The sequence below is a fragment of the Arthrobacter sp. P4_F10 genome (assembly GCF_056401435.1).
This window is the reverse complement of the sequence record NZ_JBFUJJ010000001.1, coordinates 227,230-283,596: the sequence shown is the minus strand read 5'-3', so window position 1 is coordinate 283,596 and position 56,367 is coordinate 227,230. Positions and strand designations below refer to the sequence as shown.

Sequence of the window (56,367 nt, the reverse complement as noted above, 5' to 3'; positions counted from 1 at the left end):
TGCCGGTCGCCGGCGGATTCTCCTTCCTGTCGTGGCCGGGGACCCGGGACCGTGCCGCCGGTGTGGACGCGAGCACCGTGGCCGCGGTTCTCGATGCCGCCCGCCGCGGCTGCGAGCTGGTCGTACTGGATATTGGCCGGGATCGGGAGGCACTCCGGGCCTTCGCCGGGGAATGCGACCGGATTATCGTTGTTGCGCCCGCCCGGCTGCGGGCCGCCGTCGCCACAGCCTGGCTGCTGCAGGAGCTGCCTCCCGTGGACACGGCGCTCGTGGTCCGGGCCAGTCCCGGCGCCGCCTTGGAAGCGCCGCTGCTAGCGGACTCCGTGGGGCTTGTCCTTCAGGGCATCATGCCGGACATCAGGGGTCTGGCCGGAGCAACTGAACTCGGCCGCCTTCTGGAAGCCGGCCGGCAGCGCGCCGTCCGCCGGTTCGCCGCCGGAGTCCTTGACCTGAACGGAGGAGATGACTCATGAGTGCCCATGCGGCCGCGGAACCCGCCGACACCGAACAGCCCACCCGGCGCGCACCGGGCCGCCGCCGTTCGCAGGGATTTCTCGACCAGACGCTGCTGGAGTCCGTGCGCGAGTCTGTCATGGCAGATGCCTCCCCGGTGACCCCGTCGCGGGTCGCTGCCGCGGTCCAGGCGAGCGGACGGCTGCTCGGCACGGCCGGCGCCCTGGCTGCGGTGGAAAGCATCAGCGCCGAACTGAACGGCCTGGGCCCCCTGCAGCCCCTCACCCGGGACCCCGCCGTGACGGACATCTTTGTCAACGCGCCGGACTCGGTGTGGCTGGACCGCGGCGGCGGTCTGGAAAAGGCGTCGGTCGTCTTTTCCGGGGAGCCGCAGATCCGGGCCCTCGCCGCGAGGCTGGTGGCAGCCGGCGGCCGCCGCCTGGATGACGGTTCGCCGTGCGTCGACGTCCGGCTCGACGGCGGCTACCGGGTGCATGCGGTGCTGCCGCCCATTTCCACGGCCGGAACGCTCCTGAGTGTGCGCATCCGCCGCGCCACGGTCTTCTCCCTGCCCGAGCTGAGACGCGACGGCATGTTCGGGACCGGGACTGTCGGGGGCCTGGTCCAATCCGTGCTCGAGCGCATGGTGGCGTCCAGGCTGAGCTTCCTCATCAGCGGGGCCACCGGCTCCGGGAAAACCACGTTGCTGGCGACGCTGCTCGGACTCTGCCACCCCGGGGAGCGGCTCGTCCTGATTGAGGACGCCGCGGAATTGAATCCGGTCCACCCGCACGTCGTCTCGCTGGAATCCCGGCACGGAAACCTGGAAGGCGGCGGTGCCGTGGACCTGGGCGAACTGGTCCGCCAGGCCTTGAGGATGCGGCCGGACCGGCTCGTGGTGGGCGAATGCCGCGGCGCTGAGGTCCGCGAGCTGCTCTCGGCCATGAACACCGGCCATACCGGAGGCGGCGGGACCATCCACGCGAATGAGGCCGCGGCTGTGCCTGCCCGGTTGGCTGCCCTTGGCGCGCTCGCCGGCATGGGCCAGGACGCGGTACGGCTGCAGGTCGCCAGTGCGATCGACGCCGTCGTGCATGTCGAGCGGACGGATACCGGGCGCCAGATCGCGAGCATTGGAATCATGGAGGCCGACGACTCGGGCCTGGCCGTCACCGCCGCACTGGAGATCCAACAGGGCCGCCTCCGCTTCGACCGGGCCTGGCCGCAGCTGGCGCACCGTCTCGGCCTGGATCCCGGGTTGGCCGGGGCCGGCCCCTCCGAGCTAGAGGAGGCGCGGCCGGCCGAGCGCCCGCCGGGTTCCGGACAGGAACCCCCGAGGTAATGGACGCTGCCATGACCGCCCTCCTGATCATCGCTTTGGCCCTGGCCGTGTGGCTGGCATTTCCCTCCCCGCGCGCGGCCGGTCAGCGTACCCGCAGGGCATTGCAAGGAACCGGCACGGGAAGTTCCGCCGCCGACGGGCAGCCGCGATCCCGCCGGCGAGGTGCCCGTGAAAGATTCGGCCGTGTGCGCGGTGGAAACGCAGGCGCCGGACCCGTCCCAATGACCGCCGTGGTCCAGCAGCTGGCCGCGCTGCTGAAGGGCGGACGCATCCCCGCCCGGCTGTGGGACGAACTGTGGGTCCTGTACGGCGGGGACGCTGCGCGGGGCTGGTCCGCGGGCCACATGGCGGGTCACGGGTCCGCCCGCGACCGGGCCCGCGCAGGCTCCGGAGCGGTCCTCGGCCAGGAGTCCCTCAGGATCCTGGCGGCCGCGCGCGCGGCCGCCCTGCGCGGGTCCTCCGTGGCCGCGGCCATCCGTCGCGAGGTCTCCGGCGGAACAGCGGGTGAGGGCACCGCCCTCGCAGGCATGGGGGCCGTGGGCGTGCGGGCCCGCCGCGAGGTTCGCGTCTGGGGCGAGCTCGCCGCATGTTTTGACACGGCCGAGGCCAGCGGTTGCCCGCTGGCCGATGTCCTGGCGCGCTTTGCCGCCCACCTTGAGACGGAGGACGACGCCGAGGCCGCCCGGCAGACCGCCTTGGCGGGGCCCCGCGCAACTGTCCGTCTGCTGACTTGGCTCCCGCTGTCGGGCCTGGCTCTGGGCCTGCTGCTCGGCGTGGATCCGGTGGCGACACTGCTGACAAACCCCTGGGGCCTCGCGGCGTTGGCCGCAGGTTTGGCACTGACCGCCGTCGGCCGGCTGTGGTCCTCAAGGCTCGTCCGGGCCGCGGCGGAATCCCCATCGTGACGCCGCGGCTGCCGTGAGGCCCGAACTGGCCGGATTCGTGGTGGCCGCGAGCCTCGCCGGTGCAGTCATCGTGGTCCTCGCCCGCCCGGACCGTGTCCGCCTGCGGCTCCGGCGCCATTTTCGGGCCGCGGCTGACCCGGCCGCCCGAAGCCCGGTGCCCCCCGACGCCGGCCGGCACGGACGTCACAGCTTCCCAGGTCTGCGGGATACCGCCATGATGCTGGAACTGATCGGCGCCATGCTGGATGCAGGTGCCGGGCTTGGCCGGTCCCTCGAACTCGTCGCCGCCCTGGTGCCACCGGAACTCGGGCGGCAACTTCGGCCGGTTGTGTCGGCACTCGCAATCGGCGCCGACTGGGACACCGCATGGCGCAGTTCCGGTGCCCGGGCGCACCAGCTCCTCGCCCTGCGTGACGCCCTTTGCTTCGCCGCTCTCACCGGCGCCCCCTCCTCGGCGCTCCTCTATGCCCAGGCGGCCCGGCTTCGCCGCGAACGCAACAGGGCTGCCGAGCAGCGTGCGGCGGCGCTCGGCGTGAAACTCGTGGTGCCGCTGGGCCTGTGCTCCCTGCCGGCGTTTGTGTGCCTCGGCGTGGTGCCCGTCCTCCTGGGGCTGCTCCCGGCCTGACGCCGCCGGCCCGGGGGAGCGCCGGGGCCCAAGGTTTATTCAAGTTGCTGGGGGATACCGTTGGGGCAGGCACCGTCGGAGTATGAGCGGTCTCGTGCGTCGGCTACTCACAGCGCTTCCATGGCGCCTCGAATCCCGGAGTTACTGGGGTCTCGTACCGTGTGGGAGCCATGCCAGGGGGGCAGATCAATGATTCGACTGCAAAAAACGGGCGTGATTGCAGCGCTCAACCTACTAGTGTTGGCCGGTTTGGTGGTCGGTGCCAGTCCGGCGTCCGCCGCCGTGCCGACCTGCCAGCCGGGAGCGCCGCAACCGACCAACCAATTCCCGGGCAGAACGGTGATTGCCACGAACTTCGAGTCGGGAAGCCTCACGACCGCAGGCTTCAGCGCGCCAGCCACGGCCGGGACCGGCACGGCCGATGTCTCCTCCGCTGAGCAACACTCGGGCCGCTGCTCGGCCCATGTTCACGTCACGACGGCGGCCGGTTCCCTGGCCAATTTCTCCGCGCCGCTTCCTGCCGGCAGCAACGACGTCTACGCCGACGGCTGGTTCAACGTCACCAAGCCAGGCGTCGCGGGCAACAACGTCCCCTACTTCCGCTTCTTCAACGGGAACACCCGGTTCGTGGATGTCTTCCGCGATAACGGCGCTGCCGGCGCCCTGTGGCTGCGCGTGGCGGCGCCTGACGGAACACTGAAATACACGCCGATGAAGGTGAACGTCCCGCTCGGCACGTGGCATCATCTGGTCATGCACGTCGTTCCCAACGGAGCCTCCTCCACGGTCGAGGTCTTGTTCGACGGAAAGACCGTCTATTCCAGCAAACAGGTCGCCACCCGCTTTAACGCCGTCACCAAGATGCAACTCGGCGCGGAGCACCGACGGCAGGCCGGCGACAGCTACATTGACGACGTCGTCATCAAGGCCGGCAAGGCCGGTGGCCAGCTTCCGGGAACGTTCAATCCCATCGCTCCCACCCGTGTCCTGGACACCCGGAACGGCTCTCCTGTCGCTAGGGATTCTGCCGTGTCGTTCCAGGTCGCGGGGGTCAACGGCATCCCTGCCCAAGTGTCCGCCGTCGTCTTCAACCTCACTGTGACGCAACCGCGCTCCGTCGGATTCATCACCGCCTACGCGTCCGGCACAGCGCGTCCCAACGCGTCCAACCTGAATTTCTCCGCCGGGCAGACTGTGCCCAACCTGGTCACGGTTCCCGTGGGCGCCAACGGAAAGGTCACGCTGTTCAACCGGTCCTCGGGATCGTCCCAGCTGATCGCCGACGTGACGGGCTATTACGTCACCGGAACACCCAGCACGGCGGGCTCGTTCAAGGGCGTTTCTCCCGCCCGGCTTCTGGACACCAGGAACTCATCGGCTGTCGGTGCGGATTCAGCGGTGTCCTTCCAGGTCGCGGGGGTCAACGGAATCCCGGCATCAGTATCTGCGGTGGTGTTCAACCTGACGGTGACCCAGGCACGTTCCCTGGGCTTCGTGACCGCCTACCCTTCCGGAACGGCGCGGCCCAACGCGTCCAACCTGAACTTCTCCGCAGGCCAGACGGTGCCTAACCTGGTCACGGTGCCCGTGGGTGCTAACGGAAAGGTCGCGCTGTTCAACAGGTCCTCCGGTACGACTCACCTGATCGCCGACGTGGCAGGGTACTACCTGCCGGGAACGCCCACTGCTACGGGTGCGTTCAAGGCGATGGGACCGCTCCGGATCCTGGATACCCGGAACACCTTCTCGGTCGCAGCGGATTCGCCGGTGTCCTTCCAGGTCGCAGGGGCCCGCGGCGTACCGGCAGGTGCGTTGGCTGCTGTCTTCAACCTGACGGTCACCTCGCCCAAGTCCTTCGGCTTCGCCACCGCCTACCCGGCCGGCTCAGCACGGCCCAATGCGTCCAACCTGAACTTCGCCACCGGACAGACCGTGCCGAACCTGGTCTCGGTCCCGCTCGGTCCTGACGGAAAGGTGGCGTTGTTCAACCGGTCCGGGGGATCCGCCCAGTTCATCGCCGACCTCGCGGGGTACTTCCTCCCCTAGCAAGGCCTACGTGAAGTTCTGAACACCCAACTGAACCCGAGAGACTGTCGTCGCAGTAAGGACCGCAGCCCCTCGGGTTCAGTGCTGTGGCGAGCCGGGCACGGCCTGGCCGGTGCCTTGCGGTCCGTTGGCCGCCCGGTGACCGCCGGCCAGTTCTCCTCCACAGCAGGCCACGCCGCCACCTTCGGGCATGTTTTCCACTTGGCGCAGACGCGGGCTTACGGCGCAACGCCCAAGCCGGGAGAGTCGAATCAGCCGGCGATCAGGCCGGTGTCCCGTGGAAGGAAAACAGATGTCAATCAATCAGGACACACCCGCTGCAAATCGCACCGCCGCAAATCGCATGGATTCGGGGGAGGGCGGCGGTGCCGAGGTGTATGAAATCTATCCAGGCGCCAGCTCGGTGGTTCCCGTTCAACCGCACGGACGCTCCGGGCCGGCGTCCGCGCAGGCGGGAATGGCCACCGCCGAATATGCCATCGCAACCCTCGCTGCCGTGGGGTTCGCCGGGGTCCTCGTCTTCATCATGCGCAGCGATGAGGTCCGCGGTTTCCTCCTGAACCTCATCCGGACAGCGCTCACGCTGCCATGAACGAAATCTGGCGCGCTGAAAGGAGTGCGCACAGGGGGGAGCCGCCGCCAACCACGGAGGGCCGCGGGGCCGTCACTGCCGAGTTCGCCGTGGCGTTGCCCTCGGTCGTCCTGCTGCTCGCCCTGCTGCTCGCGGGTTCGGCGGCCGGGGTGACGCAACTCCGCGTCGAGGAAGCGGCCCGCGGCGGTGCCCGTGCACTGGCGAGGGGAGCCGGGGCCGCCGAAGTCGGAGAGATTGTCCGACGGCTCGCCGGCGAAACTGCAGGATCCGAGGTGACGCTCGACGGCGAATGGCGCAGGGTCACCGTTACCGGCCGCGTCCCCGGGGCAGTCGGGTCCCTGATTCCGTGGCCACTCAGCGCCAGTGCGTGGGCGCGTTCGGAGGCCCCCGGCGCGGCACAACAGCCCCGGCTGGATGGTGCATCCCCTACCCCGTGGCAGGACACCTGATGCCGGCCGCACATGCCCGGGCCCACCGGCCGCGGCCCCGAAATCCGGCTCCCGTCCGTGCCCCGCACCGCTGCCTGCCATCAGAGCGGGGCTCGGGGACCGTCTTGGCCCTGGGACTCGGGCTGGTGGTCATCATGGCTGTGGTCTTGCTGCTGCTTCTTGCCCAATCGGCCGTCGCGGCGTCAAGGGCTGCCGCGGCTGCCGATCTCGCGGCGCTGGCCGCCGCGGACGCGGCACGGGGAATCACGTCCGGCGAGCCCTGCGCAGTGGCCAGGGAGGTCGCTCTGAAGAACAACGCCGCGATGATTGCCTGTTCTGAAGGCCCGGACACCACAGTCCAGGTCCGCACCGAGCTTAGCGCGGGACCGTTCCTCGGGGTGGCCACAGGGCTGGCCCGAGCGGGACCGCCCCCTGCGCCGGGGAGCGGGAGTGCACCGTGAGCAATGCCCCCTTCCCTGCCGGATGCCAGGAGCCGCGAATCTGCCCGCGGCTGGCCCCCGCCGGCGTGCCGCCGCCGTGCGCCGCCGAAGTGCGGCCGGGGCGAGGTTCAGGCCCGGAGCGGTTGGGCGGGCTTATCTCCCGGCGTCGCGGCCGCGGACGCCGTAGTGCCGGGGTTGCCGGCATGCATCAGTTCGCTGGCGTCTTTGAGCAGCACGTCGATCAGTGTCACGGCAGCGTCCTTGTCGAGCGGGTTGTTCTTGTTGCCGCACTTGGGTGACTGGACGCAGGAGGGGCAGCCGGACTCGCATTCGCAGGCCTTGATGGCGTCGCGGGTGGCGGTCAGCCACAACCTGGCCTTGTCGTAGCCGCGTTCGGCAAAGCCGGCCCCGCCGGGATGGCCGTCGTAGACAAAGATGGTGGGCACGCCGGTGTCGGCGTGAATGGCCGTGGACACTCCTCCGATGTCCCAGCGGTCGCTGGAAGCCACGAGCGGCAGGAGGCCGATGGCCGCGTGCTCGGCCGCGTGCAGGGCTCCGGGGAACTGTGCCTCGATCAGCCCCGCGCCGGTCAGCGAGCGGTTGTCCACGACAAACCAGACCGCCTTGGTAAACAGGTCCCTGGCGCCCAGTTCCAGGGGTTCTTCGCCGAGGATCTCGTTCGAAATCAATGCCTTGCGCTGGAAGGAAACCACCTGGGTTGTCACTTTCACGTCGCCGAAATGCACGGCCACATCGCCCCACTGGGTGGTGCGTTCCGTTTCGAGGACCTCGATCTGGGTCACGTCCCGTGCGGTGGTGTAGTAGTCGGGGTTCGCCCGGCGCACCATCACACAGTGGTCGTCCTCATTCAGGTCCTCCACCACGTAGCTGTCGCCCTGGTGGACGTAGATGGCGCCGGTGTGGGCCTGGTAATGGGTCTGGGGCGAATCCATGGTGCCGAGCAAGGAGCCCGTCTCGGCATCCACGATACTCACCGGCCCACCGCCGTCGGCCCGGAGGTTCACCATGGCGGCGGCACTCTGCGGATGGGTCCAAAACCATCCTGCCGGCCGTTTGCGCAGGTAGCCCTGCAGAACCAGCCGGTCCAGCAGCTTTTCCGACGTGGCCCCGAAGAGCTCCAACTCGGCGAATCCGAGGGGAAGTTCCGCAGCGGCGGCGCACAGGTGCGGGCCCAGGACATATGGATTGGAGGGATCGAAGACCGTGGCTTCCACCGAGACGTCGAAAATCGCCTCGGGGTGGTTCACCAGGTACGTGTCCAGCGGGTCGTCGCTGGCCACGAAGGCCGCGATCGCGTCCTGGCCGGCGCGGCCCGCCCGGCCGATCTGTTGGAACAACGACGCGCGGGTGCCCGGCCAGCCTGCGACCAGCACGGCGTCAAGTCCGGAAATGTCGATGCCCAGTTCCAGCGCCGACGTGCTCGAGACGCCCAGCAGTTCACCCGAGCGCAGAGCCTTTTCCAGCGCCCGTCGCTCCTCGGGCAGGTAGCCCGAGCGGTAGGCGGCCACTCGCTGCGGCAGGCTGGGGTCCACCTCGTCGAGGAGGCGCTTGGCGATGGCGGAGATTGTCTCTGCCCCGCGCCTGGACTTGATGAATGCGATAGTCCGGGTGCGGGAGGACACCAGGTTGGCCAGCAGGTCGGCGGTCTCGGCGACGGCGGTCCGGCGCTCCTTGGCACCGTTTTCGCCCCGGAGTTCTGTCAGGGCAGGTTCCCAAAACGCCACGGTGGTGGACCCGTGGGGGGAGCTGTCTTCGGAAACGGCACGAACTGGTGCGCCGATCAGCCTGCCGAAGGACTGCTCGGGGTCAGAGGCCGTGGCGGACGCCGCGATGAACACGGGTCCGGGATGCGAGCCGCCGGGGCTGTAGTAGGCACAGATTCGACGCAGCCGGCGCATGAGGTTTGCGACGTGGGAGCCGAAGACGCCGCGGTAGCTGTGGGCCTCATCCACGATCACATAGCGGAGGCGCCTGAAGAACCTGGCCCACCACGCATGGTTCGGGAGGATGCCGAAGTGCAGCATGTCAGGGTTGGCGAGGATGAAGTTCGCATGGTCCCGGATCCAGCGCCGGGAAGCGGGATCGGTGTCGCCGTCGTAGGTTTCGGCACGGACGGTGGGGAGCTTCAGCGCCCGGATCGCTGCTAGCTGGTCGGCGGCCAGCGCCTTGGTGGGGGACAGGTAGAGGGTCACGGCGCCGTCGTCGTGGATTTTCCCGGGATCGGACAGGACCCTGAGCTCGGAACGGTGGATCGCGTCCAGGGCAGGCAACTGATAGGCCAGTGACTTGCCGGACGCCGTGCCGGTGGCAATGACCACGTGCTCTCCGGCGTGGGCCAGCTCGGCGGCCTGGACCTGGTGAAGGTAGGGCTCGTGGATGCCCAGGGAACCGTACGCGTTCACGAGATCCGGGTGGGACCACTCCGGCCACGGCGCATTGACGGCCTCGCGGGCCGGGATCGTCCGCACATGACGCAGCTGTTCCGGGTCCGGGCCTCGGCCCAGCAACGGAATCAAGGACTCATGCGGGTTCACTCACATATTCTTTCATCCGGCCTCAAATCGCCCGCCCGGCAGCCACTGCGGCTTCGGTTCGGCGTCCGGCCACACGGAAAGCACGCAGGGGCGCCCAGCGGACGGCAGATTGCCCCGGGCGCCCGTTCCCGGGCGGCAAACGCGGGCAGCGCCTCAACCGACGGACAGGTCCGCCCCTTCGTCCGACGTCGACAACATCAGGACGTGGCACACCATGCGCCAGCCGAGGTGGGAATAGAGCTTTTGGCCGTCCAGCGAGGCGAGCAGCAGCCCGGAGTCGACGTCGTGTTCGAACGCCTGGGCCGCCAGAGCCTTCATGATGAAGCTGCCCAGCCCCCGCCGCTGGTACGCCGGTGAAGTCACGATGTTGTCGAAGATGGCGGTGTGTCCCACCACGAAAACGCGTCCGCTGGCTGCGACCTCCTCGCCTGCGCTGACCAYCGCGTGGTGGACTCCGTCCGTCCGGGACGTCGCAAGCTTGAGGTCATCGTCCGAAAGCCAGGGGTCTTCCGAATCCTGAGTCTCCATGTCCACGATCATCATGGTCTGGGAGGCCGAGGTGACGTGGATGCCGTGCCGCTGTCCCAGGAATGTGTACCGGGCCACATCGTTGGTGAGGATCGTGAGGACTCTGGCCGGAACTTCAGCTGCCTTCGCTGCTAGCGCCGCGAACTCCTCATCGGAGGGATCGTAGGCGAAGTATTCCCATTCGTGGGTGGTGTCCGCGCGAAAGGCCGCGGGGAACCGTCCCTCCCTGCGCGTCTCATATCCGCGGCAGCCGGCCCATCCGGCAACCCAGACTTCCAGCAGGTGGGTGGTGTCTTCAACCATGGCGTCAAGACTCATGTGATGAGCGTATTCCAGCCGTGCCGCAAGCAACAGTGGCCGGGTCGGGGGAAGGCCGCTTGCTTATCCAATTGTGACTGTCGCCCGGCCCCCCGTTCCAGCCAGTACCCTTAAAAGCGTGGCTTTGAACAGGATTGTGCTCTTTTACGGATTCACCCCCCTCGCTGACCCGGACGCCGTCCGGCTCTGGCAGCGGGCCCTGTGCGAAAAACTCGGGCTAACCGGCCGCATCATCCTTTCCAAGGACGGCATCAACGCTACGGTCGGCGGAGAACTGAATGCCGTGAAGCAGTATGTCAAGGCCACGCGGGAGTACAGGGGATTCCACGACATCGACGTGAAGTGGTCCGACGGCGGTGCGGCAGACTTCCCGCGGCTCAGCGTGAAGGTGCGGGACGAGATCGTATCCTTCGGCGCCCCGGGCGAGCTCACAGTCGACGCCGGCGGAGTGGTGGGCGGCGGAACGCACCTCAAGCCCGAGGAACTGCACGAACTCATTGAAGCCAAGAAGCAGCAGGGCGACGAGGTGGTGTTCTTCGACGGCCGCAACGGCTTCGAGGCCCAGATCGGCAAGTTCAAAGACGCGGTGGTCCCCGACGTCGCCACTACCCATGACTTCATCAAAGAACTCGACTCGGGCAAATACGACGCCCTCAAGGACAAGCCTGTTGTCACCTACTGCACCGGAGGCATCCGCTGCGAAGTGCTCTCGAGCCTCATGGTGAACCGCGGGTTCAAGGAGGTCTACCAGCTCGACGGCGGCATCGTCCGCTACGGCGAGGCCTTCAAGGACCAGGGCCTGTGGGAAGGCTCCCTGTACGTGTTCGACAAGCGCATGCACCTCGAGTTCAGCGGGGACGCCAAGACCATCGGCGAGTGCGTCCGCTGTTCGGCGCCCACGAGCAAATTCGAAAACTGCTCGAATCCGGAGTGCCGGACCTTGACGCTCTACTGCGTCGAGTGCGCCGCCAGCCCCGAAACCCTGCGATGCCCCGAAGGCTGCGCGGCCTAGGGCACGATCCGGGCTTTTGGCCGGCGGGGAACGCTCAGATGCGGCTCACCCGGTAGGCGAAGTTCGCCGGTCCGTTCGCATCGACTTTGATCGAGAGCGAGGCAGCTGCGGCCAGATGCACCACGTTTACCCTGGTCGTCCCGCACCGGAGACTCAGGTCCACGAGTTCGTCCTCACCGTTCTCGATGGAAAAGGACACCCGGCGGGTGCTCCGGCAAGCCAGGGTCAGGGCGTAGGTGCCCTGGGGCAGCAGGGTGGTGCTCTCTATCCGCTCCTCGTCGGCCTCCAGCGTCCCGAAACCGGTATGGAAGACCTGCCCCGCGGCGTCGGGCAGCACGTCATGGACCCAGGCGTCCAGCTCCGCGCCCGACACCGGCTCGTTGAGGTGGGGGTCCCGGGGCAGGGCGGCGTCAGTGCTCGGCGGCGCGGCAGCGGTGGGCGAATCATCGTCCCAGTGGTCGGCGCTGTATTCGTATTCGCAGCCGGACAGGACCGCCCCGAGAAACACCGCAACTGAGAGCACCACGGCGGCCGCCGGGGTGCGCCGTCGCGGCACCCTGCTGGCCGGCACAGTTGGCATACCCTGAGATTAGGGCTGCCTCGGATCAAACGCCAGAGGCCAAAGGACCGGGTCGGCCCGGCCCATCAGAGGGGCACTGGGCCGGACCCCGGGGCCCAGGCTGCGGGCCGTTCTTACTCGGATGCTGCCAGGTGGTAGGCGTAGATGAGCGGGGCATCCACACTGGACGTGCTGAGCGTGACCTCGCCCGTGGCCGGCACCTTGATGCGGGCGGTTTCGCGGCTGCCGTTACAGGCGGCTCCTGCTTCGGCCAGCTGGCTGCCGTCCAGGCTCACGGCGAAGAACGCCTTGCCGCCGCCGTCGCACGTCATGGTCAGGGTGTAGGTGCCGGCGGGCACGCCGGAAGCGGCCCGGACGATCGGATTCCGGTTCAGGATTTTGCCGGCATCCTCCAGCACCGTCCCGGGGACCGGGGGCAGGGCGGTGGCCTTCCACGCCGGGACGTCGGCGCTCTCAACCGAACCGGTCGGGGAACATGCCGTCGCGGCCAGTACGACGACGGCGGCAGCCGCACCTGTGAGCGTCCGCCGGAGCAGCCGGGAAGCCGGGGCGTGGGAGGAAGGGGAAACCATGCCTCAAACTTACCGTCCCGCAGGCTCCCGTCCGGCCGCACGAACCCTCCAGGCGCCTTCTCCCGCGGACCTTGACTTTGACGTTGCGTCAAAGTCTAGAGTCGGAGGACGGGCCGGCAGACGCCGGTCGGCACGGCACAGCACACCCGAAGTTAATGGGAACAGGCCCGAGCGAACAGGCCCGAGGGAACAGGGAGGTGGAGGCATGGACTGGTCCGTTCAGCAGATCGCGAAATTGGCCGGCACCACCGGCCGGACTTTGCGCCACTACGACGACATTGGCCTGCTCAGGCCCAGCCGTACCGGCAATAACGGCTACCGGTATTACGGCCAGGAGTCCCTGGTCCGTCTGCAGCGGATCCTGCTCCTGCGCGAGTTGGGGCTCGGGTTGCCGGCGATAGCAGAGGCGCTCGGCAACGAGTCGGACGCGGAGCATGCACTGCGCCGGCATCTGGCATGGCTGCAGCAGGAACAGGACAGGCTGGGGCGGCAGATTGCTTCGGTCCGTCACACCATTGAGGCATTGCAAACGGGAGGAAAGATCATGGCGGAGGAAATGTTCGACGGTTTCGACCACACCAAGTACCAGGAGGAAGTCCAGCAGCGGTGGGGCAAGGATGCCTATGCGACGTCGGACACCTGGTGGCGCGGCATGGGGGCCGAGGAGAAGGCTGCCTGGACGGAGCAGTCCCGGAAGCTCAGCGCCGACTGGACGGCCGCTGCGCAGTCGGGGGTCCTGGCTGACAGCGCGCAGGCGCAGGACCTGGCCCGGCGCCACGTCGAATGGCTCCGGGGTATCCCCGGCACCCCGGCGGCGTCACGTGCCGCAGGCGGCCCCGCGGGTGGCAACAACGGGGCAGGTCCGGAAATTAGGGGGTACGTGACGGGACTCGGCGAGATGTATGTGGCCGACCCCCGGTTCGCCGCGAACTACGGCGGTGCCGACGGAGCGGCCATCGTCCGGGACGCCCTGAAAATCTATGCGGAGACCGAGCTCTAGCCGGACCCGCACTGTCCGGAACCAATCCCGGAACCAATCCCGGAACCAACGCCGGGACTAAACTTGTCCGGTGACTTCCTCAGCGCAAGGCCCCGCCGCACCGGCTCCCTCAACGCCGGCTCCCTCAACCCCCTTCACAGCCGGAAACACTCTGGACGCCCCGCGGAGCGACCTCCCAGGCCGCCTCGAGGCCCTGGCCGGGGACCTGCGCGCCGTTGGCTACACCGTGGACGGGGTTGCGGAGCTGCTCGGCGAGGCTGCGCACTCCGCCCTCGGCCGGGACCAGCTCATCCCTGCACTGATCGTCACCGGGCGCTCCCTCGGGGAGCCGGCGACGGCGGCGCTCGCCGGCGTCGTGCGTCTCTGGCTCCTGTCCGAGCCGCAGCGCGCGCAGACCCTCGACGCAGCCCTCCCCGGCATCCGCACGGAGGGGCTGATGGAACTCGGGCTCGTGGAGCCGTCGGGCGGGGACCTGGTCCAGGCGAAGGTGGACCTGAGGCCCTACGGCTGGGACCCGACCGTGGGGGAGGACGGTGCCGGTGATGGCGGAGCAGACCTCTGGGTGGCCAGCGACCTCGCCGCCCACCAGCGCGCAGGCGTCCTCCGCCACGACCACGTCCTGGGGATCGGGCAGGCCTCCACCACTCTGGTCCAGGTCACCGCCCGCCGCCATGTTGCCAGGGCCCTCGATCTCGGCACAGGCTGCGGCATCCAGACCTTTCACCTGCTGCACCATGCCGAGCATGTGACCGCCACGGACATTTCCGAACGCGCACTGGCGTTCACACGGTTCAACCTTCTGCTCAACGCCGACGCGCTGCACCTGGACCCGGCCGACCTCGACGCCCGCGTCAGCCTGAGGCTGGGGTCGCTGCTGGAACCGGTCGCAGGGGAGGAGTTCGAACTGGTGGTGTCCAACCCGCCGTTCGTCATTACGCCGCGCAGCCTCGGCGAGGCCGCCACGGCCCCGTTCACGTATCGCGACGGCGGCCTGCCGGGGGACGAGATTGTGTCGTCACTGGTCCGCGCGCTGCCCTCTGTCCTTGCCCCGGGCGGAACGGCCCAGCTCTTGGGCAACTGGGAAATCACGGCGGGTGCCGGCTGGACCGAGCGGCCCCAAAGCTGGGCCAGCCCGGCCGCCGACGTCTGGTTCATCCAGCGCGAGCAGGTGGGCCCGGAACAGTATGCCGAGACCTGGCTGCAGGACGCCTCGGAAAACCGCGACCGCCGGCTCTACCAGGACTCCTACGCGGCCTACCTCGAGGACTTCGCCTCGCGCAATGTGGCCGGGATTGGCTTTGGCATGATTTGGTTGCGGCGGCCCGCCGACGGCGCCGGGCGGGTGCTTTCCCGCTTCGAGGAGATCACGTACCCGATCGAACAGCCGGTGGGGCCGCACCTGGGCGCCGCCGTCGAGCGTGCCGACTGGCTGGCCGCCCATGATCTGGCAGCCGCCCACCTGCTGGTCGCCGAGGACGTCACCGAAGAACGGCACCAGCGCCCGGGGGCGGAACACCCCGGCGTCATCCTGCTGCGGCAGGGTGCCGGGCTGCGCCGCACCAACCTGCTCAGTACGGAACTGGCAGGCTTCGTCTCAGCGTGCGATGGCGACCTGTCCGTCGGGCAGATCATCGGCGCCCTCGAGGCGCTGCTGGGAGGCTACGAGGGGTTTGACGCCACGCAGTTCCGCGCTGGCCTCCTCGAGGATGTGGGGAACCTGGTTCGCGACGGCTTCCTGCTGCCCGGCTGAGACGGCGTCCGCCGCCTCAGCCGCCGCCTGAGCCGCCGCCACCGCTTTCGCCGCCGCGGATTCGCCGGCGTCCTCCCGGCCAAACCGCGGCAGCACGTACGCGGTCAGGGCCAGGGCCACCAGCACCCCGGCCGCCCCGGTGAGCACGAAGCTGGCGCGCACCGGAACCAGGGCGCCCATGAGCCCGCCCAGAGCCAGCGCGCCAATGGAAACGGCGCGCGTCATCCCGCCGACGATCGCCATCGCCTGGCCGCGCCCGCTTTCCGGAATCCGCAGGATCGCGATGGCCCCGAAACAGGCGTTGAGGACGCCGCAGGCCACCCCCGTCCCCGTGTAGGCCACAAAGAGCAGTTCCACGCTGGGGACCACCCCCGTCAGGACCAGGAAGGCCGAGGCTGCGGCCATGGAGGCCAGCAGCACGCGCAGCCGGACCCGGGGCGCCGTGATCCTCCCGGCCATCGCCGCCCCGGCCGCCATGCCAAGACCGAAGGCTGCGGACAGGAGGCCGTACTGCGTCTCGGTGGCGCCAAGTTCGTCGCGGGCCAGGAACACCTCGAGCACGTTGGTGGCCTCGCCGACGACGATGAAGAACATCGCACCCAGGACCAGGGCCCAGACCAGGCTGTCCCGTCGGATCAGGCGCAGTCCGTCGAGCAGCGCGGGCTTCGCCTTGCCGGCCCGTTCGGCTGCCGTGCCGCGGCGGGTCCGGATCAGCAGGGCGCCCAGCCCCATAGCGACGTAGCAGCCGCTGGCCACGGCGAAGACCAGTCCGGTCCCGCCCCAGCCGCTGAGCAGGCCGCCCGCGGCGGGACCGGCCATGCCCGCGATCATGATGGTCGCCTGCATGGTGCCCATGGCGCGCGGGGTGCGGTCCTCGCCGACGATCCGCGGCAGCAGGGCCTGCCAGGTGGGTCCGGCCACAGCCTGCGCCGCGTCGAGCAGGAACGTCATGGCAAACAGCACAGGCAGGTAGTTCTCCAGGTATTGCATGCCCAGCCCCATGCCGGCTACGGCGGCGGCGCTGACGGCGGAGCTAGCCGTCGCCAAGGTGCGGGAATCCATGGTGTCGGCGAGCCGGCCGGCCCACGGGGCCAGCAGAACCAGCGGCAGCGCCGAGCACAGCAGGTACCCGGCCACCAGCCAGGGCCCGGCGACAGGCGTTTCGCCGGCGGCGGCAGCGTTTTGCAGGTGCAGCATGACGCTGACGACGACGGCGCCCATCCCCGCCGTTGCCACGAACCGGGCGGTGCCGGCGAGCAGGAAGTCGCGGTTGCGCCACAGGGGCTGCGCCGTTGCTGCGGAAGTGGACGACTTATGAAGTGTTTGTTTCATAAATAGGAAAGTAGCGCGGGCCTGGAATAGATGTCAAGCATTTCTTTCATAGTTTGGAGAGGCTGGATACACTGGAGGAGTGAACGCAGAAACCCCGTCGGCGGAGTCCACGGCTCCGCCGGCCGCCAGGCGCCGGCACCGTCCGGAGAAGCAAGTGGAAATCACTGACCCGAAGGCGATCCGGGCCCTGGCCCACGCCGCCAGGCTGGAGGTCATTTCCGAACTGTATTCCACCCAGGCGAGCCGGACGGCCACCGAGCTTGCTGCGCAGACCGGCCTGACTCCCAGTGCCATGAGCTACCACCTGCGGGCACTGCAGAAGTGGGGCATCGTGGTTCCCGCAGCCACCGCCGGGGACGCCCGGGAGCGGCGCTGGAAGGCCGCCGGCACCGATTTCACCATCCACTCGCTGGGAGGAGTGGCCAGCCCGGAACTCGCCGTCCTGGATCTCGAGCTCGACGCCTACCGCCGCCGGGCCCGTGCGTACGCCCAGGCCCGCAACGCCCGCCGCGAGAACGGCGACACCGCGGACGGTCCGTCCTCGGTGGTCCTTGCCAGCAACCTGTTGTATCTGACGCCGGACCAGCGGGCCGAACTGACGCGGCGGGTCTTCGACCTTCTGCGAGACTACGAACTCGAAGATCCGGACCACGTGCCCGAGGGCGCCGAACGCATGGCCACGATGTGGTCGATGATTCCGGACGACCGCGGACCGGCCGCCGGCAAGGCCTGAGCCCGCCGCCGGCACCGCCGGATCTTGCAGCCGGAGCGTCGTCACAGGCCGCCGGACACGCGGTCATATTGCGGCCGGAACCCACCTCCGCGGGGCCGCCATTTCCGGCCGGATGCGCGGGATTCTGCAAAATATGGTGAACTAGGCGGGTATGGGCGCATCTGCCCGAGCCACCTTTTTCTGTAGGAGCACCGTGCCAAGCAAGGCCAAAACCGGCAAGAAACTCGTGATTGTGGAGTCTCCCGCCAAGAGCAAAACCATCGCCAAGTACCTCGGCGAAGGCTTCATCGTGGAGGCCTCCATAGGTCACATCCGCGACCTTCCGCAGCCCTCGGAGCTCCCCGCGGAACTGAAGAAGACCCCGCTGGGCAAGTTCGCCGTCGACATTGACAACGACTTCAAGCCCTACTACGTGGTGTCCTCGGACAAGAAGAAAAAGGTTGCCGAGCTCAAGGCCCAGCTCAAAGATGCCGACGCTCTCTATCTCGCAACCGATGGGGACCGCGAGGGCGAGGCCATCGCGTGGCACCTGCTGGAAGTGCTCAAGCCCAAGGTTCCCGTCTACCGGATGACCTTCGGCGAAATCACCAAGGAAGCCATCCACCGCGCCATGGACAACCTGCGCGACGTCGACCAGGACCTGGTGGATGCCCAGGAGACCCGGCGGGTCCTGGACCGGCTCTACGGCTATGAGATCTCCCCCGTGCTCTGGCGCAAGGTGGCCCGCGGCCTCTCCGCCGGCCGCGTGCAGTCTGTCGTCACCCGCATGGTGGTGGACCGCGAACGCGAGCGGATGGCCTTCAAGGCCGCCTCCTACTGGGACCTCACCGGGCAGTTCGGCGCCGGTTCCGGCTCCTTCAAAGCCAAACTCGCCGCCGTCGACGGCGCCAAGGTCGCCAGCGGCCGGGACTTCAACGACAACGGCGAGCTCACCTCGCGCAACGCCGTCCACCTCAACGAGGAACTCGCCGCCTCGCTCGCGGCGGGGCTGCAGGACGCCGAATTCCGCGTCCGCTCCGTCGACACCAAGCCGTACACCCGCCGCCCGGCCGCGCCGTTCACCACCTCCACCCTGCAGCAGGAGGCCGGCCGCAAGCTGCGCTTCTCCTCGAAGAGCACGATGCAGGTGGCCCAGCGCCTCTACGAAAACGGCTACATCACCTATATGCGTACGGACTCGTCCGCGCTGAGCAACGAGGCCATCACGGCCGCCCGGCGCCAGGCCTCCGAGCTGTACGGCCCCGAGTACGTGCCGCAGTCGCCGCGGGTCTACAGCGGCAAGGCAGCGAACGCGCAGGAAGCTCACGAGGCCATCCGACCCGCCGGTGACTCCTTCCGCACGCCGGCCCAGGTGGCCAAGCAGCTCTCGGGCGACGAATTCCGGCTCTACGAGCTCATCTGGAAGCGCACGGTCGCCTCGCAGATGGCTGATGCCAAGGGATCCACCGCCACGATCCGCCTCGGCGCCGTGACTGTTGGCAACCCGGCCGATCGCCGCGACGCCGAATTCTCGGCGTCGGGCACCGTCATCACCTTCCCCGGCTTCCTCGCCGCCTACGAAGAAGGCAAGGACGAAAGCCGCGGCGATGACGAGTCCGAGGAAGCACGCCGGCTGCCCAACGTGGCCAAGGACGACGCTCTCACCGCGACCGATATTGTCGCCGTCGGCCACGAGACCTCGCCGCCGCCGCGCTACACCGAAGCCTCGCTGACCGCGGAGCTGGAAAAGAAGGGCATCGGCCGCCCGTCGACCTATGCCTCCACCATCTCCACGATCCAGGACCGCGGCTACGTCCGGAAGCAGGGCTCCGCGCTGGTCCCGAGCTGGATCGCGTTCTCGGTGATCCGGCTCCTCGAGCAGCACTTCCACGACTATGTGGACTACGAGTTCACCGCCGACATGGAAGCCGACCTGGACAAGATCGCCAACGGCCAGGCGGCCGGACCCGCCTGGCTCAAGCACTTCTATTTCGGTGAGGACTCCGAGCCCGGCCTGCTGAGCATCGTGAACAACCTCGGTGAGATCGATGCCCGCGAGATCAACTCCATCCCCATCACGGACGCGATCACACTCAGGGTCGGCAAGTTCGGCCCGTACCTGGAAAGCTCCACCGCGACGGTGGATCCCGAGACCGGCGAAGTGGTTGAAGCGGCCCGCGCCAACGTCCCGGAGGATCTGGCCCCGGATGAGCTGACGGCCGCCAAGGCCGTTGAACTCATGGAGACCGCCGCCCCGGAGGAGCGCGTCCTCGGCGCGGACCCCCACACCGGGCACACCATCGTGGCCAAGAACGGCCGCTACGGCGCCTACGTCACCGAGATCATCCCCGAGATGACCGAGGAACAGCTGGCCAACCAGCCCGTTGAGTACTACAAGAACGGCAAGCCCAAGCCGGCGAAGAAGCCCGTCAAGGCCAAGCCCCGCACCGGATCCCTGTTCGCGTCCATGGGCGTGGACACGATCACGCTGGACGAGGCCCTGCAGCTCATGAGCCTGCCCCGCGTGCTCGGCCAGGACGCCGACGGCAACCCGATCACGGTGCAGAACGGCCGCTTCGGCCCGTACCTGAAGAAGGGCACGGACTCCCGCTCCATCGGCTCCGAAGAGGAGATCTTCACGATCACGCTCGAGGCGGCGCTGGAGATCTACTCGCAGCCCAAGCAGCGCGGCGCCCGTGCCGCCGTGCCCCCGCTGGCCGAATTCGGACCGGACCCGGTCTCGGAGAAGAATATCGTGGTGAAGGAGGGCCGCTTCGGCCCGTATATCACCGACGGCATCACCAACATCACCGTGCCGCGCAGCACCTCGGTCGAGGAGTTGACCAGGGAACAGGCCGTCGAACTCCTGGCCGAAAAGCGGGCCAAGGGCCCGGTCAAGCGCACGACGACGGCCCGCAAGGCGCCCGCCCGGAAGGCCCCGGCCAAGAAGTAGGCCAGCCCACCGAAATCGCCGGAAACGCGCGGATTCGCCGGAAAATACCGGCGAATCCGCAGGTTTCCGGCGATTTCGCGTTTGCGGACCGGGGCGCAACGTGATCGAGTAGGAATATGACTGAACAGCCCGCACACCTGGACAACCAGCCGCTGAACGAACTCGAGGAGCAGCTTGCCCGGGGGGAGCAGCCGGACGCCAACCCGGTGGACGTGATCCTCGCCTTCCTCAACAACGAGGTCTACGTGGTCAGCTCCGACGCCCTGGAAGGCCCCGACTCGCAGGTGGAGCCGCTGGTCCTCGCGAACTCCTCCGGGAAGCCCGTCCTGGCCGTCTTCTCACACCCGAGCCGCGTCACTGAGCAATATCTCGCCGCCGCCCCGAACGTGCTGGGCACGCAGGGCGCCGCGATCATCGGCAACCTCGGCGCAGAGCTCGGCATGGTGATCAACCCCGGGGCCGCCTACGGCTTTGAAATCGACCCGGAGGGCGTAGCCAACATCCGCCGCGACTTCAAGCCAACTGAGGAGCCCATTGACGGGCCCGTGGACCGGCCGGCGCAGAACGGCGACCCGGCCTAAGCCCGCGGTGGCGACGGCGGTATTCTTCGCGAATACCGCCGTCGCAGCTAGGCCAGCCGCACCGTGGGGGGAATAATGGCAGCATGCGTCTAGGCGTCCTCGACATCGGGTCCAACACTGTCCATTTGCTGCTGGTTGACGCCCATCCGGGCGCCCGTCCGGTCCCCTACGCCTCGCACAAGCGGCGGCTGTCGCTCGTGCAGTACCTCGACGACGACGGCAACATCAACGACGAGGGGCAGCATGAACTCGTCGAATTTGTCCTTGAGGCGTGGGAATTCGCGGCCAAGCACAAAGCCGACGACCTCCTCGCGTTCTGCACCTCGGCCATCCGCGAGGCCACCAACGGTGCTGACGTCCTGGCCCGCGTCAAGCATGAAACCACCGTCACCCTCCGTGAGCTCAGCGGCAGCGAGGAGGCATCCATGACGTTCTTCGCCGTCCGGCGCTGGTACGGCTGGGGCGCCGGGCCCATCCTGAACCTCGATATCGGCGGCGGCTCCTTCGAGATGGCCCTCGGCCAGGACGAACTGCCCGAGCTGGCGATGTCCGTTCCGCTCGGCGCCAGCCGGCTGACGCGTGACTGGCTGCCCGAGAACCCGCCCTCGGCCAAGAGCATCAAGGAGCTGCGCCGCTACATCCGCTCCACACTCAAACCCGCGGTGCGTAAATTCGAGAAGCTGGGCCCGCCCAACCTCGTGGCGGGCACGTCCAAAACTTTCCGGTCCCTCGCCAGGATCGCCGGTGCCGCCCCGAGCGCCGCCGGACCCTACGTCAAGCGGGAGCTGCTGGCCCTCGACCTGGGGCTCTGGGCGCAGCGGATCTCGGCCATGGAGATAGGGGACAGGCTCCACCTGCCCGGCGTCTCCGAGGCCCGCGCGCCGCAGGTCCTCGCCGGCGCCCTCGTCGCGGAAGCCGCCCTTGAGATGTTCAAGTTCGACAGCATGGTGACCTGCCCGTGGGCCCTGCGTGAGGGACTCATCCTCCGCCGCCTGGACCAGTTGGTATTTGAGGGACCGGTCGATCCCGCGCCGCACGTGGCAGAGCAACCTCCGGCGCGGCTCCTGTCGCCGGGAAAAGCTTTCTGAAACCGCCCCGGCCGCAACGATGTCGATCCGCAGGGACCTCGATCGTGTAATTGCTGAGAGGCCGGCACGCCGCCGGCTGATTCGACAAGGAGGCACCCGAAATGACGCAGTACCTGCTCAGCATTTACCAACCGGACGGCCCTGCCCCGGACCCTGAGTTCCTCGAACCGATCATGCGTGATCTGGCGGCCCTGAACCATGAAATGCAGGCGGCCGGGGCCTGGGTGTTCGCCGCGGGACTCCACCCGGCAGAGTCCGCGACCGTCCTCCGGCCCAGTGACGGCGAGATCCTCGTGACCGACGGGCCATTCACCGAAGGCAAAGAGCATCTCGGCGGATTTACCGTGATCGAGGCCGAGGACCTAGACGCAGCCCTTGGCTGGGCACGGAAGCTGGCCGGCGCCACCACGCTTCCCGTTGAAGTCCGTCCCTTCCAGCACTAGCCGCCGGCCGAGAGGGGGCTGCTGTGGGCGACACCGGCGCAACCGACGGCGCAACTGACGGCGCGACCGAGGCGGACATTGCCCGCGTGTTCCGGCTCGAATACGGCCGCGCCGTAGCCGTCCTGACGCGTACGTTCGGGAACATCGATATTGCCGAGGACGCCGTCCAGGATGCTTTTGCTGCGGCGCTCCAGCACTGGCCCTCGGCAGGCGTCCCGCCCAGCCCGGCCGGCTGGATCATCACGACGGCGCGGCACCGGGCGATCGACCGGCTGCGGAGGGAGGCCTCCCGGGAGGACAAGCATGCGCAGGCAGCCTGGCTGGCGGCGGCGCGGTCAGGGGCCGGACCTTCACCGGCTGCTGAAGAGCAGTTCCTGGCGGAACAGTCAGGAGTCGAGGACGTGGACGACGACACGTTGCGGCTGATTTTCACCTGTTGCCACCCCGCCCTGGCCAGATCTGCCCAAGTGGCGCTCACGTTGCGGCTTCTGGGTGGATTGACGACGGCGGAGATCGCCCGGGCCTTCCTGGTGCCGGAGGCGACCATGGCACAGCGGCTGGTCCGGGCGAAGGCAAAAATCCGGGATGCCAAAATCCCGTACCGTGTCCCGCAGGGAGCCGAACTGCCCGAACGGCTGCAACCGGTGCTTGCGGTCGTCTACCTGATCTTCAACGAGGGCTACACCGCCGGCCCCGCCGACAGCCCGGCCCGTGCGGAGCTCTGCACTGAAGCCATCCGGCTGGGCAGGCTGTTGGTGTCCCTCATGCCGGACGAGCCGGAAGCGGCGGGACTGCTGGCACTGATGCTGCTCATTGAGTCCCGCCGCGCTGCCAGGTTCGCCCCCGACGGCGGACTCGTGCTGCTCGCGGTCCAGGACAGGGGGCGCTGGGACAGCGCCGGGGCCGCCGAAGGCCAGGAGCTGGTGCGCCGCTGCCTGCGGCGGAACCGTCCTGGGCCGTATCAGCTCCAGGCGGCGATCAACGCCGTCCACAGCGTCGCCACGACCGCCGCGGAGACCGACTGGGCGCAGATCCTGCAGTTGTATGACCAGCTCCTGGCCGTCGCGCCCGGACCCGTCGTGGCGCTGAACCGCGCCGTCGCACTTGCCGAACTGCGCGGGCCGGTTGCCGCGCTGGCCGCGGTGGAGGGCCTGGGTCTGGAGAACTACTACCTCTTCCACGCCGTCCGCGCCGACTTCCTGGTGCGCCTGGACCGCTATCCGGAGGCCGCCGAAGGTTACAGGCGGGCCCTGGGGCTGGCCGGAAGCGCCGCGGAACGCCGGTTCCTCGAGGGCAAGCTCCGCAGCCCGGCGTTCGGCGGGGACGGAGCCGGTTAGAAGCGGGCCCACCCGGGCCTGATGCGGGCGGGTCAATGCCGGTTAAATGTGTAGCGCCGGGCGACTGGAGCAGGACTTGGGGGAACTCTGCTGCCAATCGCCCGGCGCACCGCCGGCTCCGGGGGAACCGACTATCATCACTCGCACCTGTTGAGGCACTTTCCAAGGTAATGGCCGATCTTGGGCGCACAGCGAGATTTCCCTGTGGGTTCGCTGGCAATCCCGGAGTCCCCGCTTTGTGGCCGGCTCCGGTGTGGGGCCTTTGAACGGCAAAGCACCGATTAAACGGCAAAGGCACCGGCGGTCCGCTGCGGGAAAAATGGGAAAATCCGCTGCAAACCACCGGTGCCGCGCAGGCATCCGCATGCCTGCTGCATCACTCGCACCCTCAATGAGGTAGCTCCAACGTTAGGGCCCGAAGTTGTGCAATGACTGCGGTAAAGGTGTGAGCTGGCTGGGAATCACGTCCGACTGCAATGATGGGGACATGAGCAACCGAATCGCATTCCTGGGCTGTGGGTCAATGAACGAGGCAATTCTGGGTGGGCTGATCGACGGCGGTGTCGACCCGGCCGATATCGTCGCTACCGTCCGCCGGGCCGAGCGCGCGGCCGAACTGGCCCAACGCCACCACGGGATCACGGCCATCGCGGGCGAAGAGGAGCCCGACAACAACAAGCAGGCCGCCACCGGCTCCGGCGTCGTCATCCTTGGCGTCAAGCCCGCGGGCATCGCCGATCTGGCGCGGGAAATCAGTGAGTCCCTTTCACCGGACACGATCGTCATCAGCGTCGCGGCCGCCGTGTCCCTGGCGCAGCTGGAGGCGGCGCTGCCGGCCGGCCAGCCCGTCATCCGCACAATGCCGAACACGCCGGCGAAGCTGGGCCGCGGCGTCGTCTCCGTCTCTCCCGGGACCAACTGCTCCGCCGGGCAGCTCCAGCGCGCCAAGGACATCCTCGCAGCCGCCGGCACGGTGGTGGAGATCCCCGAAGACCAGGTGGACGCCCTGTCCGCGATCAGCGGCTCGGGCCCGGCCTACGCCTTCTACCTGGCTGAGGCCATGGCAGAGGCCGGCGCGCAACTGGGCCTGGATCCGGAGCTGTCCCTGTTGCTGGCTCGCGAGACCGTCGCCGGGGCGGGCTTCATGCTGGCCGAGCCCGGCGCGGATCCTTCCGCGCTGCGCAAGGCGGTCACGAGCCCGAACGGCACCACGGAACGGGCCATTGCCACGTTTGACGAGCGAGGACTGCCGGCCATCATCGCTGACGGCGCCCGCGCGGCCGCTGCGCGCGCGGCCGAAATCACCCGGCAGCTCGCCTGAGCCTGCCCGGTCGTACACGCGCTTCCGGCGGGCACCAGGGCCACCGTGGTGGCTCCGGGCACCTGTGGGCGCCGGTTGTGGCCTAGGGACGTGCGGCGAACCGTTCGAGCAGGTCCACGTGGCCCGAAACGATGAGCATGTCCCGCGAGGAAACCTTGGTTTCCGGCCGCGCGTACGTGAAGTCCTCACCCGGGGACTTCACGCCCACAATCGTGACACCGTACTTGGAGCGGACCTTGGACTCGTCCAGGGTGAAGCCCACGGTCTCCCGTGGCGGGTACATCTTGACGATCGCGAAGTCGTCGTCGAACTCGATGAAGTCCAGCATCCGCCCGGAGACCAGGTGCGCGGCGCGGACGCCCGCGTCCGCCTCCGGGTAGATGACGTGGTTGGCGCCGATCCGGGTCAGGATCTTGCCGTGCGAGGGCGTGATCGCCTTGACCCAGAGGTGTTCGATTCCGAGGTCCACGAGGTTCACCGTGATCAGCACCGAGGATTCGATCGAGGTGCCCACGCCCACGACGGCGGAACTGAATTCCTGGGCCCCGAGCTGGCGGAGGGCATCGATGTTGGTGGCGTCGGCTTCCACGACGTGCGTCAGGACACTCGCCCACTTCTGGACGAGGGTGCGGTCGCGCTCAATGGCCAGGACCTCCCGGCCCTGCTTGACCAGCTGCTCTGCGGTGGATGCGCCAAAACGGCCCAGCCCGATCACCAGCACGGGGGCGTTGTGGGCGGGGCGGTTGACGGCGCCTGAGGAACTAGCCAATGATCGGTCTCTCTTCCGGGTAGTGGTACAGCTGGCTGCGCTGGCGCAGGGCCAGGCCGGCGGCAAGGGTGACCGTCCCGACGCGCCCGGCAAACATGAGCAAAGCGAGGACGTAAACCCCCTCCGGCGGCAACTCTGCACTGAGGTTGGTGCTTAGGCCCACCGTGGCGAAGGCGGAAATGGTTTCAAACAGGACCCGGTCAAGGGAGGCATGGCTGATGTGCAGGAGCAGGAGGGCCGAGACAGAGACGAGGGTGGCGCCGGCGACGATCACCGAAATGGCCACGCGCATGGTGCCCTCAGGGATGGTGCGGCCATAGATCTTCACGTCCGCGTCGCCGCGGGCCTCGGCGGCGATCGCCAGGAACATCACAGCGATGGTCGTGACCTTGATGCCGCCGGCCGTGGAGGCGGATCCGCCGCCGGCGAACATGAGGGCATCGGAGAGCAGCATGGTGGTCGACTCCATGTGGTTCTGGTCCACAAGGTTGAACCCGCCCGAGCGCAGCATGACTGAGGCAAACAGCGCATGCGTGATCTTGTCGCCGAGGTCCATGTCCCCGATGGTGCGCAGGTTGTCCCACTCCAGGAAGCCCCAGAGGACCGTACCGGCGGCGAGGAGGATGAAGGACACCTGGATGGTCAGCTTGGTGTGCAGGTTCCATTTCTTCCACCGCAGCCCGTTCTGGTGCAGCACCATGACCACGGGGAAACCCAGGCTGCCCAGGAACACCCCGAGCATGAGCGGGACGAGGATCCAGAGATCGGTTTCGTACGGGACGATCCCGTCCGAATGCGGCGTGAAGCCGGCGTTGTTGAAAGCCGAAATGGCGTAGAAGATGCCGTGCCACACAGATTGCGGGAAGCTCTCCCCGAGGATCAGGAAGCGGGGGATAAGAGCCAGCGCCAGGGCGCCCTCGATCACCACGGAGGTCACGATCACGATCCGCAGCAGCGTACCGACTTCGCCGAGCCGGCCTGCATTCATGGCCTCCTGGGCGATCAGCTTGCCGCGGACACCGAGTCTCTTGCTGACCATGAGCGCCAGCAGCGACGCGAGGGTCAAGGTGCCCAAGCCGCCCACGAAAATGCCGAACAGAATCACGAGCTGGCCGAAGAAGGACCAGTGCACAGCCGTGGAGACCACGGTCAGGCCCGTGACGCAGACAGCGGACGCCGCAGTGAAGAACGCCTGATGCAGCGGTGTGACCTGTCCTGTCGCGGAAGCTAAGGGCAGCGAGAGCAAAGCGGTGAAGACCAGGATTACGACGCCGAACGCCGTAAGCGCCAGGCGGGCCGGCGAGCTGTTTGCGATGCTGTCAATGAAGTCGCGCAGGCGTGTGAAGATCCACAGGCCTTCCCGCTCCGGCATACCTGGCTGCCAGCTGGCGGGGCTCTTGGACCTCGACTGGCTTTGCGTCATGTTTTTCCTCGGTTGAAACTGCTTCCCCAAGTAGTAAACCACTAAAGTCCCGTAATGGCCGGGGGAGCACCCGTACACGCGCGGGAAGCCGGGGACCGCTCCGGTAGCCTGTGATTGATGACATTCCTGCCCGGACTCACTCAGACCGCGCTGCCGACGACGGTAGTGTGGGCTCCTGCCATGACCGCCTACAACTTTGGCCACTCCCACCCGATGGCGCCGGAGCGCATGGAGCTCACAGCGAAGCTGGCCGGCAGCCTGGGACTGCTGGATCTGGACCACGTCACGGTGGCGGCACCGGACGTCGCCGCCGACGCGGAGCTGTGCGCGGTCCACAGCCCGGAGTTTGTGGCCGCCGTGCGGCGTGTGAGCGAAAACCCGGACACCCCCGACCACGCCAGGGGCCTGGGAACCGAGGATGATCCGGCCTTTGCCGGCATGCACGAAGCCAGCGCCCGGCTTGCCGGCGGCTCCCTGCTGGCCGCCGCTGCCATCCTGGACGGCAGCGCGGTGCGGGCCGTGAACTTCGGCGGCGGGATGCACCACGCCTCCAGGGACCGTGCGAGCGGTTTTTGCATCTATAACGACGCCGCCCTCGCGGTCCAGCGGCTGCTCGACGGCGGCGTCCAGCGCGTGGCCTACGTCGACGTCGATGCGCACCACGGCGACGGCACGCAGAGCATCTTCTGGGACGATCCGCGCGTGCTGACTATTTCGCTGCACGAGTCCGGGCTGACCCTCTTCCCGGGCACCGGGTTTGCCAACGAGATCGGTGGGCCGAACGCGCAAGGCAGCGCGGTGAACGTCGCCCTCCCGGCCGGCACCGCGGACGCGGGGTGGCTGCGGGCCTTCCACGCCGTCGTGCCCCAGCTCATTGGCGCGTTCGAGCCGGAAGTCATCGTCAGCCAGCACGGCTGCGACTCGCACCGGCTTGACCCGCTCGCCCACCTGAACATCAGCGTCGACGGCCAGCGCGAGGCCGCAACGGCCATCGGCAACCTCGCCGCGCGCTACTGCGACAACCGGTGGATTTCCACAGGCGGCGGCGGCTACAACGTCGTCAGCGTGGTGCCGCGGTCGTGGAGCCACCTCATAGCCATCGCGGCCGGCCGCCCGGTACCGCTGCGCACCCCGGTTCCGGAGGACTGGCGAAACTATGTCAAAGACAAGTACGGGGCCAAGTTCGGTGTAGAGCCCCCCGAGGCGATGGGCGACGACGTCGACCTCTGGTGGCGGTCCTGGGAAGTCGGTTTCGACCCCAACGACGAGGTGGACCGCAGCGTCATGGCCACCCGCAAGGAAGTGTTTCCCCTGCACGGACTGGACCCCTGGTTCGACTAGGCCCGGGCCCGGGTGGAGGCCCCGGTTGGGGCCCGGTGCCAGGGAAGCAATTCGTGGATGCCATCTGGCGTATATGTCGCTAGTGTGGAGGACATGGTGACAGACGACGTATTTGCCGTCATTGCTGAGGCAACCAGGCGTGACATTCTGATAGCCCTCCGCAAGGGGGACAAAGCGGTGGGGGAACTGGTCCAGGAACTTGAAGCAAGCCAGCCCACCATTTCCAAACATCTCAAAGTCCTCCGCGAAGCGGACCTGGTGAGCATGCGCGCCCAGGGCCAGAAGCGGTACTACACGCTCAACCCCAAACCGCTCGCCGGGATCGCCAGCTGGCTCCAGGCGTTCGACGTCGGCCCCGCTGCGACAGCGGACGCCGCCGCGCCCCTCCACCCCGAACCCAGTCCTGCCGCCGTCCCGGATGGCCTGGCCGCAGCGGCCGTCCCGCAGCCGGTCGCCGCGCAGCCCGCCGCAGCACTGGCGGCCCGTCCTGCCGGCAGCCCGCTGAGCCCCGCCGTCGTCATCCCGGTGGGAACGGCAGGGGAGGACAAGAGGCCCCAGCAGATCGGGCGGACCGTGGGCCGGGCCGCCACCAGGGCCGCCGACCTCCTGGCCAACCTGCCCAAGTTCGGCCGCAAGAAGTAACCCGGGTCGTTTGTGTCCTGCGCCACCCCGTTTTTGTCACAGGGGGCGCCCTCAGGTCCTCAAATAGAAATCCTTTCCGGCCCAGTGCAACCATGGAAAGGCTGGATTGTTGCGCCCGCAGAAGGGCGCCAAGGTTGAGGGAGTTGCAATGGACGCACGGCTTGAAGCCATCCGGGACACGGTGCTGGCACGGAATCCCGGCGAAAGGGAGTTCCACCAGGCAGTCATCGAGGTCTTCGAAAGCCTCGGACCGGTGCACGACCGCCACCCGGAGTTCCTTGAAGGGGCCGTCCTCGAGCGGCTCTGTGAGCCCGAACGGCAGATCATCTTCCGCGTGCCGTGGACGGACGACGCCGGCAGCTTCCAGATCAACCGCGGCTTCCGGGTGGAGTTCAATTCAGCGCTGGGCCCCTACAAGGGTGGCCTGCGATTCCACCCCTCGGTAAACCTTGGCATCATTAAGTTCCTCGGCTTCGAGCAGATCTTCAAGAATGCCCTGACCGGCATGCCGATCGGCGGCGGCAAGGGCGGCTCCGACTTCGACCCCCGCGGACGCTCGGACGCCGAAATCATGCGCTTCTGCCAGTCCTTCATGACGGAGCTGTACCGCCACATCGGCGAGTACACGGACGTCCCTGCCGGGGACATCGGAGTCGGCGGCCGCGAAATCGGCTACCTCTTCGGACAGTACAAGCGGATCACCAACCGCTACGAATCCGGCGTCCTCACCGGCAAAGGCATCTCCTGGGGCGGTTCGCTGGTGAGGCCCGAAGCCACGGGCTACGGCACCGTGATCTTTGCCGAAGAAATGCTCAAGACCCGCGGCCAGTCCTTCGACGGCCAGCGCGTGGTGGTCTCCGGCTCCGGCAATGTCGCCATCAACGCGATCGCCAAGGCCCAAGCGCTCGGCGCCACCGTTGTGGCCTGCTCCGATTCCTCCGGCTACATCGTGGACGAGGCCGGGATCGACGTCGCGCTGCTGCGCCAGATCAAGGAGGTCGAGCGCGGACGGCTCAAGGACTACGAAGCCCGGCGCTCCGCCGTCTCCTACGTGGAGGGCGGCTCAGTCTGGGACGTCGACGCGACGGTCGCGCTGCCGTGCGCCACGCAGAACGAACTCGACGGCGACGCCGCTGCCCGGCTGGTCCGCAACGGCCTGCTGGCGGTGGGCGAGGGCGCCAACATGCCCTCGACGCGTGACGCCGTCGCGGTCTTCCAGGAAGCCGGCATCCTGTTCGGCCCGGGCAAGGCCGCCAACGCGGGAGGCGTGACGACGTCCGCACTGGAAATGCAGCAGAACGCCAGCCGCGACTCCTGGTCGTTCGCGCACACCGAGGAACGCCTCACGGAGATCATGGTCGGAATCCACGACCGCTGCGCGGCCACCGCGGACGAGTACGGGGACCCTGGGAACTACGTGCTGGGCGCGAACATCGGCGGCTTCGTGAAGGTAGCCGACGCGATGCTCGCCCAGGGCCTCATCTAGGTCTGATCTTCCGGTTGCCCGTGTGCCGGGACAGCGGTGGCGGCAGTGTTCTTCGACAGACACTGCCGCCACAGTCATTTCCGCGGGCATATGTCGGACGGGCTACTGCCGGAGGATCCGCACGTGGTCCGGGGTGAGGTCCGCGATCCGGCTGACGCCCAGCAGGGCCATGGTGCGTTCCATGTCCTTCTCCAGGATTTGGAGGGCGCGGTCCACCCCGGCCCGTCCGCCGGCCATAAGCCCGTACAGGTAGGCGCGGCCGATCAGCGTGAAGTCGGCGCCGAGGGCGAGGGCGGCGATGATGTCCGCGCCGCTCATGATGCCGGTGTCCAGGATGATCGCGGCCTCGCTGCGGTCCGCCTTCAGCGCGGCAGCGACCTCGGGGAGCAGGTGGAACGGGATCGGCGCCCGGTCGAGCTGGCGGCCGCCGTGGTTGGAGAGCACAATCCCGTCCGCGCCGTGGTCCACCACCTTGCGGGCGTCGTCGACCGTCTGGATGCCCTTGACCACGAGCTTGCCCTTCCAGGTCTCGCGCAGCCAGTCGAGGTCGGCGTAGGTCAGGGTGGGGTCGAACATGGAGTTGATCAGGTCCGCGACCGTGCCCGTGTACCGGGACAGCGACGCGAAAGTCAGCGGCTCGTGGGTGAGGAAGTTGAACCACCACGCGGGCCGGTAGGACGCATCGAGCACGGTCTTGAGCGTCAGGGCGGGCGGGATGGTCATGCCGTTGCGGACGTCGCGGAGCCTGGCGCCGGCGACGGCGGTGTCCACCGTGACCATCAGGGTGTCGTTGCCCGCCGCGGCGGCACGCTGGATCAGTTCCAGCGACCGGTCCCGGTCCGTCCACAGGTACAGCTGGAACCAGTTGCGGCCCGTGGGTGCGGCGGCGGCCACGTCCTCGAGGGACGCCGTGCCCATGGTGGAGAGCGTGTATGGAATGCCGGCGGCTTCGGCGGCCTGGGAGCCGGCGTATTCGCCCTCGGACTGCATCATCCGGGTGAATCCTGTCGGCGCGATCCCGACCGGCAGGCGGGAAGGCCCGCCCAGGATGTCGGTGCTGAGGTCGATGCTGGAGACGTCACGCAGGACCCCGGGCCGGAACTCGATGTCCAGGAACGCCTGGCGTGCGCGGCGGAGGGAGATTTCGGCCTCGGCGGCGCCGTCGGTGTAGTCGAACGGTGCCTGGGGCGTGCGGCGCTTGGCCATGTCCCGCAGGTCCCAGATGGTGCTGGCACGGCGCAGCCTGGCGGCCCGGCTGAACTCCGGCTTCTTGAACTGCATCAGGGGAGCGAGGTCGGCGTATTTGGGCACACGGCGCTTCAACGCGGCAGGAAGCCCACGGGCGGCCGCTGCCGCTGCGCCTTGCCCGGACGAGGAGGCCCCGGGGTCCGTGGAAGTGGCCCCGGGAGTGATCGGAGCCTCGGGGTTGCCGGGCGGAACGGTCTGCGTCATGGCTGTCTCCATAGTGGGTCGGATGCTCGTGCTGGGGTTCCCTCACACTCTAGGTGGTGCCGGTGTGCGCCGAAATGACACTTCGCGGCAGTGTTGGCGCGGACGACTGCCGCGAACTGCACTCTCGGCGTCCCGGGGCGACGGGTCCGGCGAATTGTTACGCCCGGTGTTTGCCCCGGCCGCGGCTCCGGGGCTATGGTCGACGCTATGACTAACCGTTGGTATGCGTATTTTTCGTTGGCTCTGGAGGGGCCCGCGTCTAACTGACACGCATCCAACTTTCCTTCAGAGCCAACAGGGCAGAGATCATTCTCTGCCCTTCGCCATTTCTCCGGCGGGTTCTGATCAGGGCCCGCTCCGCATCCGGAACAGGACCCGAACATGAGCATCGAAGCAGCCCCCGGCACCCAGCACTCCACCTCGAACCTGCGCGTCAGCGAGTTCACCCCGCTGCCCACCCCGCAGGACCTCATGGCGGAACTGCCGCTGGAGCCCCGCCTGGCCGAGGTAGTTGGACGGKGCCGGGACGAGGTCCGGGCCATCATGGACGGTGTCGACGACCGGCTGCTCGTCATCGTGGGCCCCTGCTCCATCCACGATCCCAAGGCGGGGCTGGAATACGCCCGCCGGCTGGTCAGCCAGGCCGAGAAGCACCGCGAAGACCTGCTGATCGTCATGCGCACGTACTTCGAAAAGCCGCGCACCACGGTGGGCTGGAAGGGCCTGATCAACGACCCCCGGCTGGACGGCAGCCACGACATCGCCGCGGGCCTGCGCGCGGCCCGGGCCTTCCTGCGCCAGGTCACGGCCCTCGGCCTGCCCACCGCCACCGAGTTCCTTGAGCCCATCAGCCCCCAGTACGTCGCGGACCTGGTCGCCTGGGGCGCGATCGGCGCCCGCACCACGGAGAGCCAGATCCACCGCCAGCTGGCTTCCGGGCTGTCCATGCCGATCGGCTTCAAGAACGGGACCGACGGCGACCTCCAGGTGGCGCTGGATGCGTGCAGCGCCGCCGCTGCGGCCCAGGCGTTCCTCGGGATCGACGACGACGGCAGGGCCGCGCTTGTGGCCACCGCCGGCAACCCGGACACCCACGTCATCCTCCGCGGCGGACGCAAGGGACCCAACTACTCCGCCGCCGACGTTGAAGCGGCCTCCGCCAAACTCGCCGCGAAGCAGCTGAACCCCCGCCTGATCGTCGACGCCAGCCACGCCAACAGCGGCAAGAACCACCACCGCCAGGCCGAGGTCGCCCTCGAAATTGGTGCCCAGCTGGAAAGTCCCGGAGCCGCGGCCGGGGCCATCGCCGGCGTCATGCTGGAGAGCTTCCTGGTGGGCGGGGCGCAAAACCTAGAGGTCAACGCCGCCGTCACAACCGCAGGCAAAGCCGCAGGCAACGCTGGAGCCGCCGGCCGGGACGAGCTGGTCTACGGCCAGAGCGTCACGGATGCCTGCATGGACTGGGATGTGACGGCGTCGGTACTTGGCCAACTGGCCGCCTCGGCCCGCACGCGCCGGACGCGTGCCTGAGGGTTGGACAGGAGGGCGCGGGAAGTGCGAGATTTTCGAGATTCCTGCGGAAAACGTGTGGGGATTCCTGAGGAAGTCTTTCACATTGGCACCATGAGCAACTAGTGTTGCTAACACATGGTTGTTTGATGGCTCAGCATCGGCACACCGCCATGTCACCAGGTGGGGCTGCCGTTCGCTTGAGCAAAGGAATAGGGAAATGTCTACGGAGGCCAACTTCTCCAAGGCCCGTTTTTTGACCGTGGCCGAAGTCGCGGAACTTATGCGGGTATCAAAGATGACTGTGTACCGTCTGGTGCATTCGGGGGAGATGCCGGCCGTGCGCTTCGGCCGCTCCTACCGCGTGCCGGAAAACGCCGTCGAACAGTACCTCAAGGGTGCCGTCGTCGACCGGAGCGACGGTCACGCCGGAACTGGCTGAACAGCCAGCGGCAACATTCACAGCGTGAATCGACTGCTTTGGGTCCCGCATGGGTCCCGCGGTCGTGGGGTGCCTCGCAGAGGCGGTACCCTGTTAAGGAACGTTTTACGTCATTGTAAGAACCTGTCAGTTGTTTCAGTCTGCTTGCTTAGCCCGCGGACCCTTCCCAACAGGCAGGTACTGCATCTAGCCGGTAAGGAACTTTCGTGGGTTCAGTTATTAAGAAGCGTCGCAAGCGTATGGCCAAGAAGAAGCACCGCAAGCTGCTTCGCAAGACGCGCCACCAGCGTCGCAATAAGAAGTAGCCATACTTCGAAATGCATGAAATGCCCGTTGCCTTCCAGGCGGCGGGCATTTTTCTTGCTCCAGCCCGGTGGGAAGATTTCGCGCCGGATTGGACGCGGGCTGCGGAATCGGACACGGGCGGGCCCGGATCCGCGACGCGCGGGTCTGAAACAAAGGCGCGGAACCGAAACCGCAGCGGAAAACCGCGGGGATCAGCGGCTGGGTCCGCGGAAGCGGGAGAACCCCCGCCACAGGCCGTAGATGGCCCCGCCGACCGTCGCGGCCTTGAATCCCAGGGTGGCGGCACGCCGGCCGGCACGGAAGTCGTAGACCGGCCAGTTGTGCTCGCGGGCGTAACGGCGCAGCTTGGAGTCGGGATTGATGGCAACGGGGTGCCCCACCATGCTCAGCAGCGGGATGTCGTTGTGGGAATCGCTGTAGGCCCAGCAGCGGCTGAGGTCCAGCCCTTGGTCGTCGGCAATTTGCTGGACTGCGACTGCTTTGGCCGGGCCGTGGAGGATTTCTCCCACGAGCCGCCCCGTGTACGAGCCGTCCAAAATCTCGCCCACCGTGCCCAGCGCCCCGGTCAGGCCCAGCCGGGCGGCAATGACGGTGGCTACCTCGATCGGCGTCGCCGTGACGAGCCAAACTTTGCGCCCCACCCGGAGATGCTGCTCCGCCAGGGCCTTGGCCCCCGGCCAGATCCGCGACTCAATCATCTCGTCGTAGACCTCTTCGCCCAGAGCTTCGATGTCCTTGGCTGTGATGCCGGCGGCCAGCGTCAGGGCGGAATCGCGGACGGCGTGGACGTCATCCATGTTTTCGCCGCGCAGGACGAACATGAATTGCTTCCAAGCGAACCCGGCGGCCTGCGGCAGGGTGAACGCGCCGCGCTGGTGAAGCTTGCGGGCGACATGGAAAAGGCTTGCGCCCTTCATGAGGGTGTTGTCGACGTCGAAAAACGCAGCCTCGCCGTGCTGCATCGATGCAGCAGGCTCACTGGCCACAATGACGTATTTCTCCTCGGGCATGCCACGAGTCTAGTCAATGACCGGGCCCCGGACCGCCCGCACGGCGCGCGACGCGACGGCGGGACGGCCCGGCCTCAGGCGGACTGCGCCGCGCGTCGACGCCGAAGCGGCGGCCGGGCTACGGTGGATGCATGGCCAAACCCGCGTCCTTCCCCGATGTCGTACTGATCACCAAAGCTGACTGCCACCTGTGCGCGGACGCGCGCGCCGCCGTCGCCCGTGTTACCGCTGCGCTCGGCATCGACTGGTCGGAGAAATCGGTGGACGACGACGCCGGGCTGCGTGAGCGCTTCGCCGAGGAGATCCCGGTGGTGCTGGTCAACGGGGTCCAGCGGGATTTCTGGAAGATCGACGAGGCCCGACTGACCCGGACCCTGCAACGGGTCCTCGACCAGCCGTCCTGACGGCGGGGTGCTTTGTTGCGTGATGCGCCGGGGCTCTAGAGTGGGAAGCACAACGCGACGCAATGGAGCAGATAGTGACTTCGCTGGATTCATCTCCCGGGGCTGTCCCCGGGGGAGCCGGGACTGCCGCCAAACAGATTCCACCCGCGGCCGTGGCCCGGCTGACCATCTATCTGCGCGCCCTGACCACACTGCTGGCTGACGGGGTTGACCGGGTCTCGTCCGAGTCGCTGGCCGAGGCCTCCGGAGTTAGCTCCTCGACGCTGCGCAAGGACCTCTCCTATGTCGGCTCCTACGGAACCCGCGGTGTCGGTTACGAGGTCCAGTACCTTAACCGACACATCGCGGCTGCGCTCGGGCTGACGCATGACTGGAAAGTCGCGATCGTCGGTGCGGGCAACCTGGGCAAGGCCCTGGCCCGGTACGGCGGATTCGAGTCGCGGGGCTTTGACATTGTGGCGATTTTCGACGCCGACCAGATGGTGGTGGGTAGCGAGGTCGGCTGGCTGCGGGTCAGCGACGCCGCTGACCTTGAGCCGGTACTGCAACGGACGGGGGCCAACATGGTGGTCCTCGCCTTGCCCGCCGCGGTGGCCCAGGGCGTCTGCGACCGGGTGATTGCCGCCGGCGTGCGGAGCATCCTCAGCTTCGCGCCGGTGATGCTGCAGGTCCCCCCGGGGGTCAATCTCCGCAAGGTCGACATGGCAACTGAACTGCAGATTCTGGCCTATCACGCACAAAGGGCGCAGGACCCGGAGGACGCCGACTAGGATCGGCCGTACCCTCCGGGTCCCGCGCCCGCTGGGCAGTTCCCTGCTGGGTGGTGCTTGGCGAAGCTACTTCCCGAAAGGGGCTCCGGGCTGTCCGTAAGGGTTGGCAAAGGTCTGCCGCTTCTGGAAGTACGGCGAGGCCGCCGGCAGGTAAAGCAGCACGATGGCCGCGATGCCGACCAGCGCCGCGAGCGTGGCGAGGCTGAGCGGGAAGATGTTGAAGATCGACAAAGCGGCGAACACGGTGCCCAGAATTCGAGCCCAGTTCTTGCCCTTGCGGATATTGAATGCGACGAGGGCGTACAGCCCGGCGCTGATCACGGCGAACACCACGATGGTGCCGATCAGGAAACCCTTGATGGATTCGAAATCGACCTTGGTGCCGCTCGTCGCCATCTGCTGCTCGAACATGTCCCTGACGGCAGGCGTGTCCAGGGTTCCCAGTGACACCAGCATGGAGATGACCCACAGGGCTCCGGCTGCGACGATCAGCCAGAACGAAGTGTTGACCAGTTGGGGAACCGTGCCCGGAGCCTGCGGCTGTTCGGACGGGTACTGACCGTAAGGGGACTGACCGTAAGGGGGCTGGCCGTACTGCGGCGCCTGCGGACCGTTCTGGCCGTAGGCCGGGGGCGTCTGCTGGCCGTACTGTGGCGCCTGCGGGGCGTTCTGGCCGTAGGTCGGGGGTGTCTGCTGGCCGTACTGTGGCGCCTGCGGGGCGTTCTGGCCGTAGGTCGGGGGCGTCTGCTGGCCGTACTGTGGCGCCTGCGGAGCGTTCTGGCCGTACGCCGGCGGTGTCTGCTGGCCGTGCTGCGGCGTCTGCGGGGCGTTCTGGCCGTAGCCCGGAGTGGATTCCCCGCCCGGCTCGGAGCCGTTGGGCGGTGAGGGCTGGACTGGCGGGTTGCTCATGAAAGCGGTCCTTTGCGTGTCGATCACTGAATCGGCCACCGGGACCAGTGATCCTGCCCTGCCCCCAGCATGGTTTAGCTCAACCGTACCGCGGCCCGGCCGCCGTGTGGATCATTCCGGAGAGGTATTCTCAACCCTTATTCGAAGGCCGGCGCAGCCGCGGCGGGAATGCACCGCCGCCCCCACGATCCGGTGGGTTCCCCGTCGGGCGGATGGCCTAGATTCGGCCCCGGTTGGCGACAAACCAGGCCTGGGCGTTCGGCAGCCACATAAGCACGGTAGCCACCAGGCTGATGATGAAGCCCGGCAGGTTTCCGCCCGCCCGGCCGTCGGCGACGCCGGCACCGATGACTGTCAGCACCAAGGAGATGCCGACAAGAATGGTGAGGGCGAAACGGGCCCACTCCCGGCCTTCCTTCATCTTCATGGCCAGGATGATTTGAGCGGTTGCCAATGCAAGAGCCACGATGACGAGCAGCAGCACCACGAGTCCGATCGGCGGCGCGAAGGCGATCAGGACGAAGGACCCGAACAACCCGATGATTCCACCGAGGAGTCCCAGCAGTCCGCCGATAAGCCAGATCCAGTACGAGACCTTCAGCTCGGTGGGCATCGGAGCGACCTTGAACATGCCGGATAGGCCGCCTACAGGCAGTGCATCGCTGAAGTTCCTGGGACGGTCGGTGGGCATCTCGAAGCGGAATCCGCCCGCCGGCGCCGGCTGGCCCTGGTACCCGGGAGGGGGAGCCTGATAGCCGGGCTCACCCTGGTACCCGGGCGGCGGTGCCTGATAACCCGGCGGGGGAGCCTGATAGCCGGGCTCACCCTGATACCCCGGCGGCGGTGACTGGTATCCGGGAGTGGGCGACGGGTTGACTGGGGGCTGCTGTGGGCCGGCTGGCGGGACGTTGCCCGACGCCGGCGGCTGGGCGCCCGGCTGCTGTGGCGGTACATCACTCGGGTTGCTCATGGCTCTCACTGTAGACCGGCGTTTCCCTGTTATCTAGGGAATCCCCAGGCCCGTCGCGAAGCCCGTCGCGGCGCCCGGCAGCGGCACAAACAACAACGCCCTGCTTCATCGCGAAGATGAAGCAGGGCGCTGGAACCGGCGGGCCGGCGTCGTCCGCCCGGGACCGGACGGAGGGACCGGCCCGCGGCGGTACTGGCTACGCTGCGGGGGCGATGAAGGCCAGTTCCAGGTTGATGGCAACCTTGTCGCTGACCAGCACGCCGCCGGCGTCGAGGACCGCGTTCCAGGTCAGGCCGAAGTCCTTGCGGCTGATGGTGGTTTCGGCGCTGAGGCCGGCGCGGGTGTTGCCGAAGGGATCGACGGCCACGCCGTTGAACTCGGTCTCAAGGGCCACGGGGCGGGTGATGCCCTTGATGGTGAGATCGCCCTGGAGCTCGTAGGCGTCGCCCTTGGGGACGATGGTGCTGGAGACAAAGGAGATCTCCGGGAACGTCTCGACGTCGAAGAAGTCTCCGCCGCGGACGTGGCCGTCGCGGTTGGCGTCGCCGGAGTCGAAGCTTGCGGTCTTGATCGAGGCGTTGACCTTGGAGCCGGTGACGTTCTCGGTCAGGTCCAGGGTGGCTGCGGCGTCGGTGAACTGACCGCGGACCTTGCTGATGCCGGCGTGGCGGACGGTGAAGCCGATCTCGCTGTGCGACGGGTCGAGGGTCCAGATGCCGGTGGTGACGTTTGCGGGAAGTGTCATGGTGATGCTCCTTGAGTCGGGTTGGTACTGCGGTGGTTCGTCTGATCGTTAGTTGAAGCCTCATTGGTTGAACTCTCAACTAACTGCTTCACCCAGTATAAACATGCATTTGCATCTTTTATTCCAACTCCGGGGAACATTTTTCCAAACTCTTCAGTTCTACTTCCTGTAGAAGATTTCAGATCGACCGGCATCTTTGAGAAACTGGTAGACATGCCCCAAGCCACTGTTCATTTGCTCCGCCACGGCGAGGTCCACAATCCCGATGGTGTCCTGTACGGCAGGCTGCCGGAATTCCACCTCTCCGAACTCGGCCGGGAGATGGCCCGCACGCTGGCCGAACACTTCAGGGAGCGTTCCGAACAAGGGGCCCGGATCGTCCACCTCGCCGCGTCCCCGCTGACCCGCGCGCAGGAGACGGCTCTGCCGATTGCCGATGCCCTGGGCCTCGAGATTGCCACCGAAGCCCGCATCATCGAAGCCGCCAATTACTTTGAGGGCCTCCACGTCTCCAAGGCGGAGCTGCTCCGGCCCAAGCACTGGGCCCGTCTGTACAACCCGTTCCGGCCATCCTGGGGTGAGTCGTACAAGGAGCAGGCCGCGCGGGTCATCGCGGCCGTCCAGGACGCGCGCGTCCGTGCCCTCGAACTGGGCGGCAACGGGGCCGAAGCCATCCTGGTCAGCCACCAGCTGCCCATTTGGGCCACGCGGCTCAGCGCCGAAGGCCGGCCGCTGTGGCATGACCCACGCAAGCGCGAATGCACGCTGACGTCCCTCACCTCCCTGGTGTTCGACGACGCCGGCGAGCTGGTGCGCGTCGACTACAGCGAGCCCGCTGCCGCCCTCCTGCCTGGTGCCGCCAGCACCCCGGGAGCCTGACGATGCCGACGAACCGCCCCGAAGGGACTCCGCTGTCCCGGCGCCGCGTCCTGACCGTCGGCGGCGCCGCGCTGGCCGCAGTGCTCGGGCTGTCCGGCTGCGCCCAGGACGATGCCCTCGCCAAGCAGGCCAAGGCCGGGGATAACAAGAACTACGTGGCCGGCGACGGGTCCGTGACCGAGTTCGCCGTAGCGGACCGCAAGAGTCCCGTGGCGCTGAAGGGGACGCTGTTCGACGGCACAGCCGTCACGTCGGCGGACTTCCCCGGCAAAGTCACGGTGCTGAACTTCTGGTTCGCCGCCTGCGCCCCCTGCCGGGTCGAGGCGCCCTCCCTCGAGGCGCTGCACCAGGAATTCAAGACCAAGGGCGTGCAGTTCTTCGGGGTCAATTTGCGCGACGAGAAAGCCACGGCCGACGCGTTCGACAAGACGTTCAACCTGACGTACCCGAGCTTCAATGACAAGGACGGCGCCGTGCTGCTGGCCGTCTCCGGACTCGTGCCGCCCGGAGCTGTGCCCACCACCCTCGTGCTGGACAAGCAGGGCCGGGTCGCCTCCCGGGTCCTGGGCGAAATCCAGCAGGGCACCCTGAAGTCCCTCATCGCCGCCGCCGTGGCCGAGTAGTCCGGTCCCCGCCGTGAACAGCCCCTTCGCCGAAGCCATCCTGAACGGATCGCTCCTGCTTGCCATTCCCGTCGCGCTGCTGGCCGGCCTCGTCTCGTTCCTCTCGCCCTGCGTCCTTCCGCTGGTGCCCGGCTACCTGGGCTACGTCACGGGACTGACCGGCGTCGACCTGCAAAAACAACGGCGCGGGCGCATGCTGGCCGGCATCGGGCTGTTCGTCCTGGGCTTCTCCGTGATCTTCGTGCTCCTCGGCGGGGCCTTCGGGCAGCTGGGCAGCCTCATCACCGGCTCGCAGAACAGGTGGATCACCCAGCTGCTGGGCGTCATGGTGATCGTCATGGGCGTCGTGTTCATGGGCGGCTTCGGCTGGCTCCAGCGCGATGCCAAGATCCACGCCAAGCCACCGGCCGGGCTGTGGGGCGCGCCCCTGCTGGGCATCACCTTCGGGCTGGGCTGGGCACCGTGCATCGGCCCCACCTATTCCGCCGTCCAGTTGCTCAGCCTCTCCGGCGGCTCGTCGGCGGCCAAGGGGGCATTTCTGGCCTTCGTGTACAGCCTTGGGCTGGGAATCCCCTTCCTGCTGATCGCCCTGGCCGTGCGCCGCGGCATCGGGGTGATGTCCTTCTTCCGCACGCACCGGCTCGCCATCCAGCGCACCGGCGGCGGGATCCTGATCCTGCTCGGCCTCCTGATGGCCAGCGGTGTGTGGGGCACCTGGGTCTCCGGGTTGCAGTACTGGTTCCAAACCGATGTGAAATTGCCAATCTGATGAGCGAGCGCGTGAACGAAAAGAAGAAGAAGTCCTCGAAGCCCGAGGCGGTCCTGCCCTCGCTGGGCGCGTTGGGCATGCTCCGGTGGGCGTGGACGCAGCTGACCAGCATGCGCACGGCCCTGTTCCTGCTCCTGCTGCTTGCCGTCGCCGCCGTGCCCGGCTCGCTGTTCCCGCAGCGCCCGGCCAACCCGGCGATTGTCACGCAGTACATCAAGGACCACCCCGACTACGGCGCGATCCTGGACTCGCTGCAGCTCTACGACGTTTACTCCTCGGCATGGTTTTCCGCGATCTACATCCTGCTGTTCGTCTCGCTGATCGGCTGCGTGATCCCACGCGCTATCGCGCACTACAAAGCGATGCGCTCCCAGCCCCCGCGCACCCCCGCACGCCTGTCCAGGCTCCCTGAATACGGCACCCTGGTCATTCCGGCCGACGCCGGGATCCCGGCGTCGGCGGCCATCTCCGATGCCGGAGAACTGCTGAAGAAGCGCGGATACCGGGTCGACGTCCGGGACCGCGACGGCGCCCGCCCCTCTTTGGGGGCCGAGCGTGGCTTCCTGAAGGAGGTCGGCAACCTCGTCTTCCACACCTCGCTGATCGGAGTGCTGGTCTCCGTGGCGGCCGGCGGCCTCTTCGGCTACAGCGGGCAGCGGATCCTGGTGGAGGGCGACACGTTCGTCAACACCCTCGTCGGCTACGACCAGTTCACGCCCGGCACCAACTTCCAGAGCAGCCAGCTCCAGCCGTATTCGGTCCAGCTGGACAAGTTCGACATCACCTTCGACCGCGAATCGCAGGGCAAGTTCGGTCAGCCCATCGACTTCACGGCCGCCGTGACCACGAAGGAAAACCCGGACGCACCCGCCAAGCAGGAAGTGCTCAAGGTCAACGACCCGCTCAGCCTCGGCGGCACCAGCGTGTACCTCACGGGTAACGGCTACGCTCCCGTGGTCACCATCCGCGACGGCGCCGGAAATATTGCCATGCAGGGGCCAGTGGTCGCCAAGCTCCAGGGCGAGAACTACTACTCCTCCGTGGTCATCAAGGTCCCGGACGCCAAGCCGGAACAGCTCGCCTTCGCCGGGTTCTTCCTGCCGACGGCGTTTGTCACCGACCAGGGGGTGTCCTTCAGCGGTGATCCGGAGCTCATCAACCCGCAGCTGACCCTGAACTCCTACTTCGGCGACCTCGGCCTGGACGCCGGCTCCCCGCAGAACGTCTTCGAGCTCGACGTAAAGAAACTGACGCCGCTCAATGCCCGCAACCTGGACACCAAGGGCATCGTCCTGGCGCCCGGGGGCAGCTACACGCTGCCGAACGGCAAGGGTTCCATCAGCTTCGACGGCGTCAAGCGCTACATCGGAGTGGACATCCACCACAACCCCGGCCAGCTTTACGCCCTGATCTTCGCGCTCCTGGCCGTGGCCGGGCTGGTGACCTCGCTCTACGTCAACCGCCGCCGCGTCTGGGTCCGCACCGGCACCCACGAGGACGGCCGCACCATGGTGGAGTACGGTCTCCTGGCACGCGGTGAAGACCACCGCCTGGCCGGGGAGGCCGCAGCCATCCGCAAACTCCTTTCCGACGAATGGCTATTGGGCGAGGACCCCACGACCGGTTCCCAGCCCGCTCCCAGCACAACGGCGGATAATGACCGGGCGGATTCCGCCGCGAACGGCGCCGGCAGCACACACGCCACCGAAGAACAACCCGCAGAAGACTTCATCCAGTCAACAGCCGGCTCTTCCGAGTCGAAGAAGGATCAGTAATGTTGTTCTCGATCAACGAAACCATGGGCCAGTACAGCGAGCTCTTCATGCTGCTGGCCGCAGGCACGTACACGGTGGCGTTCATCGCCTTCGCTTGGGACCTGGCCAAGAGCAGCAAGATGCTGCGCGCGGTGGACCTGAAGGCCGCGGAACTCGCCGCGCAGGCGACGACAACCGAGGCAGCGCGCATGCCCGTCGGCGTCGGTGCGGGGACCGCCGGAGGCGACGTTGACCGCTCCGATGCGGACGTCAGCGGCCCGGCAGGCCGTGCCGAGCGTCCGACGTCGGCCGTCTCCGGGCGCGGCACCGCGGCAGGTGCAGGCCAGACCGCCGACGGCAGCATGCGCTACGGCGGCGAGCGGCGTGCCCCCGCGCGGGTGGCCGTCGCGCTGACCGTCCTCGGCGCTGCGATCCATGCGGCCGGTGTGATCACCCGCGCCCTCGGTGCAGGCCGGGTGCCGTGGGGCAACATGTACGAATTCCTCACCACCGGCGCGTTCGTGGCCGTGGCAGTCTTCCTCCTCGTGCTGATCCGCCGCGACCTGCGCTTCCTGGGCACGTTCGTGATCGGCCTGGCCATCATCATGCTGGTTGCGGCTTCCATCGCCTTCTGGACGCCCGTGGGCCACCTCGTACCGGCGCTGCAGAGCTACTGGCTGATCATCCACGTTTCCATCGCGGTGATGTCCTCGGCCCTGTTCACCCTGACTTTCGCGATGTCCGCGCTGCAGCTCGTGCAGTCGCACCGGCAGAAGACCATCGCGGCCGGCGGTGCCGACAAGCTCGGGTTCATGCGCCTGGTCCCGAACGCCCTGAGCCTGGAGAACCTGTCGTACCGCATCAACGCCATCGCGTTCGTCGGCTGGACGTTCACGCTCATGTTCGGCGCCATCTGGGCCGAGAAGGCCTGGGGCCGCTTCTGGGGCTGGGACACCAAGGAAGTCTGGACCTTCGTGATCTGGGTGGTCTACGCCGGATACCTGCACGCCCGCGCCACCCGCGGCTGGACCGGAACCCGTGCCGCCTGGCTGTCGATCGTCGGCTACCTGTGCGTGGTCTTCAACTTCACGATCGTGAACCAGTTCTTCAACGGCCTGCACTCCTACTCGGGACTGTAAGCCGCACCCCAGCCCACGATTCGCCACAGATGGCCGCTAAGCCGATGCGCTTGGCGGCCATTCGTGTCAGATGAGTGCGGTTGGGGTGGCGTGGCGTGGCGGGCACTGCGTTGGGGTGGCGCGGCGTGGCGGGCACTGCGTTGGGGTGGCGCGGCGTGGCGGGCACTGCGTTGGGGTGGCGCGGCGGGCACTGCGTTGCGTGGGCTTCGGCCCCGGGCCTTTGGACCCCGGGGCGGGTTCTTTCCGGGGCTGGCTCGAACTCCATCGATTTGCCGCAGATGGGCGCTATGCAACCGTGCTTAGCGGCCATTCGTGCCAAGTGAGTGCGCTGTGGGGCGGGCACGTTGACGTTGCCCCGGCTTCGGCCCCGGGCCTTTGGAGCCGGGGGCGGGTTCTTCCGGGCTGCGGCTGGCCCGAACTCCATCTATTTGCCGCAGATGGCCGCTATGCAACCGTGCTTAGCGGCCATTCGTGTCAAGTGAGTGCTCTGTGGGGCGGGCACGTTGGCGTCGCCCCGGCTTCGGCCGCGGACCTTTGGACCCGGGGGGCGGGTTCTTTCCGGGGCTCCGCCAGCACTCTCTCCATCGATTCGTCGCAGATGGCCGCTATGCCACCGTGCTTAGCGGTCATTCGTGCCAAGTGAGTGCTCCGTGGGGCGGGCACGTTGACGTTGCCCCGGCTTCGGCCCCGGGCACGGGCCTTCGGAACCGGGGCGTGTGGTTTGCCCGAGTGCGCTTGAACTTCGTCCCGGTGCTTCCAGGGGCTCCGCCAGCACTCTCTCCATCGATTCGCCGCGGATGGCCGCTATGCCACCGTGCTTAGCGGTCATTCGTGTCAAGTGAGTGCTCCGTGGGGCGGGCACGTTGACGTTGCCCCGGCTTCGGCCCCGGGCCGGGCGTCCAGCCGCGCTCCGTCAGCGCCGCGCGCACGCGGGTAACCGCGGCCGGCTCCATCCCAGGGGCGAACGGGGTCAAGTCCCATTGGGTCAATACGACGACGCGCCACCCGGCATCCCTGGCGTTCTCATCCCGAGAGATGTCGCTGCGACGCTGGGCCGGACTGGCGTGATGCCCGCCGTCGTACTGAATCGCGATCTTTTCTTGCTCGTAGGAGAGGTCCGGGTCTTGGATCCAACCGCCGGTCTCGTTGAACATGGGGACGTTGATCCCCGGTTCGGGCAGGCCATGTCGAATCAGAAGTAGCCGGAGTTCGGTCTCTTTGGGGGAGTCCGTGTCGGCGCGTATCAGGGAGCGGGCACGCATAGCGCTCCGGTAGCCCGCCCTGCCTTGCTTCCCGGCGAGGAATGCGTCCAGCTCATCGATGGTGGTCAGTGGATTTCTCCGCCGCAACAGGAAGTCCCCGGCAATCACCAATTCATCGAGGCTCAGGATGCCGGCGAGATCGAACCACGTCCGCAGCGGGGAGGTGCAGCTCACCCTGGCCCCGGGCACGATCTCCCCCGGTTCAAGTGACTGCTGATGGCCCACCACATTCTTATGCCGCACAGCCCGATGGCCCGGCCGACTCGTCAGATGGACGACAGCCAGATTCTCCAAGGCCTGCGGCAGAGGAAAACCCCACAGCACTGCCGCAGACAGATGACTCACGATTGCGCCCGTCACGGCCGTCAGGGCATGCACGCGTTCCAGCAAACTATCTGGGGTGGCGGCGGTGGCGCGCACTCCGTAACAGGGGCTGACGAGATCCCGGGCCCGGGTCCGGCGTCGGCCCAGCCCGGCACTGCGGGCCTCGGCCACGGTGAAGGGCCGGTTTCGAAGATGTGGGGGAAGCTCACTGGGCTGGCGCATACGAGCATTCTGCGCCGACGCCGAGAGTGCTCGGAGGTTATCCACAGAGCGGGCAGGGTGTGGGGGAGGAGTGGACCGTGGAAGCTGCAGGCGCGGGCGCGGATGAGCGGCGGCCGTTTGCCGGAGATGGCCGCTTTGAGGCGGGGATTCCGGCCATCTGGGGCGAATGGCCGCAGTTAGGATGCCCGGTGGTGGTGGGGATGGCCGAAGACGTACGGGACGCCTGGGCCCGGTGCGGGGACACACTTGGCCAGCTGCAGGCGCGGGCGGCGGATGAGCGGCGGCCGTTTGCCGGAGATGGCCGCTTTGAGGCGGGGATTCCGGCCATCTGGGGCGAAAGGCCGCAGTTAGGAAAGCCGGAAAGGTGCTATTTGACTTCGTCGGTGCCTGGCGTTCCGGCGTCACCGGGTTCATGGGCATCGCCGGCGCCCTCCGGGCCGCCGGCCTCCGCGCTGCCGGCGTCGGGCTTGCGATCCTTGGCGTCGAGTTCTTCCTTGAGCTTCTTGAGCCTCTCGGCCTCGGCCTGGTGGCGGCGGCGGATTTCAAGGTTGCGGAGGAATTCGGGGTCGTCGTCGGGCGCTACCGGGTGGCTGTAGGGGACCGGTGCGGTGTCCGTGGCGCGGGGGCGCCCAAGGAGGAACCACAGGGTGGCACCGACCACGGGGAGGAGAATCTGCACGAAGATCCAGGCGGTCTTGGAGATGCCCCTGGTCAGCCGCGCGTCAGTGCGGATGAGGTCGACCAGTCCATAGACAAATACGGCCAATATGACGATCGGAACCACTACACGGAGCATACCTTCAGTCTAGCCGTCGGGCGCCTCGACGGCGCAGGTCACTGTGGCCCGGTGCAGGCCGCCGGCGCCGCAGCGGCGGGGAGCAAGGTGGCCGAAGCAGCCCCGCTGTCCTGGCGGCTAAACTTGAGGGGTGGCATTCCTCAAATACACCCTGATTCGGCTGGCGCTGTTTGCGCCCTTGTTTGCGCTCTTCCTCTACCTGCAGCTGGGGGTGCTCCTGGCTGCCCTGTGCGCCGGGATGATGTCCTTCGCCATCAGCTTCCTGTTCTTCCAGAGGCAGCGCGACGCGGCCACGGCGACGCTCCACCACCGGTTCTCGGGTAAGGCCAAGCCGATGCGCAGCGCCGGCGAGGTGGCTGACGCCGAGGCCGAAGACCGCCTCGTGGACGCGAACCCCGACATTGCAGTCCGCACGGACAACCGCCCCAAGGATTCCCAGCAGCCAGGGTCCTGAGCCCCGGCCGTCATTTCAAGCAGTCCTTGAAAAGTCGCGGCTCGAAGCCGCGGCTCAGAGCCCCCGGCTTAGAACCCGTGGCTGAGGACGAGTCCGATTGAAAACAGCGCGGCGAAGCCGAGGTTGATCAGTCCGGTCTGCTTCAGGACGGGGATGAGGCTCTTTCGGCGCCGCCCGGCGATCATCAGCCAGGACGGCATGAGGCTGGCGGGGATCAGCAGCAGCACGATCAGCATCCACGGCCGAGCGGGGGCCAGGACGATGACCAGCAGGATCGCGACGGCGAGCATCAGCACGTAGCTTTCGCGTGCGTGCTTGTCCCCGAGCCGGACGGCCAGGGTTTTCTTTCCCGCCTTTCTGTCGGTCGGGATGTCGCGGACGTTGTTGGCCATCAGCAGCGCACACGCGATCAGCCCGGTGCCGATCGCCCCGATGATGGCGGCGAGGCTGAGCTGCCCCGCCTGCGTGTACGTGGTGCCAAGCGTTGCGACGAGCCCGAAGAACACAAACACGAAGACGTCGCCCAGGCCGAGGTATCCGTACGGGTTCTTGCCCCCCGTGTAGCCCCAGGCGGCCAGCACGCAGCCGAGGCCGACCAGGATGAGCCACCAGGCCTGCGTGATGATCACAAGGATCAGGCCGAACAGCATCGCCAGCCCGAACGCCGCGAACGCGGCCCGTTTGACGTGCTCCGGACTCGCGGTCCCCGAGCCCACCAGCCGGAGGGGACCCACCCGGTCCTCATCCGTGCCGCGGATGCCGTCCGAGTAGTCGTTGGCGTAGTTGACGCCGATCTGCAGGAGCAGGGCGACCAGGGCCGCCAGCACGGCGTTCAGCAGGATGAACGAATCCATCTCGTAGGCGGCTGCGCTGCCGATCAGCACCGGTGCGATTGCAGCCGGCAGGGTGCGCAGTCGGGCGCCTTGGATCCATTGTGCGGCTGTGGCCACGGTCAGTACCTCGTTGATTGGTTGAATACTCGTTGGTTGGTTGAATAGCCAGCGGCTTGTCTATTTTCCCTGATGGAGCGCATCCAGCAGGACCGTCATGCCCAGGCGGTCCGGTTTGCCGTTGGGCAGCATGAGCAGTTCCGCCGCGGGCAGGACCGTCTTCGGGGCCAGCGCGCCCAGCGCGGGTCCCCAGGTTTCGTTCCGGCGGGCGGCGAACGCCGCCATGCCTTCCGGGGAACTGTCGCCCATGGCGACGTACGCAGCCAGGGCGTGGCCCCACTCGGCAGAGGGCACCCCGGCGACAAAAGCCGCCCGCACGCCGTCGAGCTTTTCCAGCTCAGCCTGGACATAGGCGGCGGAAACCTTGACGCCGCCGGTGATGACGACGTCGTCGGCCCGGCCGAGAACGGTGAGCCGGCCGTCAGCGTCCAGTTCACCGAGGTCATTGGTCCGGTACCAGCGGATGCCGTCCTCTTCGATGAACGTCGCTGCCGAGAGCTCGGGGGCCTGAAGATACCCGGCGGCGACGGTTGCCCCGCCCAGCAGGATGCGGCCGTCGTTCTCCACGCGGACCAGGACGTCTTCGAGCGGGAAACCGTCGTACACGCAGCCGCCGCAGGTCTCGGACGAACCGTAGGTGGTCACCACGCGCGCTCCGGCGTCCCGGGCCGCGGCGAGCAGCTCGGCAGGGGCGGGGCCGCCGCCGAGCAGGATGGCGTTGAAGCGCCGCAGCACCGCCAGCGTCTCGGCTGAGGGCGCGTCCAGCAGCCTCTGAAGCTGGGTGGGCACCAGCGAGGTGAAACGGATCTTGTCCGTGAGCTCCAGCGCCGCGGCGGTGAAGGCCTCCGGCGTAAAGCCGCCGGACAGGTCCATGACCCACGGGCGGGTCCCGGCAAAGAGCGAGCGGACCAGCACCTGTACCCCGGCCACGTACTGGACGGGGAGGGCCAGCAGCCACTGGCCTTCGCCCTTGAGCGCAAAGGCGGTCGCCACGGACGAGGCCGCCAGGGCCTCGACGGTGAGGACGGTCGCCTTCGGCGCGCCGGTGGACCCGGAGGTCCGCACCACGACGGCCGCGTCCTCGATGCCGGCCGTGTCAGGGAATCCCAGCACCGGTGAGCCGTCCGGCCCGGCGGAGAGTTCGACGGCGGGACCCTCGCCGTGGAGGGCAGCAGCCAGCGCCTTGAGCGCGGGCTCGATGTTCATGGCTCCGGAAGTCACAATGCGCCTTAGAAGTAGTACGGGAACGCGGACCAGTCGGGATCGCGTTTCTCGAGGAAGGCCTCCTTGCCCTCCACGGCCTCGTCGGTCATGTAGGCCAGGCGCGTCGCCTCGCCGGCGAAGACCTGCTGGCCGGCCAGGCCGTCGTCCGCCAGGTTGAACGCGAACTTGAGCATGCGGATGGCCTGCGGGGACTGCCGGGCAATGTCCGCGGCGTACTCCAGGGCGACCTCCTCAAGGCGTCCGTGGTCCACGGCCTCGTTCACGGCGCCCATCCTGACCATGTCCTCGGCGGAATATTCGCGGGCCAGGAAGAAGATTTCCCGGGCGGCCTTCTGGCCGATCTGGCGGGCCAGGAGGGCCGAGCCGTAGCCGGCGTCGAAACTGCCCACGGTGGCGTCGGTCTGCTTGAACTTTCCGTGCTCACGGGAGGCGATGGTGAGGTCCGAGACGACGTGCAGGGAGTGCCCGCCGCCGGCCGCCCAGCCGTTGACGACGGCGATGACCACCTTGGGCATGGTGCGCATGAGCCGCTGGACTTCCAGGATGTGCAGCCGGCCGGCGCGGGCGGGGTCGATGGTCTCCGTCGTTTCCCCGTTGGCGTACCGGTAACCGTCACGGCCGCGGATCCGCTGGTCCCCGCCGGAGCAAAACGAATGGCCGCCGTCCTTGGGGGAGGGGCCGTTTCCGGTGAGCAGCACGGTGGCCACGTCCGGGGTCATCCGGGCGTGGTCCATGGCGCGGTAGAGCTCGTCCACCGTGCCCGGCCTGAAGGCATTGCGGACCTCGGGGCGGTCGAAGGCGATGCGCACGGTGGGCAGGTCCCGGACCACAGAGCCGTCCGCCCCACGCTCCACCTGCCGGTGATAGGTCATGTCCTGGAAGTCGTCGAAACCGGACACGGTGCGCCACCGGGTGGGGTCAAAGACGTCGGATACCTTGGCGGGGATTTCGTTGCTCACAGTCCGAGTCTAGTAATCGCGTCAGCTGATGCAGAACTCGTTGCCTTCCGGGTCCGCCATGGTGTGCCAGGAATGCGGTCCCTGGCTGGCGGTCCAGAGGAATGTGGCGCCGCGCGCTTCAAGGGCGGCCCGCACGGCATCCTTGTCTGCGCCCGCGAGCCTCACGTCCCAGTGGACCCGGTTCTTGACGCTTTTTTCTTCCGGGACGATCTGGAACAGAATGCGCCGGGCGGGCGATTTGGCGTCGAGTTCGTCTGGCGGGCGGATGGCGGCGCCCTCGCGCCACACGAGCTTGCCATGGTGCATCGTGGTGTCCGCCTCGGTAGCGAAGCCCTGATCGATCATGGAGTGGATGAAAACCTCATCCTGTGGCTCCACCGCCCATTCCAGTGTTTCAGCCCACCAGTCGGCGAGCTCGTGCGGGTTTTTGCAGTCCACAGCGATCTGGATGTTCAGTGTCATGGAAAGAACCTACGACGTCGGCGCCCACGCCGGAAGGGTCCGGACCGGCATATCTCCCGCTGTTTCCAAACAACGCGGGGTCACGCACGAACCCAGTGTGCCCCGCATGGGCCGCAAGTGACCCCGCGTTGCTTTGGCTAGCCCTGGACCTGCTGCAGCTGTTCGAGGACTTCCGGCGGAATCGCGTAAATGAAGATGACCGCGAGGAGGTTTTTGGAGGCGTGGACGAAGTAGGAGAACATCACGTTCTTCCCGGTCCAGACATACACGAACACCAGGACGGCGCCCATGGCGAGGTAGGGCATCAGCACCTGCAGGGTCATTTGTTCCTGGCCCACGATGTGCAGGGCCCCGAAGAGGACCACGGACAGGACACAGCAGACCCAGAGGTTGACCCGGCGGCTCAGTTTGCCGATCAGCAGATGGCGGAAAATGTATTCCTCGACGAACGGTCCCACCATCACCAGCAGGGGCACCATGAGCCAGACCGGGACCTGCTGCATGAGCGCCTGGAGCCCGGCCTGATTGGCGGAGGTCTGCACCGGCCCGCTGACCGCCACGAGAACCGCGGTGAGGGTAAGCATCACCACGACGGCCAGCGGCACCATGAGCGCCGTGAACCAGGGCCGTGTGGCCAGGACGCGGAGGTCCCGGACGGCAACGCGCCGCGCGGCGGTCAGGGCAAGGATGCCGATAGTGGCGTAAAAGATCAGGTTGACCGCGTAGGACGCCACCGCAGGATTGGGCGATATCTGCAGCAGCAGCGGCGCCAACAGCCCGCCCGCCACGGCGAACAATCCGGCCACAGCAACATAGAGCCCAACGGTGACGAAATCGAGCCGGGAGAACCGGTAAAGTTCCGGCTGCGGCGCGGGTGGTGTGCGGAGAGCTGTGCCCATGTCCCCAGCCTAGCGCCGCGGCAAGGTTGCGCAGTCACGTACAATATTCGGCATGCCTAAATTTTCGTTTCGGTGCGCCAAAGTTGTCCGCCGATCCCGTCCCGTTCGCGCCGCCGGAGCCGCCGTCGCTGCCGTTCTTCTCTGCCTGTCCCTGGCCGCGTGCGGGAGTGCCGGCCAGGGCCAGGGGTCCGGGGACGGGAAGCCCGTAGTCTTGACCACCTTCACCGTCCTTGCCGACGTGGCCCAGAACGTGGCGGGGGACAAGCTGCAGGTCGAATCCATCACCAAGGCCGGCGCTGAGATCCACGGCTACGAGCCCACCCCCGGCGATATCCGCAAGGCAGCCAAGGCGGACCTGATCCTGGACAACGGCCTGAACCTTGAAGCGTGGTTTGCCCAGTTCGTTGAAGGCCTGGACGTTCCGCACGCCGTGGTGAGCGAAGGCGTGGAGGTGATGTCCATCAGCGAAGACTCCTACCAGGGCAAACCGAACCCGCACGCGTGGATGTCGCCGGTCAACGTGCAGATCTATGTGGACAACATGGTGAAGGCGTTCTCGAAGCTCGACCCGGACAACGCTGCGGTCTTTGAGGCGAACGGCGCGGCCTACAAGGCCAAGCTCCAGTCGGTGAAGGATGAAATGGTCCAGAAGCTGGCGACTGTCCCCGAGGCGCAGCGGGCCCTCGTGACGTGCGAGGGCGCGTTCTCTTACCTGGCGCGCGACGCCGGCCTCCGGGAGGTCTACATCTGGGCCGTCAACGCCGAACAGCAGGCCACCCCGCAACAGATCACCAAGGCGATCGAATTCGTGAAGGCCAACAAGGTCCCCGCAGTCTTCTGCGAGTCCACGGTGTCGGACGCACCGATGCGCCAGGTGGAGGGAGCCACGGGTTCGACGTTCGGCGGGGTGCTGTACGTGGATTCGCTCTCCGAATCGGACGGGCCCGTCCCCACGTACCTGGACCTCATCCGGCACGACTCCAAGATCATCACCGAGGGCCTGACAGGAGCGGCATCATGAGCAATCCGGCGATTCTGGTGGAAAACGTCACCGTCCACTACGGCGAGGTCCTGGCGCTCGACGCCGCGTCGCTGTCCCTTGACACTGCCCGGATCTGCGGCCTGGTGGGCATGAACGGCTCCGGCAAATCCACGCTGTTCAAGGCGATCATGGGAATGATCAAGCCCGACGCCGGCCGCGTCCTCATCAACGGTGAACCGCCCGCCAAGGCGCGCAAGGCCGGCGGGATCGGCTATGTCCCGCAGAGCGAGGACGTGGACTGGCAGTTCCCGCTGTCCGTCCGCGACGTGGTGATGATGGGCCGCTACGGGCACCAGGGGTTCACCCGCCGCGCTTCCAAGGCGGACCGCGCCGCCGTCGACCTCGCCCTGGACCGGGTGGAACTCTCCGAGTTCGCCGGCCGGCAGATCGGCCAGCTTTCGGGCGGGCAGAAGAAGCGTGCCTTCGTGGCCCGGGGAATCGCCCAGGGAGCCACCATGATGCTCCTGGACGAGCCGTTCGCCGGCGTCGACAAGCGCTCCGAGGCGACCATCACGCGCCTGCTCAAGGAGCTCGCCTCGGACGGCTGCACCATCCTGATCTCAACCCATGACCTTCATGCCCTGCCGCAACTATGCGACGAAGCCGTGCTCCTGATGCGCAAAGTCCTCATGCACGGCCCGCCCGAGGTCGTCCTGCAACCCGAGCACCTGGCCATGGCATTCGGCCTCGACGTGCTCAACCGCGACCTCCCCGGCGCGGCCGACCCCGACGACGGTCTCACCGCCCCGGATCCCGCTGACCGGCAACTCACTGACCCGGATCTCCCTTACCGGGCCGCATCGAAACCACAAGGCAGGAGCTGACCCATGGATCTCTTCGACATCCTGCTGGAACCGCTGAGCTATGACTTCATGGTCCGTGCCATCATCACCACGGCGCTGGCTGCGATTGTGTGCGCCGTGCTGAGCTGCTGGCTGGTGCTGATCGGCTGGTCACTGATGGGCGACGCCGTCTCCCACGCCGTGCTGCCGGGCGTGGTGCTCGCCTACATCGTCGGGGCGCCCTTCGCCCTGGGAGCGCTGGTATTCGCGCTCATTGCCGTGACCCTGATCGGGGTGGTCCGCAACACGAGCCGGGTGAAGGAGGACGCGGCGATCGGGATCGTCTTCACCTCACTGTTCGCCCTGGGCCTGGTGCTCATCTCCGTCACACCGAGCCAAACGGACCTGAACCACATCATCTTCGGCAACCTGCTCGGCGTCAGCATCCCGGACCTCATCCAGGTTCTTGTGCTGGGCGTGGTCGCCTTCACCATCCTGATCCTCAAGCGGCGCGACCTGACGCTCTACGCCTTCGACCCCACGCACGCCCACGCGATCGGGCTGTCCCCGAAACGCCTCGGAGCCCTCTTGCTGGGCCTCCTGGCGCTGACCTCCGTCGTGGCGCTGCAGACCGTGGGCGTGGTGCTGGTAGTGGCCATGCTGATCATCCCCGGCGCCACGGCCTACCTGCTGACGGACCGGTTCTCCCGCATGCTCGTGATCGCGCCGGTCATTTCCGCGGTGTGCTCCATCGCCGGCATCTACCTCAGCTATTACCTCGACACCGCCTCCGGCGCCATGGTGGTCCTGACGCAGGGGGCCGCCTTCGCCGCCGTCTACCTGTTCAGCCCCCGACAGGGCCTGATCGGGACGCGGCTGGCGAAGGCCCGGCGCAAGAACGCGGTAGCGCTCGCGGCCTGAGCCCGGCCGACGGCGGCAGGCGCCTCAGTGCCTCACGAGGAGTCGTCGGTGCCATACTGAGGACGCAAGCCGCCGCCGGCAGGCTGGGCAACTACTTGCGAGGACTCCTTGAGCGAACATCTCCGCCTTTCGGGCGTATCCCATGGCTATGGGGACCGCCAGCTCTTTGCCGACGTCGACATTGCCATCACAGCCGGTGAACATGTGGCGATCGTCGGCGAGAACGGCGCGGGCAAATCCACGCTGCTCCGGATCTTGGCCGGGCTCGAGGCCCCGGACGAGGGCACCGCTGTCAGCCACGGCCGCGTGGGCTATCTGGCCCAGACCCACGGCCTGCCGGATCAGTTCACCGTCAGCAACGCGATCGACGCCGCACTGGCATCCCTCCGCGCCCTGGAGGCCGAGCTGGACCGCCTGGAGGGCGGGCTTGCCGACGCGGAAACCGGCGAACTGGAGCGCTACGGAAACCTGCAGACGCAGTACCAGCTCAGGGAAGGCTACGCCGCGGAATCCCGGGTGGAGGCGGCGCTGGACCGGCTGGGCCTGGGCGGGCTGGACCGGATGCGGACACTGGGCTCGCTCTCCGGCGGGGAACAGGAACGCGTGGCACTGGCCTGCGTACTCGCCGATCCCGCGGACATCCTGCTCCTGGACGAACCCACCAACCACCTTGACGCCAGCGGCACGGCCTGGCTGGAGGCGCGGCTGGCGGCGCACCGCGGAACCGTGGTGGTGGTCTCCCACGACCGCGTGCTGTTGCGAAAAGTGGCCACAACCGTGATTGAGGTGGATGCCGAACGCCGGACGGTCAACCGGTATGGCAACGGCTACGAAGGCTACTTGCGGGAGAAGGCGGCCGAACGCCAGCGCTGGGCCCAGCAGTACCGCGGGTGGCTGGACGCGATGGCTGCCGAGCAGCTCCAGGCGGACACGGTCGCGGGGAAGATGGGCTACGCCCGCCAACGCGACGGCGACAAAATGGGATTCGACTTCAAGGCCGGCACGTGGCAAAAGGCGGCCACCAGCAAGGTCCGCAATGCCCAGGAGCGTCTGCGCCGGCTGGAGGCAAACCCCGTCGACCGTCCCCCGGTGCCCCTGAAGCTGGCGACGGATCTGCGGGCAGACGTTGCGGAGGGCCCCGCTCTCGAAGCGAAGGGGGTGACCGTGCCCGGCCGCCTGGAACCCACGGACTTCCGCGTCGAAGCGGGCCAGAAAATCCTCATCACAGGCCCCAACGGCGCAGGCAAGTCCACGCTGCTCTCCGTTCTCGCGGGCACGCTGGAACCGGCCAAGGGCACCGTGGTGAGGCACGGCCGGATCGGCTACCTGCAGCAGGAGCTGGAACTCCCGCAGCGCCCGGCGTTGCGTCTCTTGCCCGCTTTTGCCTCGGGCCTGGGCGGCAACATCGATGAGCACGCCGAGGCGCTGCTGCGCCTGGGACTGTTCCGGACCAGCGAATTCCACGTACCGGTGGGCAGCCTGTCCGCAGGGCAGCAACGCAGGCTGGCGCTGGCCCGGCTCCTGCTGGGCGGCTTCGGAACGATGCTGGTGGACGAGCCCACCAACCATCTGGCGCCCGTGCTGGTGGAACAGCTTGAAGCGGCCCTTTCCGACTTCGACGGGACATTGGTCATGGTCAGCCACGACCGCGCGCTGGGGGAGTGGTTCAACACGTGCGCCAAGCGAAGCGAAACCGGGCACGGGGCCGGCGCCGGAAACTGGCTCCGCTACGCCATGCGGGACGGCGCCCTGGCGTAGCGGAACGATGCGCCGGGATTTGCGGACTCGAAATAGAACATTGTTCGGCTATTCTGC

55 protein-coding genes and 1 pseudogene (1 of these 56 only partly in view) are annotated in these 56,367 nt (G+C 67.6%); 36 read left to right on the top strand and 20 right to left on the bottom strand.

Annotation, left to right across the window (positions count from 1 at the left end):
• From ssd to AC1DR1_RS01295, 8 genes are all read left to right on the top strand, one after another.
• On the top strand, window positions 1–473 hold the 3' portion of the coding sequence (gene ssd / locus AC1DR1_RS01330; RefSeq protein WP_229993703.1) for a septum site-determining protein Ssd. It extends 637 nt beyond the left edge of the window; only the last 473 of its 1,110 coding nucleotides appear in the window; its start codon lies off the left edge, out of view; it ends in the stop codon at window positions 471–473.
• The gene (locus AC1DR1_RS01325; protein ID WP_476992083.1) at window positions 470–1,795 is read left to right on the top strand and encodes a TadA family conjugal transfer-associated ATPase; all 1,326 of its coding nucleotides are present in this window, start codon (window positions 470–472) and stop codon (window positions 1,793–1,795) included. Before ssd ends, AC1DR1_RS01325 begins: the two co-directional genes overlap by 4 nt.
• Window positions 1,796–1,980: 185 nt before the next feature.
• Complete coding sequence (locus tag AC1DR1_RS01320; RefSeq protein WP_476992082.1) at window positions 1,981–2,700, top strand: hypothetical protein; 720 nt, start codon at window positions 1,981–1,983, stop codon at window positions 2,698–2,700.
• Between the two features lie 13 nt (window positions 2,701–2,713).
• Complete coding sequence (locus AC1DR1_RS01315) at window positions 2,714–3,325, top strand: type II secretion system F family protein (protein WP_229993706.1); 612 nt, start codon at window positions 2,714–2,716, stop codon at window positions 3,323–3,325.
• A 339-nt stretch (window positions 3,326–3,664) separates the two neighbouring features.
• Window positions 3,665–5,371 carry a LamG domain-containing protein gene (locus tag AC1DR1_RS01310; RefSeq protein WP_229993707.1) on the top strand — a complete coding sequence of 569 codons (1,707 nt, stop codon included), beginning with the start codon at window positions 3,665–3,667 and terminating at the stop codon, window positions 5,369–5,371.
• A gap of 292 nt (window positions 5,372–5,663) precedes the next feature.
• Window positions 5,664–5,963 carry a DUF4244 domain-containing protein gene (locus tag AC1DR1_RS01305; protein ID WP_229993708.1) on the top strand — a complete coding sequence of 100 codons (300 nt, stop codon included), beginning with the start codon at window positions 5,664–5,666 and terminating at the stop codon, window positions 5,961–5,963.
• Window positions 5,960–6,412: a TadE family type IV pilus minor pilin gene (locus AC1DR1_RS01300; protein WP_476992081.1), complete on the top strand. Its 453-nt coding sequence runs from the start codon at window positions 5,960–5,962 to the stop codon at window positions 6,410–6,412. The genes AC1DR1_RS01305 and AC1DR1_RS01300 overlap by 4 nt, the downstream gene beginning before the upstream one ends.
• A gap of 74 nt (window positions 6,413–6,486) precedes the next feature.
• A complete protein-coding gene (locus tag AC1DR1_RS01295) occupies window positions 6,487–6,852 on the top strand; it encodes an Rv3654c family TadE-like protein (protein ID WP_476967518.1) in 366 nt (121 codons plus the stop codon).
• A 107-nt stretch (window positions 6,853–6,959) separates the two neighbouring features.
• Here the strand turns inward: AC1DR1_RS01295 and AC1DR1_RS01290 are convergent, their stop codons facing one another.
• Window positions 6,960–9,386 (bottom strand): DEAD/DEAH box helicase, encoded by a 2,427-nt coding sequence (locus AC1DR1_RS01290; protein WP_476992080.1) that lies wholly within the window; start codon window positions 9,384–9,386, stop codon window positions 6,960–6,962.
• Between the two features lie 153 nt (window positions 9,387–9,539).
• Entirely contained in the window at window positions 9,540–10,232 is a 693-nt protein-coding gene (locus tag AC1DR1_RS01285) for a GNAT family N-acetyltransferase (RefSeq protein WP_476992079.1), read from the bottom strand.
• Window positions 10,233–10,350: 118 nt separating this feature from the next.
• Here AC1DR1_RS01285 and trhO point away from each other — a divergent pair, with 118 nt between their 5' ends.
• Complete coding sequence (trhO, locus tag AC1DR1_RS01280; RefSeq protein WP_476992078.1) at window positions 10,351–11,244, top strand: oxygen-dependent tRNA uridine(34) hydroxylase TrhO; 894 nt, start codon at window positions 10,351–10,353, stop codon at window positions 11,242–11,244.
• A 34-nt stretch (window positions 11,245–11,278) separates the two neighbouring features.
• On the opposite strand, the gene AC1DR1_RS01275 is transcribed toward trhO, so the two are convergent.
• Complete coding sequence (locus AC1DR1_RS01275) at window positions 11,279–11,824, bottom strand: DUF6023 family protein (protein ID WP_229993713.1); 546 nt, start codon at window positions 11,822–11,824, stop codon at window positions 11,279–11,281.
• Window positions 11,825–11,937: 113 nt separating this feature from the next.
• The gene (locus tag AC1DR1_RS01270) at window positions 11,938–12,396 is read right to left on the bottom strand and encodes a hypothetical protein (protein WP_364746484.1); all 459 of its coding nucleotides are present in this window, start codon (window positions 12,394–12,396) and stop codon (window positions 11,938–11,940) included.
• A 205-nt stretch (window positions 12,397–12,601) separates the two neighbouring features.
• Between AC1DR1_RS01270 and AC1DR1_RS01265 the strand changes: the two genes are divergently transcribed.
• Complete coding sequence (locus tag AC1DR1_RS01265; RefSeq protein ID WP_476992077.1) at window positions 12,602–13,396, top strand: MerR family transcriptional regulator; 795 nt, start codon at window positions 12,602–12,604, stop codon at window positions 13,394–13,396.
• Between the two features lie 151 nt (window positions 13,397–13,547).
• Window positions 13,548–15,146, top strand: coding sequence for a DUF7059 domain-containing protein (locus AC1DR1_RS01260; protein WP_476992164.1), 1,599 nt, complete (start codon window positions 13,548–13,550; stop codon window positions 15,144–15,146).
• A 69-nt stretch (window positions 15,147–15,215) separates the two neighbouring features.
• Here AC1DR1_RS01260 and AC1DR1_RS01255 read toward each other — a convergent pair.
• Window positions 15,216–16,367: pseudogene (locus AC1DR1_RS01255) on the bottom strand (MFS transporter); the annotation flags it as partial.
• Between the two features lie 190 nt (window positions 16,368–16,557).
• Between AC1DR1_RS01255 and AC1DR1_RS01250 the strand changes: the two are divergent.
• The 7 genes from AC1DR1_RS01250 (at window position 16,558) to proC (ending at window position 24,913) form a co-directional block, all read left to right on the top strand.
• Entirely contained in the window at window positions 16,558–17,211 is a 654-nt protein-coding gene (locus AC1DR1_RS01250; protein WP_364746480.1) for an ArsR/SmtB family transcription factor, read from the top strand.
• Window positions 17,212–17,404: 193 nt separating this feature from the next.
• A complete protein-coding gene (gene topA / locus AC1DR1_RS01245) occupies window positions 17,405–20,143 on the top strand; it encodes a type I DNA topoisomerase (protein WP_364746478.1) in 2,739 nt (912 codons plus the stop codon).
• A gap of 116 nt (window positions 20,144–20,259) precedes the next feature.
• Window positions 20,260–20,724 (top strand): SseB family protein, encoded by a 465-nt coding sequence (locus tag AC1DR1_RS01240; protein WP_476967506.1) that lies wholly within the window; start codon window positions 20,260–20,262, stop codon window positions 20,722–20,724.
• 83 nt (window positions 20,725–20,807) lie between these two features.
• Entirely contained in the window at window positions 20,808–21,812 is a 1,005-nt protein-coding gene (locus tag AC1DR1_RS01235; RefSeq protein WP_476992076.1) for a Ppx/GppA phosphatase family protein, read from the top strand.
• A 101-nt stretch (window positions 21,813–21,913) separates the two neighbouring features.
• Window positions 21,914–22,255, top strand: a complete 342-nt coding sequence (locus AC1DR1_RS01230; protein WP_229993720.1) for a YciI family protein — start codon at window positions 21,914–21,916, stop codon at window positions 22,253–22,255.
• Between the two features lie 23 nt (window positions 22,256–22,278).
• Complete coding sequence (locus tag AC1DR1_RS01225; protein ID WP_229993721.1) at window positions 22,279–23,592, top strand: RNA polymerase sigma factor; 1,314 nt, start codon at window positions 22,279–22,281, stop codon at window positions 23,590–23,592.
• 487 nt (window positions 23,593–24,079) lie between these two features.
• The gene (gene proC / locus AC1DR1_RS01220) at window positions 24,080–24,913 is read left to right on the top strand and encodes a pyrroline-5-carboxylate reductase (protein ID WP_229993722.1); all 834 of its coding nucleotides are present in this window, start codon (window positions 24,080–24,082) and stop codon (window positions 24,911–24,913) included.
• A gap of 82 nt (window positions 24,914–24,995) precedes the next feature.
• Here the strand turns inward: proC and AC1DR1_RS01215 are convergent, their stop codons facing one another.
• Window positions 24,996–25,634 carry a potassium channel family protein gene (locus AC1DR1_RS01215; protein ID WP_026266712.1) on the bottom strand — a complete coding sequence of 213 codons (639 nt, stop codon included), beginning with the start codon at window positions 25,632–25,634 and terminating at the stop codon, window positions 24,996–24,998.
• Window positions 25,635–25,674: 40 nt separating this feature from the next.
• Entirely contained in the window at window positions 25,675–27,105 is a 1,431-nt protein-coding gene (locus tag AC1DR1_RS01210; RefSeq protein WP_229993723.1) for a TrkH family potassium uptake protein, read from the bottom strand.
• Between the two features lie 117 nt (window positions 27,106–27,222).
• Between AC1DR1_RS01210 and AC1DR1_RS01205 the strand changes: the two genes are divergently transcribed.
• The 3 genes from AC1DR1_RS01205 (at window position 27,223) to gdhA (ending at window position 30,574) form a co-directional block, all read left to right on the top strand.
• Window positions 27,223–28,446 (top strand): acetoin utilization protein AcuC, encoded by a 1,224-nt coding sequence (locus AC1DR1_RS01205; RefSeq protein WP_229993724.1) that lies wholly within the window; start codon window positions 27,223–27,225, stop codon window positions 28,444–28,446.
• Window positions 28,447–28,539: 93 nt separating this feature from the next.
• Window positions 28,540–29,088 carry an ArsR/SmtB family transcription factor gene (locus AC1DR1_RS01200; protein WP_476967504.1) on the top strand — a complete coding sequence of 183 codons (549 nt, stop codon included), beginning with the start codon at window positions 28,540–28,542 and terminating at the stop codon, window positions 29,086–29,088.
• A gap of 148 nt (window positions 29,089–29,236) precedes the next feature.
• Window positions 29,237–30,574 carry an NADP-specific glutamate dehydrogenase gene (gene gdhA / locus AC1DR1_RS01195; RefSeq protein WP_229993726.1) on the top strand — a complete coding sequence of 446 codons (1,338 nt, stop codon included), beginning with the start codon at window positions 29,237–29,239 and terminating at the stop codon, window positions 30,572–30,574.
• Window positions 30,575–30,676: 102 nt separating this feature from the next.
• Here gdhA and AC1DR1_RS01190 read toward each other — a convergent pair whose 3' ends face one another.
• Window positions 30,677–32,026 (bottom strand): alpha-hydroxy acid oxidase, encoded by a 1,350-nt coding sequence (locus tag AC1DR1_RS01190; RefSeq protein ID WP_290369357.1) that lies wholly within the window; start codon window positions 32,024–32,026, stop codon window positions 30,677–30,679.
• Window positions 32,027–32,407: 381 nt separating this feature from the next.
• Between AC1DR1_RS01190 and AC1DR1_RS01185 the strand changes: the two genes are divergently transcribed.
• The 3 genes from AC1DR1_RS01185 (at window position 32,408) to AC1DR1_RS01175 (ending at window position 34,282) form a co-directional block, all read left to right on the top strand.
• The gene (locus AC1DR1_RS01185) at window positions 32,408–33,556 is read left to right on the top strand and encodes a 3-deoxy-7-phosphoheptulonate synthase (RefSeq protein WP_476992075.1); all 1,149 of its coding nucleotides are present in this window, start codon (window positions 32,408–32,410) and stop codon (window positions 33,554–33,556) included.
• A 199-nt stretch (window positions 33,557–33,755) separates the two neighbouring features.
• The gene (locus AC1DR1_RS01180) at window positions 33,756–33,977 is read left to right on the top strand and encodes a helix-turn-helix domain-containing protein (RefSeq protein ID WP_090574680.1); all 222 of its coding nucleotides are present in this window, start codon (window positions 33,756–33,758) and stop codon (window positions 33,975–33,977) included.
• Between the two features lie 206 nt (window positions 33,978–34,183).
• On the top strand, window positions 34,184–34,282 hold the full coding sequence (locus AC1DR1_RS01175; RefSeq protein WP_003792170.1) for a 30S ribosomal protein bS22: 99 nt from the start codon (window positions 34,184–34,186) through the stop codon (window positions 34,280–34,282).
• Window positions 34,283–34,474: 192 nt separating this feature from the next.
• On the opposite strand, the gene AC1DR1_RS01170 is transcribed toward AC1DR1_RS01175, so the two are convergent.
• Window positions 34,475–35,293 (bottom strand): HAD family hydrolase, encoded by an 819-nt coding sequence (locus AC1DR1_RS01170; RefSeq protein WP_229993728.1) that lies wholly within the window; start codon window positions 35,291–35,293, stop codon window positions 34,475–34,477.
• Window positions 35,294–35,424: 131 nt separating this feature from the next.
• Here AC1DR1_RS01170 and AC1DR1_RS01165 point away from each other — a divergent pair, with 131 nt between their 5' ends.
• Both AC1DR1_RS01165 and AC1DR1_RS01160 read left to right on the top strand, forming a co-directional pair.
• On the top strand, window positions 35,425–35,697 hold the full coding sequence (locus AC1DR1_RS01165; protein WP_229993729.1) for a glutaredoxin family protein: 273 nt from the start codon (window positions 35,425–35,427) through the stop codon (window positions 35,695–35,697).
• 74 nt (window positions 35,698–35,771) lie between these two features.
• Window positions 35,772–36,467 (top strand): redox-sensing transcriptional repressor Rex, encoded by a 696-nt coding sequence (locus AC1DR1_RS01160; RefSeq protein ID WP_229993730.1) that lies wholly within the window; start codon window positions 35,772–35,774, stop codon window positions 36,465–36,467.
• 66 nt (window positions 36,468–36,533) lie between these two features.
• On the opposite strand, the gene AC1DR1_RS01155 is transcribed toward AC1DR1_RS01160, so the two are convergent.
• From AC1DR1_RS01155 to AC1DR1_RS01140, 4 genes are all read right to left on the bottom strand, one after another.
• The gene (locus AC1DR1_RS01155; protein ID WP_476992074.1) at window positions 36,534–37,376 is read right to left on the bottom strand and encodes a Yip1 family protein; all 843 of its coding nucleotides are present in this window, start codon (window positions 37,374–37,376) and stop codon (window positions 36,534–36,536) included.
• A gap of 217 nt (window positions 37,377–37,593) precedes the next feature.
• On the bottom strand, window positions 37,594–38,346 hold the full coding sequence (locus AC1DR1_RS01150) for a hypothetical protein (protein WP_476992073.1): 753 nt from the start codon (window positions 38,344–38,346) through the stop codon (window positions 37,594–37,596).
• Between the two features lie 196 nt (window positions 38,347–38,542).
• Window positions 38,543–39,091: a YceI family protein gene (locus AC1DR1_RS01145; RefSeq protein ID WP_476992072.1), complete on the bottom strand. Its 549-nt coding sequence runs from the start codon at window positions 39,089–39,091 to the stop codon at window positions 38,543–38,545.
• Window positions 39,088–39,306, bottom strand: a complete 219-nt coding sequence (locus AC1DR1_RS01140) for a hypothetical protein (protein WP_229993734.1) — start codon at window positions 39,304–39,306, stop codon at window positions 39,088–39,090. Before AC1DR1_RS01140 ends, AC1DR1_RS01145 begins: the two co-directional genes overlap by 4 nt.
• Between AC1DR1_RS01140 and AC1DR1_RS01135 the strand changes: the two genes are divergently transcribed.
• Genes AC1DR1_RS01135 through ccsB form a run of 5 tightly spaced genes read left to right on the top strand, consistent with a single transcriptional unit; the run spans window position 39,305 to window position 44,255 of the window.
• Window positions 39,305–39,970: a histidine phosphatase family protein gene (locus tag AC1DR1_RS01135; RefSeq protein ID WP_229993735.1), complete on the top strand. Its 666-nt coding sequence runs from the start codon at window positions 39,305–39,307 to the stop codon at window positions 39,968–39,970. The genes AC1DR1_RS01140 and AC1DR1_RS01135 overlap by 2 nt on opposite strands.
• 2 nt (window positions 39,971–39,972) lie before the next feature.
• A complete protein-coding gene (locus AC1DR1_RS01130) occupies window positions 39,973–40,593 on the top strand; it encodes a TlpA family protein disulfide reductase (protein ID WP_229993736.1) in 621 nt (206 codons plus the stop codon).
• 13 nt (window positions 40,594–40,606) lie between these two features.
• Window positions 40,607–41,362, top strand: coding sequence for a cytochrome c biogenesis CcdA family protein (locus AC1DR1_RS01125; protein ID WP_229993737.1), 756 nt, complete (start codon window positions 40,607–40,609; stop codon window positions 41,360–41,362).
• Complete coding sequence (gene resB / locus AC1DR1_RS01120) at window positions 41,362–43,137, top strand: cytochrome c biogenesis protein ResB (protein WP_476992071.1); 1,776 nt, start codon at window positions 41,362–41,364, stop codon at window positions 43,135–43,137. Before AC1DR1_RS01125 ends, resB begins: the two co-directional genes overlap by 1 nt.
• Window positions 43,137–44,255 (top strand): c-type cytochrome biogenesis protein CcsB, encoded by a 1,119-nt coding sequence (ccsB, locus tag AC1DR1_RS01115; RefSeq protein WP_364745017.1) that lies wholly within the window; start codon window positions 43,137–43,139, stop codon window positions 44,253–44,255. The genes resB and ccsB overlap by 1 nt, the downstream gene beginning before the upstream one ends.
• 818 nt (window positions 44,256–45,073) lie before the next feature.
• Here the strand turns inward: ccsB and AC1DR1_RS01110 are convergent.
• Both AC1DR1_RS01110 and AC1DR1_RS01105 read right to left on the bottom strand, forming a co-directional pair.
• Window positions 45,074–46,063, bottom strand: a complete 990-nt coding sequence (locus tag AC1DR1_RS01110; protein WP_476992070.1) for a hypothetical protein — start codon at window positions 46,061–46,063, stop codon at window positions 45,074–45,076.
• A 367-nt stretch (window positions 46,064–46,430) separates the two neighbouring features.
• On the bottom strand, window positions 46,431–46,859 hold the full coding sequence (locus tag AC1DR1_RS01105) for a PLD nuclease N-terminal domain-containing protein (protein ID WP_364745022.1): 429 nt from the start codon (window positions 46,857–46,859) through the stop codon (window positions 46,431–46,433).
• Between the two features lie 130 nt (window positions 46,860–46,989).
• On the opposite strand from AC1DR1_RS01105, the gene AC1DR1_RS01100 reads away from it, so the two are divergent.
• On the top strand, window positions 46,990–47,313 hold the full coding sequence (locus tag AC1DR1_RS01100) for a DUF4229 domain-containing protein (protein ID WP_364745025.1): 324 nt from the start codon (window positions 46,990–46,992) through the stop codon (window positions 47,311–47,313).
• Between the two features lie 68 nt (window positions 47,314–47,381).
• On the opposite strand, the gene AC1DR1_RS01095 is transcribed toward AC1DR1_RS01100, so the two are convergent.
• The 5 genes from AC1DR1_RS01095 to AC1DR1_RS01075 all read right to left on the bottom strand — a co-directional run bounded on the left by AC1DR1_RS01095 (window position 47,382) and on the right by AC1DR1_RS01075 (window position 51,807).
• Window positions 47,382–48,263 (bottom strand): 1,4-dihydroxy-2-naphthoate polyprenyltransferase, encoded by an 882-nt coding sequence (locus tag AC1DR1_RS01095; protein WP_364745026.1) that lies wholly within the window; start codon window positions 48,261–48,263, stop codon window positions 47,382–47,384.
• A 60-nt stretch (window positions 48,264–48,323) separates the two neighbouring features.
• Window positions 48,324–49,469, bottom strand: a complete 1,146-nt coding sequence (locus tag AC1DR1_RS01090) for an AMP-binding protein (RefSeq protein ID WP_476992163.1) — start codon at window positions 49,467–49,469, stop codon at window positions 48,324–48,326.
• Between the two features lie 23 nt (window positions 49,470–49,492).
• Window positions 49,493–50,446: a 1,4-dihydroxy-2-naphthoyl-CoA synthase gene (locus AC1DR1_RS01085; protein WP_229994764.1), complete on the bottom strand. Its 954-nt coding sequence runs from the start codon at window positions 50,444–50,446 to the stop codon at window positions 49,493–49,495.
• A gap of 21 nt (window positions 50,447–50,467) precedes the next feature.
• Complete coding sequence (locus AC1DR1_RS01080) at window positions 50,468–50,908, bottom strand: VOC family protein (RefSeq protein WP_229994765.1); 441 nt, start codon at window positions 50,906–50,908, stop codon at window positions 50,468–50,470.
• Between the two features lie 137 nt (window positions 50,909–51,045).
• Window positions 51,046–51,807: a CPBP family intramembrane glutamic endopeptidase gene (locus tag AC1DR1_RS01075; RefSeq protein WP_364745034.1), complete on the bottom strand. Its 762-nt coding sequence runs from the start codon at window positions 51,805–51,807 to the stop codon at window positions 51,046–51,048.
• A 52-nt stretch (window positions 51,808–51,859) separates the two neighbouring features.
• On the opposite strand from AC1DR1_RS01075, the gene AC1DR1_RS01070 reads away from it, so the two are divergent.
• The 4 genes from AC1DR1_RS01070 (at window position 51,860) to AC1DR1_RS01055 (ending at window position 56,310) form a co-directional block, all read left to right on the top strand.
• A complete protein-coding gene (locus AC1DR1_RS01070; protein ID WP_229994767.1) occupies window positions 51,860–52,828 on the top strand; it encodes a metal ABC transporter substrate-binding protein in 969 nt (322 codons plus the stop codon).
• Window positions 52,825–53,673, top strand: coding sequence for a metal ABC transporter ATP-binding protein (locus AC1DR1_RS01065; RefSeq protein ID WP_476967492.1), 849 nt, complete (start codon window positions 52,825–52,827; stop codon window positions 53,671–53,673). Before AC1DR1_RS01070 ends, AC1DR1_RS01065 begins: the two co-directional genes overlap by 4 nt.
• A 3-nt stretch (window positions 53,674–53,676) precedes the next feature.
• The gene (locus AC1DR1_RS01060; RefSeq protein WP_364745042.1) at window positions 53,677–54,552 is read left to right on the top strand and encodes a metal ABC transporter permease; all 876 of its coding nucleotides are present in this window, start codon (window positions 53,677–53,679) and stop codon (window positions 54,550–54,552) included.
• 108 nt (window positions 54,553–54,660) lie between these two features.
• Window positions 54,661–56,310, top strand: a complete 1,650-nt coding sequence (locus AC1DR1_RS01055) for an ABC-F family ATP-binding cassette domain-containing protein (protein ID WP_229994770.1) — start codon at window positions 54,661–54,663, stop codon at window positions 56,308–56,310.
• The last annotated feature ends 57 nt before the right edge of the window (window positions 56,311–56,367 follow it).

Bases quoted from the DNA above. Each gene is read 5' to 3' on its own strand.
- AC1DR1_RS01150 (WP_476992073.1), bottom strand. From the start codon at position 38,346: ATGAGCAACCCGAGTGATGTACCGCCACAGCAGCCGGGCGCCCAGCCG.
- AC1DR1_RS01265 (WP_476992077.1), top strand. From the start codon at position 12,602: ATGGACTGGTCCGTTCAGCAGATCGCGAAATTGGCCGGCACCACCGGC.
- AC1DR1_RS01180 (WP_090574680.1), top strand. From the start codon at position 33,756: ATGTCTACGGAGGCCAACTTCTCCAAGGCCCGTTTTTTGACCGTGGCC.
- AC1DR1_RS01075 (WP_364745034.1), bottom strand. From the start codon at position 51,807: ATGGGCACAGCTCTCCGCACACCACCCGCGCCGCAGCCGGAACTTTAC.
- AC1DR1_RS01235 (WP_476992076.1), top strand. From the start codon at position 20,808: ATGCGTCTAGGCGTCCTCGACATCGGGTCCAACACTGTCCATTTGCTG.
- AC1DR1_RS01270 (WP_364746484.1), bottom strand. From the start codon at position 12,396: ATGGTTTCCCCTTCCTCCCACGCCCCGGCTTCCCGGCTGCTCCGGCGG.
- AC1DR1_RS01145 (WP_476992072.1), bottom strand. From the start codon at position 39,091: ATGACACTTCCCGCAAACGTCACCACCGGCATCTGGACCCTCGACCCG.
- AC1DR1_RS01325 (WP_476992083.1), top strand. From the start codon at position 470: ATGAGTGCCCATGCGGCCGCGGAACCCGCCGACACCGAACAGCCCACC.
- AC1DR1_RS01240 (WP_476967506.1), top strand. From the start codon at position 20,260: ATGACTGAACAGCCCGCACACCTGGACAACCAGCCGCTGAACGAACTC.
- AC1DR1_RS01130 (WP_229993736.1), top strand. From the start codon at position 39,973: ATGCCGACGAACCGCCCCGAAGGGACTCCGCTGTCCCGGCGCCGCGTC.
- AC1DR1_RS01105 (WP_364745022.1), bottom strand. From the start codon at position 46,859: ATGCTCCGTGTAGTGGTTCCGATCGTCATATTGGCCGTATTTGTCTAT.
- AC1DR1_RS01090 (WP_476992163.1), bottom strand. From the start codon at position 49,469: ATGAACATCGAGCCCGCGCTCAAGGCGCTGGCTGCTGCCCTCCACGGC.
- AC1DR1_RS01230 (WP_229993720.1), top strand. From the start codon at position 21,914: ATGACGCAGTACCTGCTCAGCATTTACCAACCGGACGGCCCTGCCCCG.
- AC1DR1_RS01080 (WP_229994765.1), bottom strand. From the start codon at position 50,908: ATGACACTGAACATCCAGATCGCTGTGGACTGCAAAAACCCGCACGAG.
- ccsB (WP_364745017.1), top strand. From the start codon at position 43,137: ATGTTGTTCTCGATCAACGAAACCATGGGCCAGTACAGCGAGCTCTTC.
- AC1DR1_RS01155 (WP_476992074.1), bottom strand. From the start codon at position 37,376: ATGAGCAACCCGCCAGTCCAGCCCTCACCGCCCAACGGCTCCGAGCCG.
- AC1DR1_RS01300 (WP_476992081.1), top strand. From the start codon at position 5,960: ATGAACGAAATCTGGCGCGCTGAAAGGAGTGCGCACAGGGGGGAGCCG.
- proC (WP_229993722.1), top strand. From the start codon at position 24,080: ATGAGCAACCGAATCGCATTCCTGGGCTGTGGGTCAATGAACGAGGCA.
- AC1DR1_RS01200 (WP_476967504.1), top strand. From the start codon at position 28,540: ATGGTGACAGACGACGTATTTGCCGTCATTGCTGAGGCAACCAGGCGT.
- resB (WP_476992071.1), top strand. From the start codon at position 41,362: ATGAGCGAGCGCGTGAACGAAAAGAAGAAGAAGTCCTCGAAGCCCGAG.
- AC1DR1_RS01205 (WP_229993724.1), top strand. From the start codon at position 27,223: ATGACATTCCTGCCCGGACTCACTCAGACCGCGCTGCCGACGACGGTA.
- AC1DR1_RS01305 (WP_229993708.1), top strand. From the start codon at position 5,664: ATGTCAATCAATCAGGACACACCCGCTGCAAATCGCACCGCCGCAAAT.
- AC1DR1_RS01135 (WP_229993735.1), top strand. From the start codon at position 39,305: ATGCCCCAAGCCACTGTTCATTTGCTCCGCCACGGCGAGGTCCACAAT.
- AC1DR1_RS01110 (WP_476992070.1), bottom strand. From the start codon at position 46,063: ATGCGCCAGCCCAGTGAGCTTCCCCCACATCTTCGAAACCGGCCCTTC.
- AC1DR1_RS01065 (WP_476967492.1), top strand. From the start codon at position 52,825: ATGAGCAATCCGGCGATTCTGGTGGAAAACGTCACCGTCCACTACGGC.
- AC1DR1_RS01275 (WP_229993713.1), bottom strand. From the start codon at position 11,824: ATGCCAACTGTGCCGGCCAGCAGGGTGCCGCGACGGCGCACCCCGGCG.
- AC1DR1_RS01165 (WP_229993729.1), top strand. From the start codon at position 35,425: ATGGCCAAACCCGCGTCCTTCCCCGATGTCGTACTGATCACCAAAGCT.
- AC1DR1_RS01170 (WP_229993728.1), bottom strand. From the start codon at position 35,293: ATGCCCGAGGAGAAATACGTCATTGTGGCCAGTGAGCCTGCTGCATCG.
- AC1DR1_RS01190 (WP_290369357.1), bottom strand. From the start codon at position 32,026: ATGACGCAGACCGTTCCGCCCGGCAACCCCGAGGCTCCGATCACTCCC.
- AC1DR1_RS01070 (WP_229994767.1), top strand. From the start codon at position 51,860: ATGCCTAAATTTTCGTTTCGGTGCGCCAAAGTTGTCCGCCGATCCCGT.
- AC1DR1_RS01210 (WP_229993723.1), bottom strand. From the start codon at position 27,105: ATGACGCAAAGCCAGTCGAGGTCCAAGAGCCCCGCCAGCTGGCAGCCA.
- AC1DR1_RS01060 (WP_364745042.1), top strand. From the start codon at position 53,677: ATGGATCTCTTCGACATCCTGCTGGAACCGCTGAGCTATGACTTCATG.
- gdhA (WP_229993726.1), top strand. From the start codon at position 29,237: ATGGACGCACGGCTTGAAGCCATCCGGGACACGGTGCTGGCACGGAAT.
- AC1DR1_RS01140 (WP_229993734.1), bottom strand. From the start codon at position 39,306: ATGTCTACCAGTTTCTCAAAGATGCCGGTCGATCTGAAATCTTCTACA.